We start from the raw sequence: 51,676 nt of genomic DNA, 5'->3' as shown, positions 1-51,676 counted from the left end.
ACGTCCCCGGTCCAAGCCACCCTGGACGAGTACCAGGCCCTGCGCGCCGAGGTCGAGCGCCACGCCCGCGCGTACCACGAGCAGGACGCCCCCGAAATCCCCGATGACGTGTACGACCGGCTGGTGCGCGACCTGCGGGCCATCGAGGAGGCGCACCCGGAGTGGGTGGAGGAGGGCACGCCCACCCAGGCGGTCGGGGGCGCTCCCAGCTCGGCCTTCCAGCCCGTGAACCACCCCACCCCCATGACCAGCCTCGACAACGTGTTCGACGACGAGGAGCTGGCCGAGTGGCAGGAGAAGCTGGCCCGCGCACTGAACCTCCCCCCCGACTACGACGGCTTCACGTACACGGGGGAACTCAAGATCGACGGCCTGAGCGTGAACCTGTACTACGTGGACGGCGTCTTGCAGTGGGCGGCCACGCGCGGCAACGGCGTGACGGGCGAGATGGTGACCGAGCAGGTTTTGACGGTGCCCGGCATTCCCCGCGAGCTGCCGGGCCTCACGGGCGAGCTGGAGGTGCGCGGCGAGGTGTACATGAGCCGGGCCGAATTTGCCGCCTACAACGCCCGCGCCGAGGAGCTGGGCCTGCCGCTGCTGAAAAACCCCCGCAATGGGGCCGCCGGGGCACTGCGCCAGAAGGACCCGGAGGTGACCCGCACCCGCAACCTCAAGGCGCTCTTCTACGCGCTGGGCAGGCGGGGAGGCATTCCGGTCCGGTCCCAGGGGGAGGTGCTGGAGTGGCTGGAAGGGCAGGGCTTCCCGGTCAGCCGCTACAGCGAGACCTTCACCGGACTGGAAGCCGCCGCTGACTACCACCGCCGCATGGTCACGCAACGCGCCAGCTTCGAGTTCGACGCGGACGGCACGGTGCTCAAGCTCAACCCCCTGAACCTCCAGGCCGAGGCGGGCTTCACCAGCCGCGCGCCCCGCTGGGCCATCGCCTACAAGTTCCCGGTGGAGGAGGTCGAGACGACGCTGGAGAGCATCACGATCAACGTGGGCCGCACCGGCAAACTCGCGCCGCTGGCGCACCTCTCGCCCCGGCTGATCGAGGGGAGTACCGTCTCCAAAGCGACCCTGCACAACGAGGACTACATCCGCGACATGGACCTGCGGATCGGCGACACGGTGGTCGTCCGCAAGTCGGGCGGCGTGATTCCGCAGATCATGCGGGTGGTCCTCGAAAAGCGGCCGGAGGGTGCCGAACCCTACGCCTTCCCCACCCATTGTCCCGAGTGCGGCCACGAGGCCGTGCGCGCGGAGGGCGACGCGAACACCTACTGCCCCAACCCCGCCTGTCCGGCCCAGCAGTTCGAGCGCCTGCGCTACTTCGTCTCCCGGAGCGCGATGGACGTGCGCGGCATCGGGGAAAAACTGATCGAGCAACTCCTCGCGGTGGGGCTCGTGAAGGACGCGGCCGACCTCTACATCCTGAGCGCGGAACAGCTCGCGGCCCTGGAGCGCAGCGGCGAGAAGAAGGCGTCGAACATCCTCGCGCAACTGGAGGCGAGCAAGACTCGGCCCCTGTGGCGCCTGATCAACGCGCTGGGGATCAGCCACGTGGGGGAGCGCAACGCGCAGGCCCTCGCCCGCGCCTTCGGCACCCTCGACGCGCTGCTCGCCGCCACGCCCGAGCAGATCGAGGCCGTCCCCGGAATGGGCGGCATTCTGGCCCAGAGCGTGACTGCCGCCCTGGCCGACGAGAACATGCGGGGCCTGATTCGCCGCCTGCGGGGGCGCGGCCTGAACCCGGTGGAGGAGACGGCCCCGCGCGGCGACGCGCTGGCGGGCCTGAGCTTCGTCCTGACCGGCACCCTCTCCCGCCCCCGCGAGGAGGTCAAGGCGCAGTTGGAAGCGGCCGGAGGGCGGGTCACCGGCAGCGTGACCAAAAAGACCAGCTATCTCGTCGCGGGCGAGGAGGCGGGCAGCAAGCTCGACCGCGCCCGCGAGCTGGGGATTCCGGTGCTGGACGAGGCGGGACTCGCGGCGCTGCTGGAGGAAAGGGGAGTGTAGGAAGGGGAGCCCACCCTCCCAATCCCGCACGGCGTCCCCACACTGCGAACGGCGCCCCACCCCGCTACACTGTGCCCGACTGCCGGGCCGTCTCCGAACACGGCCCGCCCGGAGGCGAAGAGCAATGGACGTAGAGATCAGCAAGAGTGTCCTGACGGACATCGCCGCCACGACGCTGGAGGGTATCGAGGGGATCGAGGTCGCGCACGCGTCCCTCAAGGTGGGCGAGGTGCTGCGCCAGCAGGGCGGCGCCCGCCGTCCCCGCGCCCTGAAGGTCACGCGCGAGGGCCAGACTGTCATCATCGACGTGGGCCTGAACGTGGAGTACGGCCGCAACCTCGTCGGGCTGGCCCACCAGGCGCAGCGCTCCGTGTGCGAGAACGTGGAACTTATGACCGGCCTGAAGGTGAAGGCCGTGAACGTCACCGTGCTGGGCGTGACGCTGCCCAAGGGGGCCTCCGCTTGACCCGCAGGAGAGAACGGGGCCAGCAGCCCGTCGGCACCCGGCGCGCCGCCCGCGAGTTCGCCTTCCGCGTCCTGTTCGAGGCCGAGCGGGGCGCCCTGCCCCTGGACGCCGTGTTCACTCGCGCTGAGGGGGCCATGCGCGAGGGGGACGACACCTCCCCGCCGCTGAACGAGGAGGCGCTCACCTTCGCCCGCCAGCTCGTGGACGGCCTGAGCCAGCACCGGGCGGACGTAGACGCCACCCTGAAGCGCACCATTCGCGGCTGGGACTTCGAGCAGATGGCCCAGACCGACCTGAACGTGCTGCGCCTCGCCACCTATGAACTGCTGTACACGCCCGAGCCGCACCCCCCCGTCATCGAGAGCGCCGTCCGCATCGCCCGCAAGTTCGGCGGCGAGGAGTCGGGACGCTTCGTGAACGGCGTGCTGGGTGGGCTGAGCCGCAGCCTGGGCAAGGATTCGCGCGCCGCCGAGGACAGGGCCGGGGAGTGACGGCCCGGCCCCTCCCCGGCGCCCCCGCCGCCGAGGCCCTGCTGGCCGAAACGGCGACCCGCGCCGCCCGCCTCCCCACCCCACCCCATCTGGCTATGGTCCGGCTGGGCGAGGACCCCGCCAGCGTGAGCTACGTGCGCGGCAAGGACCGCAAGGCGCGTGAGGTCGGCCTGAGCAGCACCGTCCACGCCCTGCCCGAGACGACCACGCAGGAGGAACTGCTGGACCTCATCGCCCGCCTGAACGCGGACGACGCGGTGAACGGCATCCTGGTCCAGCTTCCCCTCCCCGCCCATGTCAGCGAGCAGGCGGTGCTGCACGCCATCGACCCGCGCAAGGACGTGGACGGCTTCCACCCCCTGAATGTGGGAGAGCTGTGGGCCGGGCGCCCCGCCCTGAGGCCCTGCACGCCCGCCGGAATCCTGTACCTGCTGGACTATTACGGCCTCCCTGTCGCCGGGCAGCGCGCCGTCGTCGTGGGCCGCAGCCACATCGTGGGGCGCCCGCTGGCGGCGCTGCTGCTGGAGCGCGACGCGACGGTGACCATGGCCCACAGCCGGACGCGCGACCTGGGCGCCGTGACGCGGGAGGCTGACCTCCTGCTCGTTGCGGTGGGCCGGGCGCACCTCATCACGCCCGACATGGTGAAACCCGGCGCGACCGTGATCGATGTGGGGATCAACCGCGTGTCCGGTGAGAACGGCAAGGCGCACCTGACGGGAGATGTCCGCCCGGACGTGGCAGAGGTCGCGGGCGCCCTCACGCCCGTGCCGGGCGGCGTCGGTCCCATGACCATCGCGCAGCTTCTCGCCAACACGGTGGCCGCCGCCGAGATGCAGTCGGGCCGCCGCGCCGCGCGCTAGACTCCCCGCCAGCGTGACGACCCCCCTCGAAGACCTGCTCGGGAACCGCTGGTTGTGGACGGCCATCCTTGCCTCGACCGGCGCCCAGGTGCTCAAAGTCCTGCTGATCCTGCTCCTCGAACGCCGCTGGCGCCCCGCCGCCTTCATGGAGACGGGCGGCATGCCCAGCAGCCACTCGGCGATGGTGGCCGCCCTGAGCACCGGCGTGGCCCTGGAGTTCGGCCTGGGCAGCCCCCTCTTCGCCGCCAGCGCCGTCTTCGCCCTCATCGTAATGTACGACGCGACGGGCGTGCGCCACTCCAGCGGGATGCAGGCCCGGCTCCTGAACGAACTCGTCGAGGAGCTGCGCGCCGTCGTCCGGGAGGGCTTCGCGCCATTGCCCCTCCGGGTGCTGCTGGGCCACACCTACCTGGAGGTGCTGGTGGGCACCCTGATCGGCATCGGGATGGCGTTCGTGGCCTTCCGGATGCTGTGAGGGCCGGGCTATGACCGCCGAGCAGTTGCGCGTCATCATCGGCGCGGGGGAGCAGCGCTGGGAGGGCTGGATTCCCACCGGGCGCGAGGCCCTCGACCTCTTGGACCGAGAGACCTGGGTGGCCTGGTTCGGCGAGCGCCGCGCCGACGCCCTGCTGTGCGAGCACGTCTGGGAACACCTGACCGAGGAGGAGGGCCGCGCCGCCGCCCGCCTGTGCTTCGAATTCCTGAAGCCCGGGGGCTTCCTGCGCTGCGCCGTCCCTGACGCCAACTTTCCCAACCCAGAGTACCAGCGCACCGTGCGGGTGGGCGGCCCCGGCCCGGCGGATCACCCGGCGGCCGATCACAAGATCGTCTACGACCACCGCCGGTTTGCGGACGTGTTCAGAAGCGCGGGCTTCGAGGTCGAACTCCTCGAATACTGTGACGACAGCGGCAGATTTCACTACCACGGGTGGGACGTGGCGACGGGTCCGGTCTACCGCTCCCTGCTCCTCGACCACCGCAACCGCGAGGGTCGTCTGGGCTTCGTCTCCCTGATCCTCGACGCGAAAAAGCCCCTCGACTCGCACTGAGCCCCGAATTCGACCAGCAATTCCCCTTGACTCACTTAACGGCGTTAAGTGACAATATGCCTATGAGCAAGGCGAAGGTCGAGACGTCGGCGGAGGGTACCCGCCAGCAGCGCTTGCGCCGGGCCAGCGCCGAGCGGCGGGCGCAGCAGAAGCTCGACCTGCGCCGCACCATTCTGGACGCCGCGACGGAACTCTTTGCCAAAGAGGGCTACGAACGCTTCTCGCTGCGGCAGGTGGCGGAGGCCATCGGGTACTCGCCCACCACGATCTACCTGTACTTCACCGACAAGGACGACCTGCTGCACCACGTCGCGCTGGAGGGCTTCCGCTCCTTTGGGGAGGACTTACAGCGGGCTTTTGACGGTGCGGAGGGGGCGCTGGATCGCATTCGGGCGATGGGTCTGGCCTACCTGCGCTTCGGTATCACCCACCCCCTGCACTACCGCCTGATGTTCATGGTGCGCGGCGAGTTTCTGGAACGGCCCAATCCGCCGGGCTACGAGTCCGTCATCGACTCCTTCGGCGTGCTGCAACGGGCCGTGGAGGAAGGGCTGGCCCGGGGTGAACTGCTGCCCCAACCCGCCCAGGTCTACACTTCCCATCTCTGGGCCCACGTCCACGGCCTGGTGTCGCTCCACCTGGCGACGCCGTTTCTGCCCCGGGAGAGTCTGGAAGGGCTTTTCCTGGCCCACATGGAGGTGTTTCGGCGCGGCGCCCGCCCCTGATGTTTTGCTCCGAGGTTAACACTGTTAAGCTGAAGAACGTCGTGTAGAAGGAGACCTGTTATGTTCCCGAAGAGCCTCCCCTCCTCCCCAGTCCGCCACCTCCACGCCCTGTGGGAGACCCACCCGCCCCTGCTGCTCTCGGCCATCGTGACGGCGGGGATGAGCGTCTTTTTCCTGGCCGGAATCTTCCTCGACCCGCGCTACGTGACGGGCGCCCCGGTGTGGCTCAAGCCACTGAAGTTCGCGGTCTCAGTAAGCATCTACAGCGTGACGCTCGTGTGGATGCTGGGCTTCGTCCGGGGCCGGGGGAGACTGGTCGGCGCGCTCGCCTGGACGGTGCTCATCACCCTCGCGCTGGAGTGGCTGGTGATCATCACGCAGGCGGCGCTGGGCACAACCTCGCACTTCAACGTGGCGACGCCCTTCGATTCGGCACTCTGGAGCCTGATGGGCGGCTCTATCACGGTGCTGTGGCTGGCACATCTGGGCATCGCCCTCCTGGTGCTGCGTCAACCCTTCGCCTCGCCCGTGCTGGCCTGGTCCCTGCGCCTGGGCCTCTTCCTCACGCTGGTGGGCATGGCTGAGGGCGTCCTGATGACCCTCCCGACCGCGCAGCAACTGGCGAACTTCCGGGGCATCGCGGGAGCCCACACCGTCGGTCTTCCCGACGGCGGCCCCGGTCTCCCGGTGCTGGGCTGGAGCACGGCGGGCGGTGACCTGCGGGTCGGGCATTTCGTGGGGCTGCACGCCCTGCAGGTGCTGCCGCTGCTGGGCGCGCTGCTGCTGCGCCTGCCCCGCCTGGACGACCGTCAGCGGCTGCGCCTGCTGGGGACCGGCGCGGGTCTGTACCTGGGGCTCATTGGGCTCGTGACCTGGCAGGCGCTGCGGGGCCAGCCCCTCCTCGCCCCGGACGGCCTGACGCTGGCCGCTCTCGCCGGGCTGCTGGGGACGGCGGGTCTCAGCACGGCCTCCATTCTTCTCGGGGGCTTTGGGCGCGGACGGAGTGCCCGAGTTCGGCCCATCCCATAGACACGAGTTCAGGCATCCTCGGGGGCTCGGGTTCTTCGCCGGGCTCCCTCTTTCAGGCAGAAATCCCTACGCCACGCCCTTGACCGCCCCGTCCAGCAACGTCGCCAGCCGCTCGCGGGTGAAGGGCCGCTTGCCCTCCAGCAACCCGCGCTCGCCCGCGTGCAGGTGCCAGTGCTTACCCCCGCCCATCAGGCGCAGCGAGACCCCCTTGAGGTCCACGTGCCGGGGACTCACCGCCGCGACGAGGAGGGGCTGCCCGCCGGTCGTCAGCGCCACGCTCATCACCGTGGTGGGCAGGTCGTAGGGGCGCTCCATGCGGTAGATGTAGTCGGGGAAGTCGGCGACCTTTTCAAACCCCAGACCGCGCGCGGCGGCCTCGGCCTGGAGCCAGCCGAGGAGTTCCACCCACTGCGAGTACAGCAGCCCGTCCTGTGCGTGTGCCATGTGTGATGAGTGTAACAAGCGGGAGGGTGGGAAGAAGGGAGACACTGTGCCCGGACATCAGCCTTGTTCGGGGGGCGCGAAAGGGTTGTCATGCTGAGTGCCAGCGAAGCATCCCAAGACTTCGGGACCCAACGTTTGCGCTCAGGGTGACGAGGTTTCTGAGTCCCGCCCTAGGGGGTCCTCCACGGGCTGATCTCGAATTCGCCCGCAGGCGTGAGCCGGACGGCAAAGAGGGTGCCGAAGCCTTCCTCGGGGCTGGGATGTTGCAGCCGCTTGGCCGTGGCATAGATCGCCACGTCGGGAACCCGGGCCTTCCCCTCGCGGCCCCGGTTGCGTTCCAAGGCGGTCTGGATATCGGTGACGAACACGTACCCGGTGACTGTTGCCCTGTATGCCCGGGCCAGGGTTATGGCCCCGGCCCGGTCCTCCCACGTGGGGTTGGTGTTGTCGAGCACCACGCTCCGCCCGCTCGACAACGCCTCCTCGATGAGCTGGCGTTGCCGCCGCGCCTTGTTGCGGTTGTTCGGAAAGAGGTCCTTGCTGACGTGGACGTGGGTGCCCGAGAACCGCTCGCGGTAAAAGGACGTCTTGCCGCTGCCCTGCACCCCCACGAACAGCACGAGTTCGGGAGGGTTGCCGGGAGATTTCGGCGGAGGGTCGGTCACCGGGAGGCGGGCGTCACCGTGACCGCGTCGAGCTGCACCGCGCCCGCCTCCTGCACGAAGCGCACGTCGTTCTCGCCCGCGCGCAGGCGAACGGACAGGGGCCGGGTGCCGAAGTTCGCCCACCCGCTCGGGGCATACGTAACGTCGGTGGCGCTGCCGTTCACCGTGACGCTCTGGCGGGCCGGACGCCCCGAGCCGTTGGAGTACCGCACCCTCAGCGTGTACGTCCCGTCACGCGGAGCGCGCACCCGCGCGAAGTCCACGCTGTCTCCCGGCCCGTCCAGCCGCACGGCCCGCCCGCCCGAGGCCAGCGGTTCCTCCTGCACCTGCACCCCCTTCGTCCGCGCCTGCTCGGCCTCGTACTCGCCGGAGGGCAGGGGCAGCGCCGTGTCGAAAGAGGCGGGCCGCCCGAACTTCGGGGTGCCGTCCGCATTCCAGGTGAACTCCTGCGCGCGGACGCTGCGCCCGCCCCAGCTCGCCCCCTGGACCTCGATGGCGTGGTAGAGCTGCCAGTCCTCCGTGCCGTCGGGGGATTTCACGAAGCCGTTGTGGCCGGGGGCGTAGACGCTCGCCGCGTCGTTGCGCGCAAAGACGCAGTCATCCGACTTCTTCCAGGCGGCGGGGTCGAGGACATTCTTGCCCGTCAGGCTGAGCAGGCCCAGACAGTAGTCGTCTGTCCAGCTGCCGCTCGCGGAGTAGACGACAAACACGCGCCCGCCGCGCACCAGCACCTCCGGCCCCTCGTTGATGTACGGCTGCCCGATGCGCTCCCAGGGCTGGTCGGGCTCGGAAATCTTGACCCGCTCGCCCGCCAGGGTCCAGGGATTCTTCATGGGGGCGACGTAGAGGTTTTGCTGCACGTTCTCGGTGCCCTCCCACCCGGACCAGACGAAGTAGCGCCTGCCGTCCGGCCCCTGAAAGACGGTGCCGTCAATGGCCCAGCGGTTCGTGGGGTCGGTGATCTGGCCCCGGAAAGTGTAGGGACCAGTCACCCGGTCGCTCTCCAGCACATACATCCGGTGGTTCTCGTTGCGGCCGTCGTCCGCGGCGTAGTAGATGTACCACTTGCCGCCCTCGCGCACGAGTTCCGGCGCCCACAGCTCGCAACACGGCGAGTCCGACTGCCCGCCGCGCCAGACCACAACCTTTTTCACATCGCCCAGCCCCGTCAGGGTCGGGGACGTGCGGATGCTGATGCCGTCCTCGTCCGACTGCACGAGGTGATAGAGGGCGCCGTCGAACACGACTGAGGGGTCCTGTCCGGCGGGCAGGAGGGGGTTGCGGAAGGTCTGCCCGGTGGGTCCTTCCGGCAGGGGCTGGGCGGACGTGGTGAGGGCCCCGAGGGCCAGGCCGAGCAGGGCGAGCGGCGCCAGCCGCAGGCGTGAACGTGGGGGCATGTCCCGATGCTGCCTCATCCGCGAGTTTGCGTGATGTGGAGCCCGCGAGGCAGGCCTGTTCGTGCCCTTACTCAGCGGACGTGGCTCAAGCTGCGGCCTCCCGGCGGGCGCGCGGCAGCAGGGCCAGGAGGCGCTGCCACTCCGCTTCCACCAACCGTCTGGCCAGAAACCGCGTCAGGCTCAGCCGGGGGGGACGCGTTGCGAACCGGGCGCCCGCTTGCACAGCCAGTCCTCGTCGAAGCCGCTCGAGACCCCGATGGGGGTGAGCAGGTTCCCGGCGACCACGGGGGCCGCCTCCTGCCAGAAGATGATGCTCACCTCGTCGTCACTGTACCCGGAGACCGCCGCCACCCGCGCGCTGGAGCACAGGTCGTCCTCCATCACCTCCGTGTCGAGCCACAGCCCCGATAGGGCGATCCAGAGGGACCATCGGCGGCGCAGCCCCGCGCCGGAAAGGGGGAGGGCGGGGGGCACCCGCTCGGAATGCACCTCCCTCCCTGCCCGCGTCTGCCTCAGCCCTGAAGCAGCACCCGTCCCCCCGCCGCGTTCAGCGTGACCTCCCCACCCGTCAGGATCTCCCCGCTCAGCCCGTCCCGCCACTCGCCCGCCGGAAGGGTGAGAGTGACCTCGTGTAGCTGGGCACGGCGGCTCGCCACCACGACTGCCCGTTCCACCCGCCCGTCCGTGTGCGTGTACTCGCGCAGGAAGGCGAGGGCGTCGGGCTCGGCATGCAGGAACCGCAGGTTGCCCTCGTGCAGGACAGGCGTATCCCGCCGGAGGTGGATGAGTGCTCGCACCTTCGCCCGCAACTCCGTATCCCATTTCTCCTCGTTCCAGGGCATGGACTCGCGGCACCAGGGCATCTGGCCGCGCGTGTGCTGGCTGAGCCCGATCTCCGAGCCGTAGTAGGTGCAGGGCACGCCCGCGTAGCCCATCAGCAGGGTGAAGGCGGCCAGGAAGCGGGTGCGGTCGTCCTCCACCCTTTTGAGCGCCCGCGAGATGTCGTGCGACTCGATCAGGTTGAACATGCTGAGCGCGACCTGGGGCGGCAGGGCGTGGTAGGCGTCCCACAGGATGTCGGCGAGTTCCGTGCCGTCCATCCGGCTGGGCTCCTCCAGGTGCGTCTCGCCGCTCAGCCACTGCATGACCGGCAGGCCGAAGCCGTGGTAGTTCATCGCGCCGTCCTCGCCCTGTCCGCCCAGCGCGTGTTCCGGGTCGTAGAAGCGCTCGCCGAAGACGTAGGCGTCGGGCCTCTCCTCGCGCGCCGCCGCCTTGAGTGCCCGGTGCAGCGGCAGGTTGTCCTCGTCGGTGCCGCCCGCCCCGATCATGTGGGCCACGTCCAGCCGCCAGCCTGCCGCACCGCGCTGCAGCCAGTGGCGCACCACGCTCTCCTCACCGCTGAAGAATTCCTCGACCGCGAACTCGTTGCGGTAGTCGATCTTGGGCAGCGTCGGCACGTCGAAAAAGGCGTGGTACGGCGGCTTGCCCGGCTCGTCCCGCCAGGTGAAGAGCGCCCGCTCGGGGGCGTCCTTGCTCGCCATTGCCGCCCGGAACAGCACGTTCTCGTTCCCCATATGGTTGAACACACCGTCGAGGACGATGCGGATGCCTGACCGGTCTGCCGCCGCCGACAGTTCCTCCCACGCCGCATCGCCCCCCAGGTGCGGGTCCACATGGCGGTAATCGCTGATGTCATAGCGGTGATTTGACGGGCTGACGAAGATCGGGGTGAGCCACAGGGCGTTCACGCCGAGGTCGGTGAGGTACGGGAGAGCCTGCGTGATGCCCTGGAGGTCCCCGCCGTAATGCGCGTGAACGTCGCCCTTCTTCGTGATCGGCGTGCCCCACTCGGCGTGTTCGACCGGGCGCCCGCCGTACAGATACTCACCCGTTCGCACGTCGTTCGTGGGGTCGCCGTTGCGGAAGCGGTCGGGGAAAATCTGGTAGAAGACGCTGCGCCAGGCCCATTCGGGCGCGACGTGCCCCGCCAGGTACTGGAACCAGTTGCGAAAGCCCCGCCGCGCGTGGTGCAGCCCCAGCGCCGTGAGGTTGAGGTGGTCGTCGGGGAACAGCAGCAGCCAGCCGTAGCGCACCCTGGCCTCATGGATGGGCAGCTCGGCCTCGAACCAGCGCCCTTCGGTCCCCGGAACCTGGACCTCCCGCGCCGGAAGGAGCTCGATCTCGCCCACCCGCACCAGCTTGAGTTTCACCTCGGTCACGGGCAGCGTCACCCGCACCCGGACCCGCACCGTCTCGCCAATTCCCGCGCCCAGCCGCTCGGTGTAGCCCGGCGTGTGGTCGTGCTGCGCCTCTCCCGCCCAGTTCATACCCATATCCATTCCCTCCAAACGGCCCGCCCGGCACGTGTCCCCACAAAGAGTGTGTGGAGGTCGTGCCGGGCGGGCAAGCGTTGCCTTCAGGTTGTGTGGGCCACGTGGCCCCGCTGCCAAGTCTGCGGGGAGGGGCGGCAGGAGGTCAAGGGGGAGGCGGGGGCTGGCCCTGTTTCCACAGGGAAGGTCCCCCTGAAGGGGGCATGGTGCGGGTTCCCAGCACTTGAAGACCGCGCCTCCCCGTGACCCCCGGCCCGAACGTCCCGCCCCGGCACGCCTACACTGGGGGCATGACCGCCCGCCGCCAGACCGTGACCACCTGGGTGGGGAACGTGCCCGTGGGAAGCGCCCACCCCATTGTCGTGCAGTCCATGACGAACACCGACACCGCCGACGCGGAGGCCACCGCCATTCAGGTCGCCCAGCTCGCCCGCGCCGGGTCTGAGGTCGTGCGTGTGACCGTGAACACCCGCGAGGCCGCCGCCGCCCTCCCCGAGATCGTCGCCCGGCTGCATGAGGTCGGGATCGACGTGCCCATCGTGGGTGACTTCCATTACAACGGCCACATCCTGCTGCGGGAATTCCCGGAGACCGCCCGCCTCCTCGCCAAGTACCGCATCAACCCCGGCAACGTGGGCGCCGGGCAGCACCACGACGCCAACTTCGCCACGATGATCGAGGTGGCGAAGGAGTTCGGCAAGCCCGTCCGCATCGGGGTGAACTGGGGTTCCCTGGACCAGCAGGTCCTCGCCCGGCTGATGGATCTGAACGCCCGTCAGGGGAGCCCGAAGTCGGGCACCGACGTGATGATCGACGCGATGGTCACCTCGGCCCTGGAGAGTGCCGCCTACGCGGAGAAGTTGGGTCTGCCCCACGACAAGATCATCATCTCCGTCAAGGTCAGCTCCGCCCCCGAGCTGTGGCAGGTGTACCGCCAGCTCGCGCCGCTGTGCGACTACCCCCTGCACCTGGGCCTCACCGAGGCAGGCATGGGCATGAAGGGCATGGTCGCCTCCAGCGTGGCCCTCGCGCCCCTGCTCGTGGACGGCATCGGCGACACCATCCGCGTGTCCCTCACGCCCGAGCCCGGCGCCCCCCGCAAGCTGGAGGTCGAGGTCGCGCAGCAGATTCTCCAGAGCCTCGGCCTGCGCCAGTTCCTCCCGCAGGTCACCTCCTGCCCCGGGTGCGGCCGCACGACCTCCACCTTCTTCCAACACCTCGCCCAGCAGATTCAGGACCACATCCGCGACGCCATGCCCGAGTGGAAGGCCAAATACCCCGGCGTGGAGGACATGCAGGTCGCCGTGATGGGCTGTATCGTGAACGGTCCCGGCGAGAGCAAGCACGCCAACATCGGCATCTCGCTCCCCGGCACGGGCGAGGACCCCCGCGCCCCCGTCTATCAGGACGGCAAGCTCCTCACGACGCTGAAGGGCCCGCGCATCGTCGAGGACTTCAAGGAACTGCTGGAGCGCTACGTGGAGGAACGGTACGGTCGGCGGGAGGCCACAGCATGAACCTCTGGGGCACCGGTCCTTTCGAGAACGAGGTAGGTGCGGCCTTCGCAGGGGAGGTCGTGCAGGACGGCGCCTTCGCGCTCGCCGAGGCCTTCGACGTGGCGCTCGACCCCGATACCGAATTCCTGGCCGCGGAGGAAGGCCACCGCACCCTTGCCGCCGCCGAGGTGTTGGCCGCCGTGTTGACGGGGGAAACGGCGGGAATTACTGACGCCGCGCTGCGTGCTTGGATAGCGGAAGCGGACCCCGACGCCCTGCAACCACTCCGCGAGACGGCCCGGGAAGCTGTGGGCCGTGTCCTGGCCCCAGACAGTGAACTCCCTGACCTCTGGGCCGAGAGCGAGGACGGGGAGGCCTGGCGAGCGGATGTGCAGCGGCTGTTGGACGCGCTGGAGTAGGGGAGCTTGGCTTCCACCGCGGAGATTTGGCTGGCGGATGATTCGGCCTTTCTGGAAGAGCATCCGCTATTACGTTTGCAGATTGATTTACACCGCTGTGCTCGGGAAATAGGGTGGCGATTAAAGCCCTTTAGAGCCTCGCCACCCGACGATCTGATGGAAGCCTTCGCCTTTCAGGCGCCGCATGATGGTCCAAGCGTAGAGATGCGTGTTCACCGCGTTGTGCCTGTGCTGGGCTTCGTGGATAATGAAGCCTTACATGCAAGCATAAATGTATGGGCCTCCAGTTGGGTGGCTTGGGGGCACCCGTACATCAACCCTCAGCCACTCGTCGCCTGGTAGCAGGCCGCTGGATGGCTCACGCCGGATGCTGCCTGGCTCAACGCCACTCCCACCCCTGAGGAGCTACGAGCCCTGGGCCTGACCGAAGGACCCGGGTGGAAACGACTGCGTCAGCTTTCAAGGGGCGACGCCCTCTTCTTCGACTGGTAGTCCCAGCCCTCACCCCTCCAGCCGCACCTCGGCCACCTTCGCCAGCATCCGGAAGGACTGGAAGAGGTGCAGGGCATCGGGACTCGTGTAGGCGACTGTCACCCCGTCCACGCGCTCCACGCCGGGCACCCGCTCGCACTGGTCGGCACGGGCCTGATGGTTGAACGTCAGCTCAACCCGGGCGGGCCAGGTCGTCTTGTAGGGCTTGCCCTCCGAGGCGGCTCGCACCGCTTGCTCCGCCCCCTGCCGAATGCGCCGCTGAGCCTCGCGCGGGTGCAGATGCACGGCGGCAAAGCTGCTCAGCCCCTCCTTGACCGCCACACGCACGACCTGCTCCCCCAGTTCGTCCCCGATCTCGGCCATCGCCACATCGTCCCCAGCGGCGAACACGACTGGCACACCGTAGTGCCCGGCGACAAGGGCGTTCAGGCCGTACTCGCCCGTGTCGCGCCCGTTGATCCGGACATTGCGGATAAAGCCGTTCCAGGTGTGGGCTAGCGGACCGTGCACGCTGCCCGCCCGGGCGTGGTAGCCCACGAACAGCAGCGCGCCCACCCCCTCCTCCTGCACACCCTGGACCATGCTGAGCGGCTTGTCGTTGCCGGACGTGAAGCGCACGCCCTCCGGTAGCAATTCCGGCAGGAGGTTTCGCATGGAGTCATGGGAGTCGTTGACCAGCACATCGGTCGCCCCGCCCGAGAGTGCCCCCTCAGCGGCAGCGGCGGCCTCCAGCGTCATGCGCTCGCGGGCCGCCTGGTATTCCGTGCCATTCACCAGACCCCCGAATTCCGGCGGGCTGACCTGCACCCAGCTCGACACACCGCACACACCCTCCATATCCACGCTGATGACGACCTTCATGGGGCCAGCGTAGCGCGGCTCGGACGGTGACACGGGGCAGGAGGGGGTCCAAGGGGGCATGCTAGCCTTGTACGTTATGACCCGTGTTGCCCTGAAATCCGCCCGCGAGATCGAAGCCATGCGCCGCGCGGGGGCGCTCGTGGCCGAGACCTTTCGCGTCCTCGAACCCCACGTCAAGCCCGGCGTGACGCTCGCCGAACTCGACCGCATCGCCGAGGAGCATATTCGCAAGGCGGGCGCGGTCCCCGCCTACCTGGGCTACGGCCCGAAGAACAACCCCTTTCCCGCGACGATCTGCGCCTCCGTGAACGAGGTGATCTGCCACGGCATCCCCGGCCCCCGGGAGCTGAAGGAGGGCGACATCATCGGTGTGGACATCGGCGTGCTGCTGGACGGGTACTACGGCGACGCCTGCTACACGTACATCGTCGGGAAGGTCAGCCCTGACGTTCAGGGGCTAGTGGACACGACCCGGGAATCCCTGATGGCGGGTCTGGACACTGTCCAGCCCGGGGGGCGGCTGGGTGACATCGGGTACGCCATTCAGACCCTCGCCGAGGGGCGCGGCTACTCCGTCGTTCAGGAGTACACCGGCCACGGCATCGGCAAGCGGCTGCACGAGGAACCCACCGTGTACCACCACGGGGTGAGGTACACCGGCCTGAAGCTCCAGCCTGGCATGGTCTTCACGGTCGAGCCCATGATCAACCTGGGCAGGCCCGAGACGCGGCTGCTTCCCGACGGCTGGACCGTCATCACCGCCGACAAGAAGCCCAGCGCGCAGTTCGAGCACACGGTCGTCGTGACGCCGAAGGGCCACGAGATTCTGACGGTGTAGGGGCGTCCCCCGGCGAAGAAAGCTCCTGCCCGCAACCTGGGCAGGGGTTTGGACATGAGGAGCCGAAGTCAGTCCGGCTGATTTACGGGTCGTGCCGCTTCAAGCCAGCCCCAGTCGCGCAGGTAGGCCCGAAATTCAGTGAGAAGGTCCGCGGCGGGCAGCGAGTGGAGCCAGGCCTCGCCCGTCAGCTGGGTGTACGCCAGCAGGGGGGCGGGGGCGCCCAGGAACTCGTCCAGGCTTTCCAGCAGCGCCTCGAAGCGGGCGCGGCGCCAGGGGGTCTGCCGGGTCACTTCATTCAGGAAGTCGGCTGCCGCGTGTTCCAGTAGGATGGGGCGGCCCACGATCCAGGGGGCCTTGCCGGGGGAGATCACGCGCTCCTCCAGCCGGGAAAGCCCTCGATGGCGACCAGGGTGGGCCGGGGAATCCTGGTTCCAGGCTTCGCGGCGAACGAGCTGGTGAGGTTGTCCAGGCTCTCGCTGTCCTCGCCGGGGTGCTGTACCGACAGGAACAGCGTCCGGCCGTTGGGGGACCACACCGGGCCGGTCAGCTCCACTTCCCTCGGCCCCACGGCGAAGCGGTAGGCCCGCCCAGCATTCGGCCCCTCGGTGGGGAAGAAGAACATCGCGTTGTTCCCGTGGAAGCCCTTGATGGGGTTGCTGCCCAGGTCGCTGTTGTCGGTGACCATCCACAGGTTGCCGTAGGGGTCGAAGATCAGGTTGTCGGGGCTGGCGAAGCCGCTCTGGGGACCGCCCACCGCGAAGACCTCCCACAGGAACTGATCGGCCGCCCAGTCGTCCCCATCCTCGCGGAACTTGATGATCTGCCCAAAGTAATTGCCGTGCTTGGAATTGTTCGTCAGCGAGACGTACACCTCGCCCGTGCGGGGGTGAATCTCGATGTCCTCGGGGCGGTCCACCGGGGTCCCGCCGACCGCCAGGGCCGCCGCGCGGGCGTCGGCGAGCACGTCCGCCTGGCCCGCGAAGAGCGCCTTGCCGTCGGCGTCCTTCGCCTCCTGCAATTTCTTGTTCCGGTCGTAATCCAGCAGGAGCCAGGTCCCGTTGCCGAAGTTGGCCACGTACAGAGTCGCCCTCGGTGAGCAGGTCGCGGTTGGCGTTTCGGTCGGCGGAAGTGTACCGGCCCCGGCTGACGAACTTGTACACATAGGAATCCTGCAGGTCGTCGCCCATGTAGCCCACCACCCGGCCATCCTTCGCCACGGTCAGGGCCACGTTCTCGTGGCGGAAGCGGCCCATCGCTGTGCGCTTTTTCGGCGTCCAGGTGGGGTCGAAGGGGTTGATCTCGGTCACCCAGCCCTGTGCAGGGCCTCGTAGCCGCTGCCCGCCCAGGCTTTGGTGTACCCGTCCACGTTCTCCTCGCAGGTCAGCAGCGTGCCCCAGGGTGTCTGCCCGCCCGAGCAGTTGCCCACCGTGCCCTTCACCATGGTCGCGCCCTTCACGGCGGCGCTGCCCCGGGCCGGACCCGTCAGTTCGATTTCGGTCAGGGCATCGATGCGGCGGTTGCGGGCGTCGGGCACGACCTTCCACTGCCCGCCCTCCCGGCGCACGCGCACCACGCTCACGCCCACAGCCCCCATCTCGGCGGCGATCTGCTCGCGGGTGCGCTCCTTCGTGTTGCCGCCCACGAACAGGGCGTTCACGTACTCGTGGTTGATCGTCAGCAGGGCGTCGGTGGAGCTGCGCCCCCCCTCCAGCAGGTCCACCGGGAAAAAGCCCACGAAGTCGTGGTTGAAGCCGATCTCGCGCCCGTCGGCCGTGAAGGACTCACCCCAGGGGGCGAGGACCTGCCAGCGGTAGCCGGAGGGCAGGGTCATCGTGTCCGCGTTCGTCGGCTCGATGGCCCGGAAGGGCGGCAGGGTGCGCGGCCCCAGCGTCTTCGGGTCCACCGCGACCGGGCCGCCGTTGTTCGCCGCCGCCTGCGCCTCGCTGAATTTGATCGGCAGCGTGAGCGCGGCGGCAGTCCCGGCCACCGTGCCCAGGGCGCCCCGGCGCGTCAGTTGCCGGTCCAGCAGCCGGTGCCAGAGGCTGGGCTCGACCTTCGCCTGTGTGTTCGTCATGATCCCAAGACTATGAATGGCTCGTCACCCCGCATTCAGCGGGCTGTCAGCGCAGTGTTAGCGGCCGGGGGAGCAGTGAGCGGCCGTGGTCAGGCATCCGTGATCTCGTGCCCGGCCTGGCGCAGGGCGGCCAACGCATCCGTCAGGCGGTCCGCCTTCACCAGTACGTAGTCGGTGTCGAAGGTACTGAGGGCGAAGATGCCCACTCCCGCGTCTCGCAGGGGGTCCAGTATCGCCGCCAGAATGCCCGTCAGCTCGAAGGGAATGGGACCGTGCAGCCGCAGAGCCGTCCACCCCCCTTCGGCCCGCACGTCGGCTGGAACGTTGGCCGCACCCGTGACCACGCTCACCTCACCCGGGGCGCCCACCACCGCCCACAGGACTCCCCGCGCCGCCCAGAGGGGAAGGGAAGCCTCCGCAGCCATCTGCGCCACCGCGAACTCTCCCTCCAGCACCGAAAGTATCAGCCGCCTCGCGCCCGTCATTCCACTATAAAAGCAGAAGGGGAGGAATACCCCCATCCGGCGGCCATTGATTTAAGGAAGTTGTGAGGCTAGATTAAGAGCATTAAGATTATGACGATGCCACCCCCGGTCGAAACCCTGCGAGTCTCTGGAAAGTCGCGGCCCAATGCGGTGGCCGGAGCGGTGGCCGGACTGCTGCGCTCACAGGGGCAGGTCGAGGTTCACGCTATCGGCCCTGCCGCCGTCAACCAGGCGGTCAAGGCGCTCGCCATCGCCCGGGGCTACCTGGAGGCTGACGGCCTGGACCTCACCGTGCAACCCGCCTTCGTGAAGTTGGACCTGGCCGACGAGGAACGCACGGCCCTCACCTTCTCTGTGAAGGGCATCCGGCAGGGCTGAAAGAGGCTGGAGGTCTTCCTCATAAAACTTGAGTAGGGGACGCTAAGATATGGACAGGAGGAAGACCAGCCATGATCTTCGGCCCCTATACGTTTCTGATCCTCATCATCTTCGTCGCCTCGCTGCTGATTCAGGGCTACCTGAGCCGCACCTACAACCAGTGGGGCAATGTTCGCAACAGCCGGAATCTGACGGGCGCGCAGGTTGCCCGCCTGATGCTCGACGAGAATGGCCTCTCGCATGTCCCCGTGAATGCCGTGCCGGGGAACCTCAGCGACCACTACGACCCTATCCGCAAGACTGTGAACCTTTCGGAAGCCAACTACCACGTCCCCAGCGTCTCGGCCCTGGCGGTCGCCGCCCACGAGGTCGGGCACGCCATTCAGGACAAGGTGCGGATGCCCGCCCTGGTGCTGCGCGGCCAGCTCGCCGTGCCACTGAGCCTGGGCATGAACCTCGCGCCGCTGCTGCTGCTGGCGGGTGTGTTCCTGCAAGTGAGCGGCCTGCTGTGGCTGGGAGTGATCCTCTTCGCGGGCGCGCTGCTGTTCCACCTCATCACCCTGCCCGTCGAGTTCGACGCCAGCCGCCGCGCGCTCGCGTACCTGAACGGCCGCGGCCTGGTTGCCGGACGCGAGAGCCAGGGGGCGCGCAACGTCCTGACCGCCGCCGCCCTGACCTACGTCGCGGGCTTCGCGATGGCCCTGGCGCAGCTCCTGAACGTGCTGGGTATCGCGCGCAGCCAGAACGACTAGAACGACTGAGGGGTCGGCCGTCAGCATTCAGAAAGGGACACCCCGGCTTTGTGCCGGGGTGTCCTCCTTCTGGTCTTCTGCTGACCTCTCTTACACGTTGAAGCCGAACATCCGCATCTGCCGCTTGCCGTCCTCGGTCATCTTGTCCGGGCCCCAGGGCGGCGTCCACACGAACTCCACGTTGACCTCGCTGACCCCGTCCAGGCGGCCCACCGCCATCTCGGCGTCGGCGCGGATCAGGTCCTGCACCGGGCAGCCCACGCTCGTCAGCGTCATGGTGATGTCCACCAGGCCGTCCGGGGCGATGTCCACGCCGTAGATCAGGCCGAGGTCAACGACGTTCACCGGAATTTCCGGGTCCTTGACGACCTTGAGGGCTTCGAGGACCTGCGCCTCGCTGGGCAGGCGGGCCGTTCCGGGTTGCGTTTCCATCTTCGTGTCTTCCATCAGGGGTTGCCTCCTTCGGTGGGCAGGCCCGCCTCGGCCCAGGCCAGGGTGCCGCCCGCCAGGTTCACGACGTTCGTGTAACCGTTCTCCAGCAGGTACCGCCCGGCGCGGGCACTGCGGGCGCCGCTGCGGCAGATCATCACGAGCTCGCGGTCCCGGGGCAGTTCGGCGTAGCGCGCCTCGAACTCGCTGAGGGGCACGAGCAGGGCTCCCTCAGCATGCACCTCGGCGTACTCGTTGGGCTCGCGCACGTCGACGAGCAGGGCGCCCTCCTGCACCATCCTCTGGCCCTCGGTGGGCGTCACGTCTCTCGGGGGGGGGGCCGTCATGGGGCCAGCATACAGGGGCTCGCCCGGCCCGATGGTGCGGGCATAGACTGACCCCATGACCTTCCCGGACGGCGTGACCCTGATCGACCTGCGCCCCGAGGAGTTGCGCCTGCGCGAGCCGCTCCCGGTACCCGTCCTCGCCGTCACGCTGGAAGCCATCGAGGACGGCACCCACGGTCTGCGCCCCGACCTCGGCCCCCTCGTCGTGATCTGCGAGCGGGGGGCGCGTTCGGGTCTGGCCGCCCGCTACCTCCAGGCGGACGGGCTGGAGGCCACGGCCTACCCCGGCGGAGTCCTGGCCCTGTGGCGGGAACGGGAACTGCGCCGGGCGGGTGGCGAAGGGTGAACGGGTGCCGGGGTGAACCTCCGGTTGACCCTCCGCTCATGCCCCCCTTGCGGTGGGGGCGCACCATGCGGGTATGACGCACAAGAGGAACTACAACCAGGGTGACCGCGACCACAGCCACAACCCGGGCAGCAACCACGGCAGCGCCGACGAGAAGCCCGGCGACGGCCGCCGCAACGGCAGCGAGAGCGAGGGAGGCCGCAACGGCGGTCAGGACAGCTCCAGCGGCAGCAGCGGCCATCAGAGCGGGGGCAGCGGAAGCCGCAAGGACTGAGTAGGCCCAGACATTCGGGCCCAGGCGCAATCCTCCATGGAAGGCGCCTGGGCCTTTTGATGGGTTGGGGCTTGTGCGGCTGAACTCAAGTGCCTCTGAGTACCGCGCTGGTCAAGAATCGGTTATCCCGCCTGCGTGTCCCCTCTCCCGCAAGGGGCGAGGGTTATCTCGTCCTCGACGATGCCCGCATTTGCCGCTCCTTAAAGAGCGTGCTGAGTGGGATTCCTCGCGCGCGCCTGAACGCCACTCGACCCGCCAAACGCCAGGGGAAGCTGTGGGCCTCAACCGAGGGCGTGCAGCGCCCGCCGCTCAAGCTCCGCGCGTCCCCGGGTCTCATCCAGGCCGGGGGTCCAGGCGTCCACCTCCCGGATGGTTCCGACGGGCAGGTGGGCCTGCAGGTACGCCAGGGTCGGCAGGACCTCCTGCTGGTACACCGCGTAACGTTGCCGCACCGCGTCCGGGGTGTCGTCCGCACGGCCACGCGCGAGCAGACGCCGCTGCACCTCGGCCTCCGGCAGGCGAAGGTGCAGCACGCCGCGCACGAGGATATCCCGCTCACCCAGCGCCCAGAGCAGGTGCCGGGCCGCCCCGACGCGCCTGGGGTATCCATCCAACACCCATGCCCCCGTTCGCAGCTCAGGCTCGGAGAGCGACTCCTCAATCAGGGTCTCCGTCCAGGCATCTGGAATCAGGCGACCCGACGAGAGCGCCAGGCGCACCTCGTTGAGCGGATCGGCATGCGGCTGCCGCACGTTCAGACGAGCGCGCAACACGTCGCGCACGTTCTCGTCCTGATCGGCCTGATGCACCAGGTCACGCAGGAGTTCGCCCATCGAGACCTGTTGTTGAACAAGCCCAGCGCGCAGGAGCGCCGCGGCGACCGTACCTTTACCGCTCCCGGCAGGACCAAGCAGGAACAAAACGCCCCGCTGGCCAGCGGGGTGTCTGGGGTTCAAGGCTGCGTCTGACATGTGCCCCCAGCTTATAAGTCGGCCTGCTCGTTGACCTGGGGTTCAGGCGTTTGAGTACAGACAATTTCGCCACACGCCCCTGGTGCTCAGACCCCGCCCGCGGCCTCTCCCTCCCCGTGCGCCTCCCGCAATTTGCGCCAGCGCTCGGCCACCCGCGCCTCCCAGCCCTCGCCGGTCGGCTCGTAGAGGTCGAGCCGGACGCCGCCAGGGAGGTAGTTCTGCTGGAAGCTACCCTCGGGGTCGTCGAAATAATAGGCGTAGCCCTTCCCGTACCCCTGCGAGCGCATCAGGGCGGTGGGCGCGTTGCGGAGGTGGAGGGGCACGGGCAGCATTTCCCCCTCCCGCACGGCGTCCAGCGCCTTTTTCCAGGCGACATAGACGCTGTTGCTCTTGGGGGCCAGGGCGAGGTACACGACCGCCTGCGCGAGCGCGAGGTCGCCTTCCGGGCTGCCCAGGAACTCCACTGTGTCCCTTGCGGCGATACATAGCCGCAGCGCTTGGGGATCGGCCAGGCCAATGTCCTCGGCGGCCATGCGGACGACCCGGCGGGCGACGTACCCCGTGTCCGCCCCGCCCTCGATCATCCGGGCGAGCCAGTACAGCGAAGCGTCCACATGTGACCCACGCACGCTCTTGTGCAGCGCGGAGATCAGGTTGTAGAAGTCCTCCCCGTTCTTGTCCATCGCGGGGAGGTGCCGCCCGAACGCCTCCGTCACCGCCTCGGGGGTGACCGGGTCCGCCAGGGTCGCCGCCACCTCCAGCGTGCTCAGGGCCCGCCGCGCGTCGCCGTCGGCCAGCCGGGCGAGGAGGTCCAGGGCCTCCGGCTGGGCTGTCACGCCGGGCAGCCCACGCGGGTCGGTCAGCGCCCGATTGAGCAGACCGCGGATGTCTTCCTGCGTCAGGACCTCCAGCACCAGCGTCCGCGCCCTTGAACGGAGCGCCGGGTTCACCTCGAAACTGGGGTTCTCGGTCGTCGCGCCGATCAATGTCAGCAGGCCGGATTCGACGTGGGGTAGGAGGGCGTCCTGCTGCGCCTTGTTGAAGCGGTGAATCTCGTCCAGGAAGAGGATCGTGCGCTGCCCGCGCCCCCGCAGCCGCTCGGCCTCCGTCACCGCCTCGCGCACGTCCTTCACGCCCGCCGTGACCGCCGAGAGGGGGATGAAGTGCGCGCCGACCTCGCCCGCGATGAGCCGCGCCAGCGTCGTCTTGCCCACGCCCGGCGGCCCCCAGAAGATCAGCGAGCCCAGGCGGTCGGACTCCAGCAGCCGGGTCAGCGGCCTTCCCGGCCCCAGCAGGTGCGTCTGTCCCACGACCTCCGCCACAGTGCGCGGGCGCAGGCGTTCGGCCAGGGGGGCAGGCGGGTCGAACAGGGTCACGGGGGGCAGGATAGCGGGGCGCCGCCGCTCTTTTTCGGAATTCAGGCCCAATAGGGCGGGGGGAAGAACATCGTGGTGCGCTGACGGCTGTGGCCGCCTTCGCCGAGTGGGAGGCTATTCTCCCCCTATGGACATCGCCGAACGCTACATCCGCCTGGCCCACGCCATCGACGCCCAGTGGGAGGGCTTCGTCGACGGGTACGGCGGGCCGCCCGAATGGGCCGACCGGACGCGGCGCGAGCCCCATGAGCTGCGCGCGCAGGCGGAGACGCTGCTGGAGGAGGTGGCGGGTGTGGAGGACACCGCGCGCCGCACCTTCCTGACTGTCCAGACGCGGGCACTGCACACCATGACCCGCCTGCTCTCGGGCGAGGTGCTGCCCTACGCCGACGAGGTGCGCGGCCTGTACGACATCGACCCGGTGCGGGCACCCACCGCGGAACTGGAAGCGGCCCTGTCCGCCCTCGACGCCGCCCTTCCCGGCACGGGTTCCCTGGTGGAGCGCGAGGAGGCGCTGCGGGCGCGGGTCGTGGTGCCCCGGGAGGACATTCTGCGCGTCGCGGAGCCGATTCTGGCGGCACTGCGTGGGCGGACCCGCGAACGCTTCGGCCTGCCGGACGGCGAGAACTTCTCCATCGGCCTGGTCAACGACAAACCGTGGTCGGGGTACAACTGGCCGCTGGGCAACCTGCAAAGCCGCATCGACATCAACACGGACCTCCCCGTCCTGCTGCCGAACCTGCCCGACCTGCTCGCACACGAGGGCTACCCCGGCCACCACACCGAACACGCCACGAAGGAGGCGCGGCTGGTGCGGGAGCGCGGCTGGCTCGAACACAGCGTCCAACTGCTCGCGGCGCCCGAGTGCGTGGTGAGCGAGGGGATCGCCGTGAATGCCCTGCGGGCCGTCATGGACCGGGGGGAGGTGGAGGCGTGGCTGACGGGGGAACTCGCCGGGGTGGCGGGCCTCGACCCGCAGGACGTGCGGGCCTACCTGGCCGCGAGCCGCGCCCGCGAGGGCCTGAAGGGGGTAAGCGGCACGGCGGCGCTGATGCTCCACGCGGAGGGCAGGCCGGAGGCGGAGGTGCTGGAGTTTCTGGCCCGCTACGGCGTGTCGAACGAGGAACGGGCTCGGCAGTCTTTGCGGTTCATCTCGCAGCCCAATTTCCGGGCCTACATCTTCACGTACAGCGTGGGCGGCGACCTCGTGAAGGGGTGGGTGGCCCGGAACGGCGCCGAAGGGTTCGCCCGCCTGCTCACCGAGCCCCTCACGCCGGGTGGGCTGCGTGAGGTGGTCGGGGCGGCCCATGACTGATCCGGTGGACCTTCAGGCCCAGATCGAACGCGAGGGCTTTCCCGACGGCACTCAGGTCACCGTCCTGACCGAACCGGACGGACGGGTCTTCCGGCTCACGCGGGAAGGGGGCGGCGTGGAAATCCTGCTGACCGACGAGGCCGTCCGCATGTACGGCGAGGGTCCGTCCGTCGCCCTGGTGCTGGGGCGGCTGCGCGAATGGGCCGAGGGGGCCTTGCCCGTCGCCCAGGCCCCCGGCGTCTACGAGCGTCAGGTCTTCGTGGGGGATTAGCTCACTCCAGCCCGAACACGTCTTGGAGTGCCGCCCGCGCCGCCCAATAGCCGCACATCCCGTGAATGCCGCCACCCGGCGGTGTCGCACTGCTGCACAGGTACAAGCCGGGCACGGGCGTGCGGTACGGGGTGGGGGAGGGGACGGGCCGGGCGAGCAGGCCCCACAGGTCGCCCCGCCCGCCGTTCACGTCCCCGCCCTGAAACACGGGGCTGAGGGCCTGAAGCTGCCGCGCGTTCGTGATGCGCCGCGCGAGGACGAGGTCACGGAAACCCGGCGCCGCCCGCTCGATCTGCGCCTCGATGGTCCCCGCGTAGCTGTCCGGTGTGCCCGGCGGGACGTGGGCGTAGGCCCAGAAGGTGTGTTGTCCTTTCGGCGCCCGGGAGGGATCGAACAGCGTCTGCTGCGCCGCCAGCACGTAGGGCCGCTCTGGGGTCACTTCCCGCGCCACCTCCGCCTCCGCCCGGGCGATGTCCTCCAACGTGCCGCCCAAATGAACCGTTCCCGCCCGGCACAGGAAGGAGTCACGCCAGGGAACGGGCCCACTCAGCGCGTAGTCGAGTTTCAGCAGGCCGGGGCCGTAGCGGTAGCGGCGCAGCCAGGCGCGGTAACCCGGCGTCACCCGGTCTCCCAGCAGGTCCAGCAACACCCCCGGACTGGAGTCCACGAGGACGGCGCGGGCGGGGGGGAGGTCGCCCGGCGAGCGCACCTCCACCCCCGTCTCGATCTCCCCACCGAGGAAGCGCAGGTAGGCGGCCAGTGCGTCCGCGAGGGCCTGCGCCCCATCCCGGGGAAAGGGCCAGCCCACCGTGTGGGCGAGGCTGCCCAGCACGAGCGCCGCCGCCCCGGTGCCGGGTGTGGAGAGGGGCAGGTTCGCGTGGGCTGCCAGCCCCGCCCAGGCCGCCCGGGCCGCCCGTGTTCGCAACAGCCGTGCGCTCAGGCTCGCCGGGGGAACGCCCCGAAGCCCGAAACGGGCGAGCGTCAGTGGGTGCCGGGGCAGGCGGGGCAGGGGCCGCAGCACGTCGTCCAGCAGGCCGCGCCACTGGGCCACGAGGGGACCGAAGAGGGCACGCCACGCCGCCCCATCCACACCGAAGTTCCGCGCTGTGACGTCCAGGTCACGCTCCACCACCACGCCCGTCCCGTCCGGCAGCACGTGGGCGAAGGGGGCATCCGGCTGCACCCACGTCAGCCCGAAGGCGTGCAGCGGCCACTCCCGGAAGGCGGGCGACGCAAACCCCAGCGGATGAATCGCGCTCCCCACGTCATGGACGAAGCCCGGCAGCGTGAGTTCGGCACTGCTCAACCCCCCGCCGATCTGTTCGCGGCGTTCCAGCACCCGGACGTGGAGCCCCGCCCGCGCAAGGGTCACGGCCGCGGCCAGACCGTTCGGGCCCGCGCCCACGACCACGGCGTCGAGGGGTCGGGGGGAAGGCATGGGAGTAGAGTACGGCGTCCGGCACTTCCCGCGGCAATGGGGAAGGCTGAAGCCAGGTCGTGCCCGAAGAAGTGCCCACCGCCCGGTCATCACGAGGATCAGGTTCGACCCGTCGCCGGAGCGTCCCGCCCTCCCCCGCATGCCCTCGCCCTCCGGCGCTAGACTCCCCCCAATGGAGATCGGCGCGACACTTGGGGACCGCTACGAGTTGCGCGCCCTGCTGGGTGAGGGCGGCAGCGCCAAGGTCTACCGCGCCCTCGACACCCGCCTCGACCGCGAGGTGGCCGTCAAGGTCCTGCATCCCCACCTGCCCGAGGGGGACCGTGCCCGCTTCCTGCGCGAGGTGCGGACGCTCGCCCGCCTGACACATCCCGGCGTGGTGCCCGTCCTCGACCTGGGCGAGACCGGCGAGGAGGGGGCCCCCCGCGCCTTTTTCACCATGCCGCTGCTGACGGGCGGCCCGGTCACCACCCTCGGCCCGCTGGAGGACGCGCCCGGCCCGCTCGCCTCCTTCCTGACGGCGGCGGCCTTCGCCTCGCGCGCGCTGGGGTACGTGCACGCGCAGGGGATCGTCCACCGCGACCTGACGCCTGGGAACGTCCTCCTCGACGACGCCCGGATGCCGCGCATCATGGACTTCGGGCTGGTGGCCCTGTCCGAGCACTCGCGGCACCTCACGCGCAGCGGAGTGACGCTGGGCACGCCCGCCTACATGGCGCCCGAGCAGGCGCGCGGGGTGGGGGTGGGGCCGCGCAGCGACCTCTACGCGCTGGGGGCCGTGCTGTACCGGGTCGCCTGCGGCTCGCCGCCCTTCGTGGGGGACAGCGACCAGAGCGTGCTCTTCCAGCACGTCTACGAGCCGCCGCCCGACCCCCGCGACCTCAACCCCGCCGTGCCCGACGCGGTGGCGCGGGTGCTCCTCGCCCTGCTCGCCAAGCGGCCGGAGGACCGCCCGGAAAGTGGCGAGGCCGCCGCACACCTGTGGGCGCTGGCCCGGCGCGACGTGTGGGTGGGGCACGCCCGCGGGCAGTACCGGGGAGGCCGGGCACGCACGGGCGAACATCCCGACGGCCCGGCCCAGCCCGAGGGGCTGGCGGAGGCCTGGAGCGTGCCGCTGCCCGGCGAGGTGACCTGGCCCGCCGCCGTCGTGGGCGAGGGGGACCTGCTGGCGGTGGGCACGCGGGGGGGCCAACTGGTGCTGATGCACGCCTCCGGGCGGCCCTACGCGACCCACGCCGCCCGCGACGAGGTGACGGCCCCCGCCACTTTCCTGGGCGGCGACATCCTGTACGGTGCCTGGGACGGCACCCTGCGCCGGGTCCGCCTGGCGGGCGGCCAGGAGGGCTGGCAGCACCAGGCCCGCGCCGAGTTCACCGGGGCGCCGACCCTCTGGGGCGGGCGGGTCCTCGCGGCCAGCCGCGACGGGCACCTGCACGCGCTCGATGCGGGGACAGGCGAACTCGCCTGGGCCTACCGCGCGGGCGGGCCGGTCGCCGCCTCGCCCGTCGTGTGGGCGGGCGCGGCCCTGCTGTGCGACGAGAACGGCTGGCTGCACGCACTGGACGCCCGGAGCGGCAGTCCCCTGTGGAAGGTGGAGGTCGGCACCGTCCACGCCACGCCCGCCCTGATGCCGACCGGCCCCGGCGAGGCCACCCTGATCGTGCCGACCTGGCCCGGCGAGGTCCACGCCCTGGCGCTCACCGCGGCCTCGGGCCGGGCGGGGCTCCATTCCCCCGACCCCATCCTCTGGACCTACGACCTGGAGGACGAGATCTGGGCCGCCCCCGCCAGCTCGGCTGGACTGGCGATCACCGCGGGGTGGGGCGGCACGGTGCGCGCCCTGCGCCTCGCGGACGGGGAGGACGTGTGGACCCACACCTTGGAGGGCCGGGTGACCGCCAGCCCCGTCGTGAGCGCCGGGCTCGTCTTCCTGGCATCCGAAGCGGGCGAACTCGCCGCGCTCGATGTGCGGACGGGGGCCGTGCGCTGGTTGCACCGCGAGCGCGAGGGGGTGCAGGCCACGCCGCTCGCCGCCGCTGGAACCCTCTACGTGGCCTTTATGAACGGGACTCTTAGGGCCTACCGGGAGGGGGGCCTGCCGCGCCTCGACCTGCACATGCCCTCCTGATGGTGGCCCGGTGCGTCAGGCGTCAGACCGACCCGCCCAGGCCCTGGCCTGCTCCAACGTCGCCTCAATGAACGGGCTCTTGCGCTCGCCGTAGTGCGGCGGGTCCTGGGCCGCCCAGCGCTTGATCTCCGCGTATTCCGACGCAACCTGCGGGTGAGTTCTCAGGAAGTCCCGGAACGCCAGATTGTCCTTCCACACCGCACTTCCGGGGACGACGACATGAACGTTGTACGGCTCAGGCGTTCCCCGCCCCCTTCCGAAGAACAGCCGCTCTGACGTTCCCAGGCCCGGCATATGCACGTAGCCCAGTTCCCAGAAGGCCCAGAACACCCGCGGCGGAAGGGGAAGGGTGCCCACGCCGACGAGGAGATCAATGGTCGGCTTGGCCACCAGTCCGGGAATGGACGTGCTGCCGATATGCTCGATGGCCGCCAGGTCATGACCCAGCGCCGCGCGGATTCGGTGCGACTCCGCGGCATATCGGCCGGGCCGATCCCGGTCGTAACGGAGTACCAGCACGGACGTGTTCATCCTGTTCTGATCGTATCCGGCCCGCCGGAAAGTGCGGAAAGATCGTTCCTCCATCGACCATGGAATCCATCTTCCCCTGACCTTCCCTCATCATTTCCGGGCGTAGACTTCAGGCAGGACGCCGCCTCCCAGCTCCGTCCACGTCACGGAGGAACAATCATGCCCAACATCGGACCCGGTGAACTGCTCGTTATCCTGCTGATCGCGCTGCTCGTCTTTGGCCCCAAGAAGCTCCCCGAACTCGGCAAGAGCCTCGGCTCGGGCATCCGCGAGTTCCGCAAGGGCACCCAGGGCCTCAAGGAGGAGCTGGAGGGCAGCTTCCGCGAGACGCCCGGCCCCGCCCCCGTCCAGACGGTCGTCGCGCAGGCCGTCGTCCCGCCCGTTACCCCGGCCAATGCCACCCCGGTGTCTCCGCAGGCCGTCACGCCTGCTGCGGACGAGACCCCGCGTTCCTGACCGCTCGTCCCCACGCCGCCCCCGGATCAGGAGGCGGCGTTTTCCAGTCCCGGGCGTGCGCTTTTGCGTCCCGGCGGACGCGGGGGGGCTGCTAGATTGGCCCGGTGACTCAGGAACGTGTGGCGCTTCTCACCGACAGTACGGCCGACCTCTCGGCGGGGGAGGCGGAGGCGCTGGGTGCCCTCATCGTCCCGCTCACGCTGGAGGTGGACGGCGCGGTGTACAGCGACCCTGGCACCCTGGTCCGTCTCGGCCTGGAGGTGATGACGGGCGAGGCCCTGCGCGCCCGGATGCTGGCGGGTTCGGCCCCGCGCACCAGCCAGGGCACGCCTGACGACTTCGCCCGCCACTACGAACTCGCCCTGTCGGGGGCGGACCGGGTCCTGTGCCTGCCGGTTGCCTCGAACCTCAGCGGAACGTTCGCCTCGGCGGTGAAGGCGGCGGGGAACTTCGCGGACCGGGTGCGCGTGGTGGACACCCGGGCGGTCAGCGTGGGCCTGGGGGCGGCGGTGCGTCAGGCCCGCGCCTGGCTGGACGCGGGCCGCGGCCTGGAGGAGGTGGGGGCGGCGCTCACGGGGTACGGTGAACGGGTCTTCCTGCGGATCGTGCCCCAGGACCTGCGCTGGCTCGTCGCAGGCGGGCGGCTCTCGCGGGTGGCGGGGACGGCCGCGCGGGTTCTGAATATTCGCCCCGTGATCGGGGTGCAGGGGGGCCGGGTGGAGGCCCTGGCCCGCGTGCGCGGCTTCCACGCGGCGCTGCGCGAGATCGTCCGCGCCTTTCCCGCCGATCTGGAAGCGACCGTCCTGCATGCCGGGAACCCTGACGACGCCCGCTTCCTCGCCGGAGAACTCGCGCTGCGGAATATCCCCGTTCGCGCCACCCGCGAGGTCGGGGCCGTCCTGCTCGTCCACGCGGGGCCGGGCACGGTCGGCCTGGCAGGCACCCCGGCGGTGGTGCGCTGATGCTCGCCCGCGCCCGCAGCGTGGCCCTGATCGGCGTGGACGCCGTCCCCGTCGAGGTCGAGGTCGATGTCTCTCCGGGCTTGCCCGGTTTTACGGTGGTCGGCCTTCCTGACCAGGCGGTCAGCGAGGCGCGCGAGCGGGTCCGGGCCGCCGTGCGAAACGCGGGGCTGCCGTTCCCCGCCGCCCGCATCACGGTCAATCTGGCGCCCGCCGACCTGCGCAAGGAGGGGCCGCTGTACGACCTTCCCATCGCGCTGGGCCTGCTCGCCGCGCAGGAGATGCTGCCCGCCGATGCCCTGGCGGAGGTGGTCAGCGCGGGGGAACTCGCTCTGGACGGCACCCTGCGGCCCATCGCCGGGGCGGTCAACCTCGCCCTCCTCGCCGGACAGGAGGGGCGCCCCGCCCTGCTCCCCGCCGCCAACGCGGCCGAGGCGGCCCTGATCGACGGCGTGACTGTGCATGGGGCGCCGACCCTCCTCGACGCGGTGCGGCACCTCACCGGGCAGTCTCCTCTGGGGGAAACTCCGCCCCCCGAGCCCGTGTCCGACGACACGGCCCTCCTCGACCTCGTCGACCTCAAGGGGCAGGCGTCGGCCAAGCGGGCGCTCGAAATCGCGGTGGCCGGTGGGCACAATCTCCTTCTCATCGGCTCGCCGGGGAGCGGCAAGACGATGCTGGCCCGCCGCGCGCCCGGCCTGCTGGCGCCCCTGACCCGTTCGGAGGCGCTGGAGGTCACAAGGATTCACTCCGCCGCCGGGCTGCTCGCGGCGCGCGGCAGTCTAATCGGGCAGGCGCCGTAGAGAGCACCTCATCACACCGTCAGTGACGCGGGATTGATTGGCGGCGGCAGCGTTCCCAAGCCAGGGGAAGTATCTCTGGCGCATAGAGGCGTTCTTTTTCTAACAAGAGTTCCAGTTAAGCAACAGGGGGGTCCAGCTTCAACTCGACCTCGCCCGACGGCGAGATCACCACGGTCAGGCCCAGCCGGTCGGCCTGCTCGTGCAGCGGCAGGCCGCGCAGGCTGAGCAGCCGCGCCCGCAGGGCCGAGACATCCACAGTTGGGACAGGGAGGGGCAGAGGAGTCGCCAGCAAGGCTTCCCGTTGCCGCCGCACGTCCCCCCGCCGCTCCGCGTACTCCTGCGGGGTGTAGGCCCCCGCGAGGTACGCCGCCTCCAGTCGGTCCTCACGCCGGGCCAGATCAGCCAGCGCCGCCGTGTGGTCGGGAGCAGCCGGAGGCGGGGTCTGCACCATGGCCGCCAGGGCCTCATCGGATACCTGGAGGCCATCCAGCGTGGACAGGACCAGGCTGTTCAGGTCAGCGGAGCGGTAGTGGCGGCTGTGGGTGCAGGGCTCACCCGTGCGGCTGATCTTCGTCGTGGTGCGCCAGGAGCAGGCGTAATACCCCCCGGGGCGGCTGGTGAGGGTCAGCGGGCGCATCCGCCGCCCGCATTCCCCGCAGCGCAGGTGCCCGGCGAGGGGGAAGAGGGCCTGCCGCTCAGCCGTGGTGCTGCCGGAGCGGGCGGTCCGCTCGGCCATCCGGCGGTTCACGCTCTCCCACAGTTCCGGGGAGACCAGCGCGGGCACCTCACAACGCGCCTTCACAGTGCCCTGCCCGTGGCTCAGGCGCCCGAATTCGTAGACCCCCTTGTAGACGGGGTTGCTGATGATGCGGCGGATGTTCTCGGGCACCCACTCCTTCCCGCCCCGCGTGCGGACGCCCAGCTCGTCCAGTTCCCGGGCAAGCACTGTCGTCCCGACGTACTGAAGGCGGTCGTACATGTAGCGGACCCAGCGACTCTCCAGCGGGTCCTGAACGCCCCGCCGCCAGCCGTACCCGTTCAGCGGCCAGATGGGCTGCCCCTGCCGCCCCTTCAGCGGGTTCCCAGCCACCTTGGCAACCCGGGCCTTGTGGAGCTTGGAAACGAGCCGCCGATGGTCGGATTCGGCGAACAAACTCCTCACTCCGAATTGGAGCATGGACCCCTCGTCCTCGGGGTCCACGATCCCCATGTCGGTGGAGTGGACCTCCAGGCCCGTATCGAGCAGCTCGTCGAGCACGGCGTAGTTGATCCGGTTACGGCGGCCCAGGCGGTCCACGCTGGAGATGATCACGGCGTCGTAGGCCGGGGCGCGGTCGAGCAGCAGGTCCAGGTTCTCGCGGCGGTGCCGGGTACCCGCGATGGTGTCGGTGTAGGTGTCGGTCAGGGTCAGGCCGTGGCGCTCGGCGTAGTGGTGGACGGCGCTGGCCTGCACGTCGAGACCGAACTTGTCGTCGTCGGCCTGGGCGGCAGAGGACACGCGGAGGTAGACGGCGGCTCGGCGGGTCATGGGTACACCACGGCGACATCCGTGTACAACGGCCCCAGAGCAGGGAAAGGGCAGGACACCCTGACCTGGGTGGAGGACAGGTACCTCGTCTCGCACCCCAGCTCCCGGAGTGAAGTCAGGGGGATCAACATCCGGGGGTGGGGAGGACCGGTCAGGAGGGCCACGGCGCGCTTGCCCAGTCGCTCGACGGTGGGGACGCTGCTGATGCCGGTGAGGCTGATCATCATGGAGATGTCGTTGTAGTCCACGGACGCTGGCCTGCCAGCCTGGGGCGCGGCGGGCGGTTGGGGTTGAGGGGCGGCCAGGGCCGCACAGGTCAGGAAGGCGAGCAGCGGCGGCAGTTTCACGGCGTCTCCTGGTGAAGGTCGAGAGGTAGGCGCGCCCCAGCAGGGAGGGTCAGCACGAGGACGTCGGGCCGCGCGACCGTACAGTCTTGTTCAAGTTGCGCGTCGGAGGCGTCAAGTACAGTGCCGCGTGCAGTGACCGTGGGAGTCAGGGGCAGCCCGGCGAGCGCGAGGATTCTTCCCACAAACAACATGGAGATGATGGCGTCCCAACGGGGTGGGAATGGGATGCAGTTTCAGTACATCACCTCTTGGCGAGCCTGCAGCGTCATAACAGGTGAGCAGGTGATTGGATGACTAATGCGCCCTGCTGGTGTAGGGCCAGGAGGACATCCAGCACGCCGTTGTGGTTGTGGCGGGTGATGCCTCCGCGCTTCTGGATGGCTTCCCAAAGCCGGGCCTTACTCCGGGCGAGTTCCGGCTGTTCGGCCAGCAGGGCGGCCCCCACGAGGCAGTACGACGCGTTCTCCGTCAGGGGACGTCGGACCGGACCAGGTGTGTGGCCCCGGATGTACCCGTGCTCGGCGAGGCTCACGAAGGCTGAGCGGGGGCAGCCTTTGCGTCGGGTGCTGGGTGCGCCGGGAAGGGCCTGGCAGGCCTGCTCCCAGGCCTCGGCCGCGTTGACACCGAAATGAGGGTGTGCGAGGGCAGCCCGGGTGATCCGCTCGTAGATGGAGGTCATGAAGTTGCTCCGGTCCGCTGGAAGGTCACGTGGTCGGCTTGAACGGTCATGACCTGCCAGCCTTCGTTCAGCCAGGCGGCCGCCTGGGAATGGCCGCGGGTGTTGTTGCTCCACCAGGCGCGGTGGCGGCGGGCGGACTCGGGCAGTGGTCCCTGCAGGAGGTCCTCGATCGCCTGGAAGCTGAGGGTGAGGTGGTCTTCGGGAGTGGTGCGGAGATGCTGGGCGAGCCCGGCGTACTTCGGGCTGACTTTGGGAGGAGGCGCGGGGGCAGGCGTGGCCAGGAGGGTGGGGAGCAGGCGGAGCAACTCCTGGGCAGTGAGGTGGGTTTCGAGTTCGGTGGTGAGCAGGGTGCGGTCGTCCTCCCTCAGCTCTATTTGGAGCGTCCTCATGGTGTTACTATGACTTAGTAAAACTAAAAGTACAAGAGGTGCTGGTGACAGATGCGCTGAACCCACCTGGCTTGCGGCCTGAGGACAGCCCGAGCAGAGGACGCTCCTTCGTGCAGCATCAACGGCCACCCCGGGGCGCCTTCATTCGCTTTGCCTCATTACCTTCTGCACCGGTATGCGGGATAGTCAGGGCCGATGGACATTCCGGCCCTTCAGGAACAACTCCGCCTCTTCGCTCAGGAACGGAACTGGGAGGAGTACCACAGCCCCAAGAACCTGGTGATGGCCCTCTCCGTGGAGGTCGCGGAACTGATGGAGCACTTTCAGTGGCTGACCGAGGAACAGTCCCGTCGCCCCGGGCAGGCCGGGGCGGACGTCACGGGGATTGAGGAGGAAGTGGCGGACGTGATGATTTACCTGCTGCAGCTCTCCGATCGGCTGGGAATTGACCTGGAGGGGGCGGTGGAGCGGAAAATGCGCCGGAATGCTGTGAAGCACCCGGCGGTGAAGCCCTGACTCACGACGCTCGGCGGCGCTGGTTCCGGGCGTGCCACTCGAAGTATTGCTGCGTGCCGGGCGTCCAGGCTGGGCAAGCCCGGCCTTCGAGGGGGGCGACGACATCCTGCAGGTCAGACGTGAGGGGCAGGTTCGGATTGCGGCGGATGGTGCCGGTGTGGTCCACAGTGATGTACTGGCGTTCGTACAGGTCGTCGCACCCGAGCTGGCACATGGGCGCCACCAGGTTCTGGTAGTCCCGTTTCTCTTCAGCCGTGCAGTCAGCCCGCCGTTTGATGTGGGCGGCGACGAGGAGCTCAACGGGGAGGTTTCGGCCACAGATGCAGCAGGTGCGGCTGCTGTGGCCCTGGAAGAGGTGGCGGCGCAGGAAGCGCTGCTCGAGCCGTTGGTTGACGAGCGTCTGCCGGTCCAGTTCGCCTGCGGGCAGTTCGACGAGGGTGTTGTATTCGCTGGGGGAGACCGCGGGAATTGAGGTGCTGCTTTCCAAGCTGAATAGGGCCAGCAGGTCTTCCGCGCGCCCGTCCGCGACGACCTGAAAGCCCTGTGGGATGTTGTTCGCGGAGTAGCGCATGATCTGGTTAAAGGCGTCGACGCTGATGCTGCGGTCGGTGATCTCGTCGAGGAAGTACACGTATTCCCAGGTCTGGCCGTTGGGGTCGTTGCCCCAGAGGTCTCGGGCGAGCGTGGCGGCGTGTATTTTGCCGATGACGACAGAGGACGCGAAGAAGCGTTTCTGGCCGTAGAAGAGGGCGACGTCACCGGGTTGCACCTGTTCCCAGCATCGGGCGTTCTGGCCACGGCTGCCGGGGGTGACGCCCCAGACGGGGACGGCAGTGAGGGAGGCCAGGACATCGGGCAGGGGGAGGCCGACTGCGGCGAGTTGCGTGCGGATTCGGGGAATGGGCACGGGTTGGCGAATCGTGTCCTCGTAGTGGGCACGGGCGTCGGCACCTGCGGCGGGTTGGATGATGACTCTGGGCATGAACCCGCTTATCCAAGCACAGCCGGGGACGCAGTGTGCGCTCAAATGAGGCAGCAGCATGTGGGGACCTGCGAGGGAGAGAGCTACTGATACACCTGCTGAACTCGCCCCTTTATTCGGCGAGGCCGTAACGGCCATCCCGGTACTGGAGGTGGCTGGAGACGCGAATGGAGAGGGCGGCAGGGCCGGTCACACGTCGTCTCTCCAGCAGGGAATGGCGAGGGTCACGGTTGAAGGCTACGTCGCCAGACCAGGGTGGGCGGATGACAAGCGGCGATCCTTTCGATGGAGAGAAGCTGTCTACGAGGCGAGATCGATCAACTCCGACTCCCACCCTGCAGCGTGGCTTCTTGGGAAGCAGCGAGGCTTTTCCATGAAGAAGAAAATGTGGCCAAGTTACGATCTCTGTTCATGTAACACTTAGGCTGGTCACACAGGAGGCAATGAAACGTATCCCACACTCGGTCGCCCGGGTTACGTGGAGCCAATGGCGAGACCACCCTGTGGGGGGACTATGCATCGAAGCACCCGTACCCGCGTCCCGGCAGCCCTTCTCCTCGCCTTCGATGCCCGGGGTCAGGGACCTCCTGCTCCTCACCGACGCCCAGACGAGCCAGAACTTTCCTGAGTCAAGTCAGGGACTGACTCGAAAACCTTGTAGAAAGTTGGGGCCGCCGCCTTGTGAGCAAGGCCCCCTGCTTCTGCAGCGCTGTAGGGGTTGGCCGACGGGTCAAGCCTGGTCGGGAGGATGCAATGCAGCAACGGTCGGACTCGTTCGAGACGTTCACTCGCTCCCTTGGAGCAGCTCGCTCTCGACGTGAAGCAGTAGGGACGATCGGCCGATGGTTGGGCGGGAGCATGCTGGGGGTGTTCGGCCTGAACTCCTGCGCTCAGGAGAACGTTCCTGCCGCCGCTCAGGCGGCATCGTCAACGGCAATGGGTGGAGGTAGTCCGGCCTTGCAACCCCTGGCCAAACCCGCGGTGTGTAAGACCGCGGCCAACGCCACGTGTTGCGCGGGAACGTACACGGACATCCAGTACGACCCGAAGAACTGTGGGGCATGCGGAGTGGCGTGCCCGCCCGGGCAGTCCTGCTACAGCGGGAAGTGTTACGCCATCTGCCCGACAGGGAGCACGTATTGCAACGGGCAGTGCATCAACACCAGCAACGACCCGAAGAACTGTGGCGCCTGCGGAAACGTGTGTGCGAACGGCACGTGTACGAATGGCTCGTGTGGGTGCCCGTCCGGTCAGAGCCTGTGCAACGGTCAGTGCATCAACACCAGCAGCGACCCGAACAATTGCGGCGCTTGCGGGAACGTATGCATCAACGGCACGTGCGCGAATGGGAGCTGCGTCTGCCAGCCAGGCTTCGCCAACTGCAACAACAATGGGGCTGACGGCTGCGAAACGAACCTGATGTCCGATGTCAGGAATTGCGGGAGTTGCGGGGTCACTTGCCCTGCTGGCGCGACCTGTGTCTCTGGGGTTTGCACGTCGCCGACCTGCACGGACGGGGTGAAGAATGGGTCGGAGACGGACGTCGACTGTGGCGGACCGAATTGCCCGAAGTGCGCGGCTGGCAGGCAGTGCAATGTCAGCTCGGACTGCGTGAGCGGCATTTGTAGCGCTGGAATCTGCATGGGCGCCACCTGCAACGATGGGGTCAGGAACGGGCTCGAAACGGACGTCGACTGTGGCGGGCCGACGTGCCAAAAATGCGTGTCCGGCAAGCAATGCAATATCAGCTCGGACTGCTTGAGCGGCGTGTGTACCGCTGGCATCTGCGCCTGAGGCTCACGAGGCTAGAACTCCATGAATGTCCTGTCCTTGATCGCACTGCTCGTCCTGTTCATCGTCTTCGCCGTCGCTGCCACTGCCAAGTTTCTGGATAGGGGAGGTGCCCGTCAGGCCATGCTGGACTTTGGCATGCCCGCACCCCTGGCACCTCTCTTCGCCGCGCTTCTCCCCGTGGCCGAAGGGGTGATCGCCGTGACCCTCCTCTTCCCCGCGACGCGGCATTGGAGTGCGGTGGCAGCTGGCGTCCTGCTGCTCACGTTCCTCCTGGCCGTCGGGTACCAGTTGATCCGCGGGAGGCGCCCGACCTGTAATTGCTTCGGGCAGCTGCACCCGGGTCGAATCAGTGGCTGGACCCTGGCCCGCAATCTCGCCCTGTTCGGGTTGGCTGCCGCCCTGGTCTGGCCAGTGCCCCAAGCGGTCGTGACATTCTCGCCCTCATTCCGGGCTGCCTTTACCCCGGCCGTGGTGTGGCTGCTCGTCGCGGTGGCGGTGCTGCTCGTGGGGCAGGTGCTGACGGGGCGCGCGCTGTTCGCCCTGATGCGGCAGCAGGGGCGTCTCCTGGTGCGCCTGGATGCTCTGGAGGCCCCTCGGGCCCCCGTTCCTCCCAAGCCTGCGCCTGCACTGCAGGCGGCAGGATTGCCCGTGGGGGCGAGGGCGCCGGAGTTCAACCTTCCCAGCTTGGTAGGGGAGACGCTCACGCTGGGTACCCTGCTCGCGCCTCAGCGTCCCCTCGTCCTGATCTTCGTCGACCCGGATTGCGCCCCTTGCACAGCGTTGCTGCCTCAGGTAGCTGCGTGGGAACAACAGGGGGGAGTCTCGTTCGCGTTGATCTCCCGCGGGTCCGTCGAGGCCAACCAGAAGAAGGTCGGGCCTCATCACCTCGCCACGGTGCTTCGACAGGCGGAACGCGAGGTGTCGGAGCGGTACCGGGTTCAGGCCACACCCTCGGCCGTCCTGGTCCACCCTGACGGAACCGTGGCTGCTCCCGCGGCGGCCGGGGCAGTCGACATCGCGCGATTGGTGGAGTCGGCCTTCGCGAGCGTGATGTCCGCAGCGCCCCAGGAGGCCAGCCGCCAGATGCCGGTGCCGCTCGCGGTGGGCGCGGCCGTTCCTCAACTGCGGTTGAAGGATCTGCAGGGCCGGGACTTCAGTGAGGTCCACCTGCTGGGCCAGGAAACGTTCCTGCTGTTCTTCGATCCCCGGTGCGGGTACTGCCGGAACATGCTCGAGGCGTTGAAGGCGTGGGAGGTGCGGCGGCGGGCGGACGCGCCCAGGCTGGTGCTGATCTCCGCGGGCTCGTTGCAGGAGAATGTGGCCCTGGAGTTGCGGTCGACTGTCGTGCTGGATGAAATATCGTCCGCCATGAACCGGTTTGGTGTTCCGGGCACCCCTTCCGCGGTGCGAATCAGTGCGTTCGGGCGGGTGGCGTCACCCGTGGCTGTGGGGGCGGATGAAGTGTTCGCGCTGATGGCGCCACTGGAACCCGCCGTCCAACGTGTGGGAACACTCTCGACGGCCTGACAGGCCGGGATAGCTGGAGAGGTGGAGTGCCCCTGGCACTCCACCTCTGTTCTGGTCAAGGCACGAGTACCTTCGAGCAGGCCTGGAGCTCGAGAGAATACGCTTGGCGTGTCTAAACCTGAGTTCAAGAATAGATGTGCTGCTTTGGCATAGGGTGGAACGCGAGGTGAGGCTATGGAATATCGTCGATTGGGCCAATCTGGTTTGCAGGTCAGTACGCTTTCCTTCGGTGCTTGGGTGACGTTCGGCACGCAGTTAGATGCGAACGGTGCCCTGGAACTGATGTCCGCCGCCTATGACCGCGGGTGTAACTTCTTCGACAACGCCGAGGCGTACGCTCGGGGCCAGGCTGAAACCATCATGGGCCAGGCCCTGGCCAAGGCAGGCTGGCGGCGCGACAGCTACATCGTTTCAAGCAAAGTGTTCGGCGGAGCGGTTGAAAACCCAGCCCCCACTCAGCGGGGACTTTCACGCAAGCACATTTACGAGGCGTGCTACCAGGCCATCGAACGCCTGCAATGCGAGTACCTGGATTTGTACTTCTGTCATCGCCCGGACCGCAACACCCCCATCGAAGAAACGGTGCGGGCCATGACCGAATTGATCCAGCGCGGTGATGTGCTGTATTGGGGAACGAGTGAGTGGTCGGCGCAGGAATTGATGGAAGCCTACGCTGTCGCCCGTCAGTACAACCTGATTCCCCCGACCATGGAGCAGCCGCAATACAACATGCTCACCCGCTACCGGGTCGAGGTCGAATACAGCCGCTTGTACCGCCCGGACACGCTCGGGTTGGGCACCACGGTCTGGTCGCCGCTGGCGAGCGGTCTTCTGACTGGCAAGTACAACGATGTGGTTCCGAATGACACCCGCGCCAACCTGCCCGGCTACGAATGGTTGAAAGCCAGGCTCGAGAGTGAAGAAGGCCAAACCAACTTGGTCAAAGTCCGAGGCTTGGCCAAGATTGCCGACGACTTGGGCACGACCTTGCCGAAGCTCGCCCTGGCCTGGTGCGTCAAGAATCCGAATGTGAGCACAGTGATTACTGGTGCCTCTAAAGTCACGCAAGTGGTAGAGAATTTTTCCGCGCTCGAGGTGGTTCCCCAGCTCACCGACGAGGTGATGGCGGCCATCGATGCGTCACTGGGCAACAAGGAAACCCGTTTATATGGCTCGAGCGAGTAAAACCAAACTCGCGTGTGAACAATGCAAGGTTGTGTCGGCTTAACGTGCATGTGATTAGTGGAACGTCAACTTTGGCCTGTCAAGGAGCCCTTCCTCCTGGCGGTGCTTGCAGCAGCCTGACGGTCACAGACCGTTCTTGACGGCACATTAGTGGGCCGTCAAGTTTGGTTTGTCTGGGCTCCCTCCTTCTCGGTGGTGGCCCCGACCACTTGCAAGCGACAGACCGTTTCTGACAGCCCATTAAGGCCAATCTGCTAAACACGAACTCACCGGAGCAGCGTGGTGGCATCCGTCTTTGTGCGGTTAATAGAGTGGGTCACCCCACGTGCTACCACTAGGACGTGCCCAGCGATGCTGAACGAGCCTTCGAGAACGCGGTCTTGAGCTTAAACTCCTACAACCTCGCAGACCTCTGGGCATTCTGCTCCCTGCTCAGCATGCTCGACGTTTTCGGAGGGGACGAGCACCACGAACAGCACAGCCCGTTCTTCCCCTTCGTGAATTCGGAACAGGTGCGCCTGCTGGCAACGGCGGTGCTGTACAGCCGTGCTGCTGACTACAAGCAGCCGCGAGAGCCCTACGATTACCAGCAGTACGCCCGCACGCACAACGCCCTGACGAATGTGCTTGGTTCCGGCGACATCTCGGCGGTGTCCACTCCCGAGGAATTGGAGATCAAATTCTTCGCTCCAGTGGCAAATAGGCAGTTTCCAGCCCAGACTAGCGGAGAAATTTTATCGCGCCTCGCCCGGAATTACGCGCTGATGGCTGTTATTCCCCGCGAGCACTCGGCTGAGATTCAGCAGGCGGTCAACAACGCCGGGTTGTCGTTCGACATGAACGCCGAGTTGCAGCACACCTACGGGCTCAGCCTGGAGCGTTTCCTCCAACTGGCGTTCAGCGTGGTCGCACTCTACCTTCAAAGGAACGAAAGTGTGGGCGTGAACGAGAAGGCGAAGGCGCGGGTACGCTTCACTCGCGCTCCTCTGCCCGTGCTGGAAGCCTACCTGCGGGAAACCCAGCGTCGCCGCTTGGAGGTGCAGTTCGTTCCCCCCGACCTTGCCGTGGTCGCGTCCTCGACTGAGATCGAGGGATTTTTGCGGCTCACCGCGAACACGACCCGGGAGCTGCGGGGCGCCCTGGCCCGACCCGAGTATCAGCGCGGCTCCATCAGCCTCCGTGTCACCCCCCTGGCCCGCGAGTTGAAGGAAGCCGCGAAGGTGGTCTCTGGCCTGGAGCCTGAGCTTCAGGTGGCCGTCGCTACCTACCTGAAGGCCGCGACGGGCAGCGACCGGCCCTCAACCTCGCAGGTGCGCGCAGCGGCAGAGGTGGCGGCGGCCATCGACGCGCACGGGACCGTCGCGCACCCGGACACGGGCGCCGAAGTGCCCTTCAGTGCCCTGACTGGGGAGCAGCGGGCCGCGGCGCTGGCTGAGAACGTGACGACCGGGACGCACGAGCGGATGCAGCGCCAGCAGCAGCACATTCAGGAGAGCCTGCAAGCCAACGCCAGCACCGGGCGGGGTGGGTGGGCGGACTGGTGCATGACCTACGCCCAGCAGCACCTCACCGACGACCAAGAGCTGGTGATCCGGGTGTTCCGGGACGAGAGCGGGAACCCACAGGCGCAGGCCCTCGTGCGGAACGTGAGCAGCGGCAACACCCTCGTGTTCGGCGAGCGGGCACCGTACCTGAAGAAGGCCGTGCTGAATCTGGTGGAGGAAGTCAAGGGATGACCGGTTTGCCACCCCTACAACCCGCGTTGGCGATCCATCAACTCCGCATGCCACGCATCCCACAACGTCCACAGTTGCAAGCTTGTACTCGCGATCAGCACCACCACCAGGATCATCAGGACAGGGGGCGTCACCCTGCCAGCACGCCGCCCCTCAAACAACATCGTGCCCAGCAACAACAGTTGCCCTGCCACCATCAGAAACGTTTTTACAGCTTGCCCCGTGAATGTCGGCGGCGTGCCCAGCAGGGCGCCGATAAGCAACAACGCCAGTCCCGCCCATACCAACACCGGTGGGCTTTGCATCCTGGGGTTGCGTTGCGTCATGACGAGATCTTACTGGCCCGGAGGAGAACGGCATGAACCCCTTCCCGACCCGCCAGCACGCCGAGACGTACCTCTCGCGCATTCCCGACCTGGCCGTGCGCGAGGCCACCCGCCGGACGCTGGGACTGGATGAGGGGGACCGAACTGCCCCGGAAAATCGTCCATCTGCGGAGCTGCGTCACAGCGCTGTTCCTGTGCTGAGTGCACGGACTCAGCCCGCGCCGCTCAACCTCGCCCACGTCGTCCCCGGCGCCCGGACCTTCACGCTGCCCTGGCCGCCCTCCCTCAACAGCATCTGGCGGGCGACCGTAGTGAAGACCGCCGAGGGGCCACAGGCGCGCGTGCTGCTCAGCCGGGAGGGGAGAGCCTACCGCCGGGCCGTACGTGACCGCATTCGCGACTACGGGCACCCACGCACCCCGCCGGGTACCCGCCTCGCGTTGACCCTGACCGCTTGCCCGCCGGACAAGCGCGCCCGGGACCTCAGCAATATCCCGAAGGCGCTGGAGGATGCCCTCACGCATGCACAGGTCTGGGCGGACGACAGCCTGATCGACGAGTTGATCGTGCGGCGGGGTGAAGTGTGCCCGCGCGGCCGGATGGTCGTGCAGATCGTGCCCCTGGGCAGCACGCTCTTCTGAGGTGACCCCTATGACGACGAATGACGACAACAGATATCTGGTGGACCAGCCCTTGCCGATGGACGTACAAGAGCAGAGAGAGGGGTGCGTTCCCCTCTCTCTGCTCACCACCTCAGGTTTAAGGGGTGGTGTCCGTGCAGCCTTTGCGGGTGTAGAGGCTATTCAGGGTGGCGATTCGCTCATCTGCAACCTTAATGACCTGGCTGTTGTTGTACTCGTTACCAATGATTCCGGGGAGGAAGAAGAGCGCCCAAGCGACGTTCTGCCCGCTCAACCCCTTCTGCTTTTGGGCTTCGGTTCTGGCACTTTGCGCGCGGGCAACCTCAGAACGAATCTCGGAGCAGGTCAGGTCGGCGTCCAGCTTGGCCCCCTGAGGGTTATAGCGGGGCGCGCACGAGGCGAGGGCGGCAACAAGGGTCAGCGCGACAGCAGCCGTTCGTTTCATGTTGTACCTCCATCATCATCCTCTCACAAGTCAAGATGGTTCTTGGGCAGATGTGTGGCCGTGCGGAGGGCCGCGTGACCGCCCCCTACAAGAAGCCCGTGAACTCCCGCCGTAAGGGAGCGAACGGGGAGCGTGAGCTGGCGAGGGCCCTGACCGCCCTGGGCTTCCCCGCCGAGCGCGGGCAGCAGCGCAAGGGGGGGCGGCGCCAGCCCAGACGTCCTGTGCCCCTCCCTGGCTGGGTTCCACATCGAGTGCAAGGTGACGGCCACCAGCCAGATGACCTGCCCCGGGCAACTCGCCGAGTGGGACGCGCAGGCCACCTGGGACGCGGGGGAGTGGAAGACCCCACTCGTGATGCACCGCTGGAACGGGTGCCGGACGTGGTGGGTGCGCGTGCTCACGCAGGAGCGCCGCCCGGTCTGGCAGACGCTCGAGGACTTCCTCGCCGACCGCGCCACCTGGAGCCCGTTATGACCCTCCTCCTTCCCCCCACCTCCGAGGTGCCCGTGCCCAAGTTCAACATGGCCGACCTGACCGCCCGCCTCCTCGCTCCTGGCAAACCCCAGGAAGCGCAGCAGCAGTCCAGCCCAGCCCTCAACCCTCCGGACGCGCCCGAAGCCCACGAGGAGGTCAGGGAGCGCCGCCGCGCCTACCAACGCCCCGCCGGTCACCCCAGCCGACAGGAGCGGGCCCAGGCACGGGCCCTGGCTCAGCAATACCGGGACTACGCTGAGGCGTGGTACCAGGCGCTGCGGGCGTGGGACATGCGCGAGGTCAAGATCCCGTACAGCTTCCACTACGAGCCGGGGGAGAGCGACCTCGACTTCCTGACCTTGGGGAGCAATGTCCGCACCCCGACCCGTTACCTCCAGACGCCTGCGGGCGAATTCACCGAGGGGGAGGTGGGGGTGGTCATCACCACGATGAGCCGCGCTCCGCTCGTCGAGCAGATGCAGCTCGGCAAAATGCTCGACAAACTGCGGCACACGCCGGACACCACGCCGGTCAGCTTGCTCCGGGAGGACGGCCGCTGGCACCAGAACCGGGAGCGGGTGGCGCGGTACGCAGTGGCGGTCCTGACGCTTGCAGTGCAGCTGCGGGATGAGGGCGCGGAGGGGCCGCTACGGTACGCGAAAGCGGTACTGGCGGGGGCGCACTAAAAGAGTTTGGTCGCGCCATGTGCGTGAGCCGTTCGGCATAGAAGGGAGTGCGCACTCAGCTGATGTGGAAAAAGGGTCTCTCCCGGCACCATAAGGACAGCCGAGCGGAGACACCGAGCGGCGAAAGGAGACGAAGATGAACGCCTATCTCCACGCCGCCCAGGACCGCGCCCAGGAACTCCGAGCCGAAGCTCAGCGCGACCGCGATGCCCGCGCCGCTCAAGGACAGAACGAGCGCGAGAACCTGCTCCAGCGCATCAAGGTCCTGCTCCTGGCCCGCCAGCCCCGCCTCGCGTGAGTCTCAACAACTCGACTGATCAACGCCCTTCCTGATCTGGAGGGGCGCTTTCATTGACCCCCCATTTAATTAAATTCGATGACAAGGGCTTAATCTTGCTACCATAGGACATCAGGAGCGCTCGCTCAAACTGCAAGGGTCCCTAAGATCGCGATCGGAAGCAAGCCCTCATCCTTCCTAAGAGGTGACAATGCCGGCAGTGAAGACGTACACCTCACCGCAGCTCGTGCGACTGGGCAACTGGAAGCAATTGACCCGGACCTTGATTTTGGGCTCTGGACCTGGATATGGACAAGACCCCGGTATAATCGTCCTGCCGGGACCCATCGGTAACCGCAACCACTAATCCCGATTGCCCCTTCCTCTTGGAGGGGCGCTTTCGTTAACTCGGTTGGAAACAAAAAGAGGCGACCGCGAGGGTCACCTGAGGGATGCGGGTGACGGGGCTCGAACCCGTCTGGGGCCTGCAACCGGCCCGCTCGCGCGTCCGTTTTGAGCAAGGTGGACGCCTCCCTTCACCGGAAAGACCTGAGGTGGCTGGCTGAGCCACCGGGCGTGGGAGGCGGCTTTGCCAGGGCCTCGACCGACGCTTGGGTCCTTCTCGCTTGTTCACCGCCGACCGGCGTACGTCAGGGGCGGGCGAAGAAGAAGGGCGACTCGTGGTCGCCCTTGATTTCTCTAAGATAGCGTCGAATACACACGAAGTCAAATTATTCAGCTCGATTCTCCCGAAGGACGGCTCTAGCTCGTCCTCCGCGGCCTTGCCAGAGGTGCTTGTCCGCGAACGCACTGACGGCCCCCAGCCAGCCCCCGTGCTGCTCCAGCAACCCCAGGTGCCCCGCCGGGGCCAGCGTGACCTCCTCAACTTGAGGTGCCTCCCTCGTGATCACGTCGGACGCCTCGGGCAGGGTTGCCTTGTCCCGGTCCGCAGCAATCACCAGGACCGGGATCCGGAGGGTGGGCAGGACGTCCAGCGCCTGGTACCGCATCATCCCCAGCATGCCCCGAGCCGCCACCGCCGGGTTCGCCCGCAGGTCATGCTGGACCACGAAGTCCAACTGGCCCCGGGTTTCTGTCCCCCCGAACTGCATGACGTGGTTCCCCAGGTGTGACAGGCCATTCAGGAAGGCCAGCAGGTTCATCACCCGCACCAGCGGCCACAGGGCGATGGTCAACCAGCACAGGGGACGGAGCAGGGGTTCCTGGAGGCGGCGCAGCACCGGCGCCCCCCAGGCCGTACGGACGGGATTGGTCGGCGTGGTGTGGGTCAGCACCAGCCCCACCACCTGCTGCGAGAGCATCTCCGGAAACAGGCGGCAAAAGGTCAGGGTGATCATCCCGCCGATGCTGTGCCCGCAGAGGACGACCCGCTGCCCACCTGCCAAATCCAGCACCGCTTTTAGGTGACCCGCCAGCCGCTCCAAGTCGTAGTTGCGGTCCCGGGGGGGACTGGACTGCCCCAGGCCGGGCAGATCCCACAGCAGGAGCCGGTACCGTCCGGCCAGGTGACGCTGGGCGTAGAACCATTCCGCCCGGCTCAGGCCCCACCCGTGGGTGAACAGCAGGACGGGGACGTCCTGGGGGCCGTACGACTCGACATGCAGAACGGCGCCGTCGGGACGGGTGAGCCGGTGAACGGTGCCCCCGGGGAGAGGCTGCATGTCCTCCTCGCCCTTCCTAGGGCGGCGGCCCAGGAAGGGCGTGACCAGGAAACGTCCAAGCAGGGCGAGGGCGAGCAGGAGCAGGCCTGCGATGAGCAGGCGGCGGTCAGCGGGCAGATTCAGGGCCCAGTTGTCGTACCACTCCCAGATCAACCAGGCGCTGCCGCCCAGCAGGGCGAGGGAGAGCAGGCCCATCAGCCAGACGAGGAGGAGGGTGGGGGGAACCATCAGCATGAGTGAACTCCTGTGTGTTGGGTTCGTCCCCGGTTCATATTCATCCTAGGGGCCAGACAAAGGGGGTGGCGCAAGCCACCCCAGTTCAGAACAGCAGGGATTCAGCGTTGGGTCGTGCTGGTAGTGCTGACCACGCGGGGTTCCTCACGGCGGCGCCCGGCAAGACCAGCGAGACCAATCAGGCCCAGTAGTCCCCAGGGAAAGCCGCGATTGTCATCGTTCGTGGTGGTGTCGGTGGTGCCACTGGTGTCCTGAGCTAAGGCAGGCATGGGCGCAAGCGCCAGTGTCAGCACCAAGAGAGCTCTCTTCGTTTTATTGGTCATAACCTTCCTTCCGAGAGGAAATCCACCCCTCTGTCGTCATCGGACGATGCCACGAACGCGAGCCGTCCCATAAACGGAAAAGCTTGTAGTAATCCTTACAAAGCCTTTAGTTCAAACCGAAGCTCAAAGATCGGCGGCGGAAGCTGACATCCCCGTCAGTTATTCACACTATTGAGGGCTGCACAACTTATCCACACCTGCCCAAACGCCAGCGGCGTTTTCCTTCATAAGCGGCGTGACAGAGTGATGTAGGGATCAGCAGGCTTCAAGCAACGACGGACCTAGGAATTCCTTGTGCTGGACGACCGAGTCTCGAACCTCCACCCGCACGCCCGAACCAGGCTGCCTGCCCTAAAGCGACGAAGCCACCTGAGGGATGCACTGCAAGTCTGGGATGAGGTCGTGCGGCGGGCAGCCTGAACTTCAGGCGGCCTTCCCGCGAACGCTGTCCTGCTCGTCGATCAAGTTGCCAGAACCATGGCTGGTGAAGCTGGCCGTCATCTCCCCGGAACGAATAACCCCCGCCAGCAGGCGGGGATGGGCGACGTGACTCCGGGTGAGGACCCTGGGGTTCACTCGGTTTTCTTCCCTTGGATGAAAGCCTGGATACAATACTTCATCGCGTAGCTCAGTCCCTGTTCCACAAGTGGAGGATGAGATGAAAGGACAGCTGCCTCAGCTCAAGCGCCTCGTTCTGACCGACGCTGGACTGGAGACCGATCTTGTGTTCAACCACGGCCTCGATCTGCCCCACTTTGCCTCGATCGTACTGGTCGCCACCGTGGAGGGACGCGCGGCACTCGAGGCGTATTACCGCCCCTATCTGGAGCTTGCACGTAGGCTCGGCACCGGGTTCATCCTTGATAGCCTCACCTGGCGAGCGAGCCCCGACTGGGCGGAACCGCTTGGACTCCTCCAGCCTGAGCTCGACCAGCTCAATATCGCTGCGATCGAGATGTTGCACCGCTTGAGAGCCGAGTTCGCAACCGACACGCTTGAGATCGTCGTCAGCGGTTGCATCGGCCCCCGCGGTGACGGCTATGATCCCGGCCAGATCATGAGCGTCACGGAGGCGGCCGACTACCACGGGCACCAAGCACGTGTGCTCGCCTCGGCTGGCGTTGACATGCTTTCGGCACTCACCATGACGAACGTGAACGAGGCGACCGGAATCGCGCTGGCGGCGCAGAAGGTCGGCCTGCCGGTCGTCATCTCGTTCACGGTGGAGACGGACGGACGTCTGCCGACGGGCGACCTTTTGATGGACGCCGTGGAGGCAGTTGATGCAGCGACCGGCGGATATCCGGCCTATTTCATGATCAACTGCGCTCACCCCGACCACTTTGCAGCAGTCCTGGATCAGCCCGCTGCCTGGACACGGCGTATTCGTGGTGTGCGTGCAAATGCCTCGCGCTGCAGTCACAAGGAGCTCGATGCTATGACCGAGCTTGACCAAGGCGATCCAGTCGAACTCGGGCAGCTCTACCGCAAGCTCCTTGAAGTACAGCCGCAGATCACGGTGCTCGGTGGCTGCTGCGGCACCGACCTCCGCCATGTGACAGCGATTGCCAACGCGTGTATGGGCCTTCCCAGATTTGGGTGATCAGTGGCCGGAACGGTGCAGGACGCGCGCAGTCAATGGATCCAGACAGCCCCGCCCGTACATGCTGGGTTTGATGGTCTTCGGGCGAATTACCTTTAAGGCGAACATGCCCTGCTGTAGTCCCTGCTCGTCCCCGCCCTGGCCCCCGCTGGGGCGAGCCTACTCTTGCGGACCGGCAAATCCCTTCGTGGTGAACAGATCCAGCACGGGCGCTGGACCGGAGCCAGGCCACTCCGGCAGCCCCTCCCGCACCAACTTGAGCAGCCGCTCCATCCCCTGCGCGAGCGCCGCCTCCTTGAAGTCATCAATGGCCTGCTTCGAAACCCCCACACTCCCCGCTCGGGTCGGTCCGCCGGGAGAGGCACGCCGCGCGACGAACACCACGAGGTCGGGGTTGGCGCTCACGCTTGCCGTAATCTCGGTGTGCGCGAGCTGCACGGCAGAGGCGTAGCGCTCGGCGAGGGGCTGCATCGCTTCAGACCAGTCGCTCCGGGTGGTCATGCTGTCACCCTATCCAGCAGGCTGTGAGGCATCGGATGATGCATGCCCCCCAACGGATTGACCACTAGGACTTGTGGAAGTGGAATAAAGTTGCTAGCGTTTTGGTAGAGTCCAAGAAGAGTTGAGGCACCCGCGCAGGGTGCCTTTCTTGTTGGGCTCCCATCCACCCTCTGCCCCCGAGCGGTGGGTTTTTTTGATGACCGTCTGCCGAGCGAATAGGCACAGGCCTTAACCGAGAACTCGTGACAGAGGGACCCCGCGAGGGGAAGTTCGGGCACCCCTGGCAACGTCGATGCGCGGCGGTCATTCCCTTCGGGGACACAACACCAGACTCTCTTTTCCCTCCCGGAGGCCTCATGCAGCGATTCCAACTGGTCAGGTCAGAAGACGTATCCGGCAGCAGCGGCACCGGCACCGTCGCCGAGGGTGTGGTGTTCTCGGATGGTGCGGTCGCCATGCGCTGGCCGGTCAAGCCGATCAGCACCGGGTTCTTCGGCTGCAGCGGGGACGTTGAGCGCATTCACGGGCACGAGGGCTGCACGGTGGTGCAGGTGCTGGACGTAGCCGTGCCGTGAGCAAGAAGAGCTCAAAGCGCGCCCGGCGCCGTCAGCAGCAGGGGTACGGACTGCCGGACGTGAAGCGCGACTATCTCGCCCACCTGGAACGCCGGGGCAGGCTCTTGACCACGCCGGAGGAGTTGCGGCGCCGCTGCGTCACTGAGCCGTTCTACCTGTCCGAGTTGGGGTTGACGCGCGAGTGCTGGCAGACCTGCCCACCAGCCGGGGAGCCGGTGCCGGTCATCAGAACGGGGACGACAGCATGATCTCATCCCTCAAGGTCTCCGCCTCGCCTTCTGACATCCCGCAATTCACCAGGTAGGACTGCACGGCCTCTCCAGTCGTCTGAATGGCGTCCTCCCGATTGCCGTCAGAGCCAAAGGCCAGCACGTACAGCCGGTAAAGATGTTCGGCGGTGGCCACCGCCACTTTATTCGCGTCCATTGCTCACCCTACCCCCTGAAGGAGGTGACCACACCCATGCAAACCGACCCTCCAAAACGCCCCACTGCCGACGAGCTGGGCGCGGCCCTCACCGAAAAGGAACTGCTGTTCGTCGAGCACTCCTTCGCCTGCGGACTGAATACCTCCGTTCCGCCCCGCACCCCTGGCTACCCGCAGCTGGCCTGCCTCCGCCACGATCCCCACCGCTGCCGACGAACGGAGGGTGGCCATCAGGTGGCCTGCAGGTAGCCCTTCTGCAATTCCCCCTGCACAAAGGCCCTCAACTGCAGTTCAAACCACGCCTCGTCCGGCAGACGCTCGAACGACTCGGCCTGAGGAGTCTGCTGGAGGAACTGCTCGCCTTCCAGCTGGAAGGTCAGACGGTGGACGGACCACCCGTCCGAGTCACGCTGCACCAAGAAGTTCGGCCCAAGGTCATCCGAGTTGGGAAGGAGTACGGTCATCCCGACTAGTACTGATCTCCCTCTCGGCAGGTCCAAGTTGGTGCGCAGTCCTTGCCGGTGCAACTGAGCCGCCACGCGCCGCATAGGGCTAATGACGCTGCGGAAGAGCTCGGCTTCCCACTGGTCCTGTTTGCCCCAGGTCATGCCCTAGCGAACCACATGAGGCGCCCGGTTGCACCGCCGCCGCTCACGCTGCTGTTCCGGCTCCCTGCGTGCGCGACGCTTGCCTCCGCCCAATGTTGAACCGTGAACGAGACCGGGAGGAGAGACTCCCAGAGCGATAGGAAGCCCGGTGGTGCCAGGCGCGCCACCACTCCAGGCAGGGACGAGACCCTGTGCATTCACGCCGGAAGAAGGTGACCACCCATGACCAAACGCGACAACCCCCGGGCCGCGCGCATCCTCGTCGATGCCGCCCTCTTTGGGGACCGGAACGCTTGCAAGCCCTACAAAATCACGGACAGGACGTTGCGGAATTACCGCACGGCCCTCCTGTGGAAACTGGGCGGCATCGTGTAGGAGCTGCTCGGGTCCACCGCTGAGAACATCAGCGCCTGCCCGGATACCAACTCTGTCGCAAGGGCACGCGCCGCATGTGAGAGGGGGAGGGATGTGGACCCGAGACACGAGCCGGAACCTCCGCGCGAGCCCGTGGACGTGGAACGGCCACCTCAAGCCCTGGGCTCGGCAGATCAACGCCCTGGTGACGCCGCTCTGGGACCCGCCCCCGCTCCCGCAGCGGCGCGTGCTGCACCCGGAAGCGAGGAGGGCGAGCGAACTCAGCCGGATGCTGGACGTGATCTGGCGTTAGGCGTTCTGGGCGAGGAGAGCGTCGAAGAAGAGGTCCACGACCTCCTGGGGAGTGGACACTACCTTGCCGAATGGGGTCATATTGGCGCTAAACCGGTACCCCGACGTCTCGCGTAACAGGGAGACGTGGATCATTTCCGGTTGCAGGAACGTCTCGTGCGGGTAGTGGACTTGCAGATCCACGCTGAGTTGTCCGCCCTCCACGGCAGGTTCCTCGTTGACACGCAGACCCGCGCCCGCTCCGGCGGCGTGCATCTCGTTCTGCGCGCCCTCGACGAATTGCATGAATAAGGTCTTGACCTCCTGCTCCGCCTGCGTTTTCTCCTGTTCCCACTGCTGCCTGTTCCGGATGACCGCTTCGTATCGTCCCATCCCCTACCCTACTGCGGGATTCCTGAAAGGACTGTCAGCCCAGCTCACCGAGAGGAGGTGCCCTCATGCCCCAACCCAAGAAGCAGCCCCGGCCAGTGCGGAGGCACCCCATGACAGGGACACCCGGAGTCATCCCCCATGACAGGGACACCTAAGCGCGTGCCGGGCCGGAAGGGAACTACAAAGGCCGAGCGGGCCAAGCTGCCCCTCTGCGGTGCGAAACACAACAAGCGCCCCGGC

66 protein-coding genes and 2 pseudogenes (2 of these 68 only partly in view) are annotated in these 51,676 nt (G+C 67.7%); 35 read left to right on the top strand and 33 right to left on the bottom strand.

The genetic code is table 11. The features are described 5' to 3' along the window. The 8 genes from ligA to F784_RS0100630 all read left to right on the top strand — a co-directional run. Window positions 1–2,016 carry the 3' portion of an NAD-dependent DNA ligase LigA gene (gene ligA / locus F784_RS0100665; protein ID WP_019584752.1) on the top strand. 21 nt of this gene lie to the left of the window's left edge, so the window shows 2,016 of its 2,037 coding nt (coding positions 22–2,037); the start codon falls outside the window, past its left edge; the stop codon is at window positions 2,014–2,016. A 124-nt stretch (window positions 2,017–2,140) separates the two neighbouring features. Further along, window positions 2,141–2,482 (top strand): Asp23/Gls24 family envelope stress response protein, encoded by a 342-nt coding sequence (locus tag F784_RS0100660; RefSeq protein WP_019584751.1) that lies wholly within the window; start codon window positions 2,141–2,143, stop codon window positions 2,480–2,482. Continuing rightward, window positions 2,479–2,973 (top strand): transcription antitermination factor NusB, encoded by a 495-nt coding sequence (nusB, locus tag F784_RS0100655; RefSeq protein WP_019584750.1) that lies wholly within the window; start codon window positions 2,479–2,481, stop codon window positions 2,971–2,973. Before F784_RS0100660 ends, nusB begins: the two co-directional genes overlap by 4 nt. After that, window positions 2,970–3,836, top strand: coding sequence for a bifunctional methylenetetrahydrofolate dehydrogenase/methenyltetrahydrofolate cyclohydrolase FolD (gene folD, locus F784_RS0100650; RefSeq protein WP_019584749.1), 867 nt, complete (start codon window positions 2,970–2,972; stop codon window positions 3,834–3,836). Before nusB ends, folD begins: the two co-directional genes overlap by 4 nt. Before the next feature lie 13 nt (window positions 3,837–3,849). After that, window positions 3,850–4,311 carry a divergent PAP2 family protein gene (locus F784_RS0100645; RefSeq protein WP_019584748.1) on the top strand — a complete coding sequence of 154 codons (462 nt, stop codon included), beginning with the start codon at window positions 3,850–3,852 and terminating at the stop codon, window positions 4,309–4,311. A gap of 10 nt (window positions 4,312–4,321) precedes the next feature. Further along, window positions 4,322–4,885, top strand: coding sequence for a class I SAM-dependent methyltransferase (locus tag F784_RS0100640; protein WP_019584747.1), 564 nt, complete (start codon window positions 4,322–4,324; stop codon window positions 4,883–4,885). 62 nt (window positions 4,886–4,947) lie between these two features. After that, a complete protein-coding gene (locus F784_RS22080; RefSeq protein ID WP_019584746.1) occupies window positions 4,948–5,610 on the top strand; it encodes a TetR/AcrR family transcriptional regulator in 663 nt (220 codons plus the stop codon). A 60-nt stretch (window positions 5,611–5,670) separates the two neighbouring features. Further along, window positions 5,671–6,639, top strand: a complete 969-nt coding sequence (locus tag F784_RS0100630; RefSeq protein ID WP_019584745.1) for a hypothetical protein — start codon at window positions 5,671–5,673, stop codon at window positions 6,637–6,639. A gap of 66 nt (window positions 6,640–6,705) precedes the next feature. On the opposite strand, the gene F784_RS0100625 is transcribed toward F784_RS0100630, so the two are convergent. The 5 genes from F784_RS0100625 to F784_RS0100605 form a co-directional block, all read right to left on the bottom strand. Further along, entirely contained in the window at window positions 6,706–7,083 is a 378-nt protein-coding gene (locus F784_RS0100625) for an NADH-quinone oxidoreductase subunit 15 (protein WP_019584744.1), read from the bottom strand. 170 nt (window positions 7,084–7,253) lie between these two features. Further along, on the bottom strand, window positions 7,254–7,748 hold the full coding sequence (locus F784_RS22075) for an AAA family ATPase (protein ID WP_019584743.1): 495 nt from the start codon (window positions 7,746–7,748) through the stop codon (window positions 7,254–7,256). Beyond that, window positions 7,745–9,145, bottom strand: coding sequence for a family 43 glycosylhydrolase (locus tag F784_RS0100615; protein ID WP_019584742.1), 1,401 nt, complete (start codon window positions 9,143–9,145; stop codon window positions 7,745–7,747). Before F784_RS0100615 ends, F784_RS22075 begins: the two co-directional genes overlap by 4 nt. 180 nt (window positions 9,146–9,325) lie before the next feature. Then, a complete protein-coding gene (locus tag F784_RS22070; RefSeq protein WP_019584741.1) occupies window positions 9,326–9,634 on the bottom strand; it encodes a DUF7079 family protein in 309 nt (102 codons plus the stop codon). A gap of 23 nt (window positions 9,635–9,657) precedes the next feature. Then, on the bottom strand, window positions 9,658–11,472 hold the full coding sequence (locus F784_RS0100605; RefSeq protein WP_019584740.1) for an alpha-amylase family glycosyl hydrolase: 1,815 nt from the start codon (window positions 11,470–11,472) through the stop codon (window positions 9,658–9,660). A 293-nt stretch (window positions 11,473–11,765) separates the two neighbouring features. On the opposite strand from F784_RS0100605, the gene ispG reads away from it, so the two are divergent. After that, complete coding sequence (ispG, locus tag F784_RS0100600; RefSeq protein ID WP_040382265.1) at window positions 11,766–12,992, top strand: flavodoxin-dependent (E)-4-hydroxy-3-methylbut-2-enyl-diphosphate synthase; 1,227 nt, start codon at window positions 11,766–11,768, stop codon at window positions 12,990–12,992. Next, on the top strand, window positions 12,989–13,390 hold the full coding sequence (locus F784_RS0100595; RefSeq protein WP_019584738.1) for a DUF4259 domain-containing protein: 402 nt from the start codon (window positions 12,989–12,991) through the stop codon (window positions 13,388–13,390). The genes ispG and F784_RS0100595 overlap by 4 nt, the downstream gene beginning before the upstream one ends. Window positions 13,391–13,891: 501 nt before the next feature. Here F784_RS0100595 and F784_RS0100590 read toward each other — a convergent pair. Further along, window positions 13,892–14,743 (bottom strand): M55 family metallopeptidase, encoded by an 852-nt coding sequence (locus tag F784_RS0100590; RefSeq protein ID WP_026332155.1) that lies wholly within the window; start codon window positions 14,741–14,743, stop codon window positions 13,892–13,894. A 76-nt stretch (window positions 14,744–14,819) separates the two neighbouring features. On the opposite strand from F784_RS0100590, the gene map reads away from it, so the two are divergent. Then, window positions 14,820–15,581, top strand: a complete 762-nt coding sequence (gene map / locus F784_RS0100585) for a type I methionyl aminopeptidase (RefSeq protein WP_019584736.1) — start codon at window positions 14,820–14,822, stop codon at window positions 15,579–15,581. A 68-nt stretch (window positions 15,582–15,649) separates the two neighbouring features. Here map and F784_RS0100580 read toward each other — a convergent pair whose 3' ends face one another. The 5 genes and pseudogenes from F784_RS0100580 to F784_RS0100570 all read right to left on the bottom strand — a co-directional run bounded on the left by F784_RS0100580 (window position 15,650) and on the right by F784_RS0100570 (window position 18,140). After that, window positions 15,650–15,952: a hypothetical protein gene (locus F784_RS0100580; RefSeq protein ID WP_019584735.1), complete on the bottom strand. Its 303-nt coding sequence runs from the start codon at window positions 15,950–15,952 to the stop codon at window positions 15,650–15,652. Beyond that, the gene (locus F784_RS27455; protein WP_019584734.1) at window positions 15,949–16,656 is read right to left on the bottom strand and encodes a PhoX family protein; all 708 of its coding nucleotides are present in this window, start codon (window positions 16,654–16,656) and stop codon (window positions 15,949–15,951) included. The genes F784_RS0100580 and F784_RS27455 overlap by 4 nt, the downstream gene beginning before the upstream one ends. 70 nt (window positions 16,657–16,726) lie before the next feature. Continuing rightward, window positions 16,727–16,888 (bottom strand): annotated as a pseudogene (locus F784_RS27450) (alkaline phosphatase PhoX); the annotation flags it as partial. Then, window positions 16,885–17,655, bottom strand: coding sequence for a PhoX family protein (locus F784_RS27445; protein WP_019584733.1), 771 nt, complete (start codon window positions 17,653–17,655; stop codon window positions 16,885–16,887). The pseudogene F784_RS27450 and the gene F784_RS27445, both read right to left, overlap by 4 nt. 89 nt (window positions 17,656–17,744) lie before the next feature. Then, a complete protein-coding gene (locus F784_RS0100570; RefSeq protein ID WP_019584732.1) occupies window positions 17,745–18,140 on the bottom strand; it encodes an ACT domain-containing protein in 396 nt (131 codons plus the stop codon). Window positions 18,141–18,230: 90 nt separating this feature from the next. Between F784_RS0100570 and F784_RS0100565 the strand changes: the two genes are divergently transcribed. Together F784_RS0100565 and F784_RS0100560 are read left to right on the top strand one after the other, a co-directional pair. After that, the gene (locus F784_RS0100565) at window positions 18,231–18,518 is read left to right on the top strand and encodes a stage V sporulation protein S (protein ID WP_019584731.1); all 288 of its coding nucleotides are present in this window, start codon (window positions 18,231–18,233) and stop codon (window positions 18,516–18,518) included. A 71-nt stretch (window positions 18,519–18,589) separates the two neighbouring features. Next, window positions 18,590–19,270, top strand: coding sequence for a zinc metallopeptidase (locus F784_RS0100560; protein WP_019584730.1), 681 nt, complete (start codon window positions 18,590–18,592; stop codon window positions 19,268–19,270). A 90-nt stretch (window positions 19,271–19,360) separates the two neighbouring features. Here F784_RS0100560 and F784_RS0100555 read toward each other — a convergent pair whose 3' ends face one another. Then, a complete protein-coding gene (locus F784_RS0100555) occupies window positions 19,361–19,717 on the bottom strand; it encodes a metal-sulfur cluster assembly factor (protein WP_019584729.1) in 357 nt (118 codons plus the stop codon). Further along, on the bottom strand, window positions 19,717–20,046 hold the full coding sequence (locus F784_RS0100550) for a rhodanese-like domain-containing protein (protein ID WP_040382263.1): 330 nt from the start codon (window positions 20,044–20,046) through the stop codon (window positions 19,717–19,719). Before F784_RS0100550 ends, F784_RS0100555 begins: the two co-directional genes overlap by 1 nt. 55 nt (window positions 20,047–20,101) lie before the next feature. Here F784_RS0100550 and F784_RS0100545 point away from each other — a divergent pair, with 55 nt between their 5' ends. Continuing rightward, entirely contained in the window at window positions 20,102–20,392 is a 291-nt protein-coding gene (locus F784_RS0100545) for a rhodanese-like domain-containing protein (protein WP_019584727.1), read from the top strand. A 73-nt stretch (window positions 20,393–20,465) separates the two neighbouring features. Further along, complete coding sequence (locus tag F784_RS0100540) at window positions 20,466–20,666, top strand: hypothetical protein (RefSeq protein ID WP_019584726.1); 201 nt, start codon at window positions 20,466–20,468, stop codon at window positions 20,664–20,666. 281 nt (window positions 20,667–20,947) lie between these two features. Here F784_RS0100540 and F784_RS0100535 read toward each other — a convergent pair whose 3' ends face one another. Both F784_RS0100535 and F784_RS0100530 read right to left on the bottom strand, forming a co-directional pair. Beyond that, complete coding sequence (locus F784_RS0100535) at window positions 20,948–21,637, bottom strand: nucleoside monophosphate kinase (protein WP_083939113.1); 690 nt, start codon at window positions 21,635–21,637, stop codon at window positions 20,948–20,950. Window positions 21,638–21,723: 86 nt separating this feature from the next. Then, window positions 21,724–23,013, bottom strand: a complete 1,290-nt coding sequence (locus F784_RS0100530; protein ID WP_019584724.1) for a replication-associated recombination protein A — start codon at window positions 23,011–23,013, stop codon at window positions 21,724–21,726. Window positions 23,014–23,140: 127 nt separating this feature from the next. Here F784_RS0100530 and F784_RS0100525 point away from each other — a divergent pair, with 127 nt between their 5' ends. Both F784_RS0100525 and F784_RS0100520 read left to right on the top strand, forming a co-directional pair. After that, the gene (locus F784_RS0100525) at window positions 23,141–24,328 is read left to right on the top strand and encodes a hypothetical protein (RefSeq protein ID WP_019584723.1); all 1,188 of its coding nucleotides are present in this window, start codon (window positions 23,141–23,143) and stop codon (window positions 24,326–24,328) included. Continuing rightward, on the top strand, window positions 24,321–24,599 hold the full coding sequence (locus F784_RS0100520) for a hypothetical protein (protein ID WP_019584722.1): 279 nt from the start codon (window positions 24,321–24,323) through the stop codon (window positions 24,597–24,599). Before F784_RS0100525 ends, F784_RS0100520 begins: the two co-directional genes overlap by 8 nt. Window position 24,600: 1 nt before the next feature. Here F784_RS0100520 and F784_RS0100515 read toward each other — a convergent pair whose 3' ends face one another. Further along, window positions 24,601–26,037 (bottom strand): phytoene desaturase family protein, encoded by a 1,437-nt coding sequence (locus tag F784_RS0100515; RefSeq protein ID WP_019584721.1) that lies wholly within the window; start codon window positions 26,035–26,037, stop codon window positions 24,601–24,603. Window positions 26,038–26,209: 172 nt separating this feature from the next. Here F784_RS0100515 and F784_RS0100510 point away from each other — a divergent pair, with 172 nt between their 5' ends. After that, the gene (locus F784_RS0100510; protein WP_019584720.1) at window positions 26,210–28,165 is read left to right on the top strand and encodes a serine/threonine-protein kinase; all 1,956 of its coding nucleotides are present in this window, start codon (window positions 26,210–26,212) and stop codon (window positions 28,163–28,165) included. A gap of 15 nt (window positions 28,166–28,180) precedes the next feature. Here the strand turns inward: F784_RS0100510 and F784_RS0100505 are convergent, their stop codons facing one another. Continuing rightward, window positions 28,181–28,696, bottom strand: a complete 516-nt coding sequence (locus tag F784_RS0100505; protein ID WP_026332152.1) for a GrpB family protein — start codon at window positions 28,694–28,696, stop codon at window positions 28,181–28,183. Window positions 28,697–28,855: 159 nt separating this feature from the next. Here F784_RS0100505 and F784_RS27440 point away from each other — a divergent pair, with 159 nt between their 5' ends. The 3 genes and pseudogenes from F784_RS27440 to F784_RS22060 all read left to right on the top strand — a co-directional run bounded on the left by F784_RS27440 (window position 28,856) and on the right by F784_RS22060 (window position 31,139). Beyond that, complete coding sequence (locus tag F784_RS27440) at window positions 28,856–29,152, top strand: Sec-independent protein translocase subunit TatA/TatB (RefSeq protein WP_019584718.1); 297 nt, start codon at window positions 28,856–28,858, stop codon at window positions 29,150–29,152. Between the two features lie 104 nt (window positions 29,153–29,256). Then, on the top strand, window positions 29,257–30,114 hold the full coding sequence (locus F784_RS0100495) for a DegV family protein (RefSeq protein WP_245557730.1): 858 nt from the start codon (window positions 29,257–29,259) through the stop codon (window positions 30,112–30,114). Beyond that, window positions 30,114–31,139, top strand: a pseudogene (locus F784_RS22060) (YifB family Mg chelatase-like AAA ATPase). The gene F784_RS0100495 and the pseudogene F784_RS22060 overlap by 1 nt, the downstream one beginning before the upstream one ends. On the opposite strand, the gene F784_RS0100485 reads toward F784_RS22060, so the two are convergent. The 5 genes from F784_RS0100485 to F784_RS24335 all read right to left on the bottom strand — a co-directional run bounded on the left by F784_RS0100485 (window position 31,030) and on the right by F784_RS24335 (window position 33,857). Next, the gene (locus F784_RS0100485) at window positions 31,030–32,442 is read right to left on the bottom strand and encodes a recombinase family protein (RefSeq protein WP_019584715.1); all 1,413 of its coding nucleotides are present in this window, start codon (window positions 32,440–32,442) and stop codon (window positions 31,030–31,032) included. The pseudogene F784_RS22060 and the gene F784_RS0100485 overlap by 110 nt on opposite strands. Continuing rightward, a complete protein-coding gene (locus F784_RS0100480) occupies window positions 32,439–32,789 on the bottom strand; it encodes a hypothetical protein (protein WP_019584714.1) in 351 nt (116 codons plus the stop codon). The genes F784_RS0100485 and F784_RS0100480 overlap by 4 nt, the downstream gene beginning before the upstream one ends. Then, entirely contained in the window at window positions 32,786–32,971 is a 186-nt protein-coding gene (locus F784_RS25810; RefSeq protein ID WP_211211869.1) for a hypothetical protein, read from the bottom strand. Before F784_RS25810 ends, F784_RS0100480 begins: the two co-directional genes overlap by 4 nt. A gap of 83 nt (window positions 32,972–33,054) precedes the next feature. Next, on the bottom strand, window positions 33,055–33,468 hold the full coding sequence (locus F784_RS0100475; protein WP_019584713.1) for a DUF6979 family protein: 414 nt from the start codon (window positions 33,466–33,468) through the stop codon (window positions 33,055–33,057). Then, window positions 33,465–33,857, bottom strand: coding sequence for a DUF7662 domain-containing protein (locus F784_RS24335; protein WP_019584712.1), 393 nt, complete (start codon window positions 33,855–33,857; stop codon window positions 33,465–33,467). The genes F784_RS0100475 and F784_RS24335 overlap by 4 nt, the downstream gene beginning before the upstream one ends. 195 nt (window positions 33,858–34,052) lie before the next feature. Between F784_RS24335 and F784_RS0100465 the strand changes: the two genes are divergently transcribed. Continuing rightward, complete coding sequence (locus F784_RS0100465) at window positions 34,053–34,373, top strand: nucleotide pyrophosphohydrolase (protein WP_019584711.1); 321 nt, start codon at window positions 34,053–34,055, stop codon at window positions 34,371–34,373. A gap of 1 nt (window position 34,374) precedes the next feature. On the opposite strand, the gene F784_RS22050 is transcribed toward F784_RS0100465, so the two are convergent. Together F784_RS22050 and F784_RS26950 are read right to left on the bottom strand one after the other, a co-directional pair. Next, window positions 34,375–35,355: an HNH endonuclease gene (locus tag F784_RS22050; RefSeq protein WP_019584710.1), complete on the bottom strand. Its 981-nt coding sequence runs from the start codon at window positions 35,353–35,355 to the stop codon at window positions 34,375–34,377. Between the two features lie 1,268 nt (window positions 35,356–36,623). Further along, window positions 36,624–36,998: a hypothetical protein gene (locus F784_RS26950; RefSeq protein WP_245557729.1), complete on the bottom strand. Its 375-nt coding sequence runs from the start codon at window positions 36,996–36,998 to the stop codon at window positions 36,624–36,626. Between the two features lie 172 nt (window positions 36,999–37,170). Between F784_RS26950 and F784_RS0100445 the strand changes: the two genes are divergently transcribed. From F784_RS0100445 to F784_RS0100435, 3 genes are all read left to right on the top strand, one after another. Next, on the top strand, window positions 37,171–38,676 hold the full coding sequence (locus F784_RS0100445) for a MauE/DoxX family redox-associated membrane protein (protein WP_019584707.1): 1,506 nt from the start codon (window positions 37,171–37,173) through the stop codon (window positions 38,674–38,676). A gap of 174 nt (window positions 38,677–38,850) precedes the next feature. After that, window positions 38,851–39,861, top strand: a complete 1,011-nt coding sequence (locus F784_RS0100440) for a potassium channel beta subunit family protein (protein ID WP_026332151.1) — start codon at window positions 38,851–38,853, stop codon at window positions 39,859–39,861. 437 nt (window positions 39,862–40,298) lie between these two features. Then, window positions 40,299–41,597: a hypothetical protein gene (locus F784_RS0100435; protein ID WP_157464924.1), complete on the top strand. Its 1,299-nt coding sequence runs from the start codon at window positions 40,299–40,301 to the stop codon at window positions 41,595–41,597. Between the two features lie 14 nt (window positions 41,598–41,611). On the opposite strand, the gene F784_RS0100430 is transcribed toward F784_RS0100435, so the two are convergent. Beyond that, a complete protein-coding gene (locus F784_RS0100430; RefSeq protein ID WP_157464923.1) occupies window positions 41,612–41,923 on the bottom strand; it encodes a hypothetical protein in 312 nt (103 codons plus the stop codon). Between the two features lie 32 nt (window positions 41,924–41,955). Between F784_RS0100430 and F784_RS25025 the strand changes: the two genes are divergently transcribed. Further along, window positions 41,956–42,564: a RusA family crossover junction endodeoxyribonuclease gene (locus F784_RS25025; protein ID WP_019584703.1), complete on the top strand. Its 609-nt coding sequence runs from the start codon at window positions 41,956–41,958 to the stop codon at window positions 42,562–42,564. 118 nt (window positions 42,565–42,682) lie between these two features. On the opposite strand, the gene F784_RS0100420 is transcribed toward F784_RS25025, so the two are convergent. Further along, a complete protein-coding gene (locus tag F784_RS0100420; protein WP_019584702.1) occupies window positions 42,683–43,009 on the bottom strand; it encodes a hypothetical protein in 327 nt (108 codons plus the stop codon). Window positions 43,010–43,267: 258 nt separating this feature from the next. On the opposite strand from F784_RS0100420, the gene F784_RS26945 reads away from it, so the two are divergent. The 3 genes from F784_RS26945 (at window position 43,268) to F784_RS26525 (ending at window position 44,467) form a co-directional block, all read left to right on the top strand. Then, on the top strand, window positions 43,268–43,483 hold the full coding sequence (locus tag F784_RS26945; RefSeq protein WP_019584701.1) for a hypothetical protein: 216 nt from the start codon (window positions 43,268–43,270) through the stop codon (window positions 43,481–43,483). After that, a complete protein-coding gene (locus F784_RS0100410; protein WP_019584700.1) occupies window positions 43,480–44,169 on the top strand; it encodes a hypothetical protein in 690 nt (229 codons plus the stop codon). Before F784_RS26945 ends, F784_RS0100410 begins: the two co-directional genes overlap by 4 nt. Window positions 44,170–44,305: 136 nt before the next feature. Further along, window positions 44,306–44,467 (top strand): hypothetical protein, encoded by a 162-nt coding sequence (locus F784_RS26525; RefSeq protein ID WP_019584699.1) that lies wholly within the window; start codon window positions 44,306–44,308, stop codon window positions 44,465–44,467. Window positions 44,468–45,177: 710 nt separating this feature from the next. On the opposite strand, the gene F784_RS22040 is transcribed toward F784_RS26525, so the two are convergent. The 3 genes from F784_RS22040 to F784_RS25805 all read right to left on the bottom strand — a co-directional run bounded on the left by F784_RS22040 (window position 45,178) and on the right by F784_RS25805 (window position 47,261). Beyond that, window positions 45,178–46,362 (bottom strand): alpha/beta fold hydrolase, encoded by a 1,185-nt coding sequence (locus tag F784_RS22040; RefSeq protein ID WP_019584698.1) that lies wholly within the window; start codon window positions 46,360–46,362, stop codon window positions 45,178–45,180. A gap of 101 nt (window positions 46,363–46,463) precedes the next feature. Then, window positions 46,464–46,685, bottom strand: coding sequence for a WGxxGxxG family protein (locus F784_RS25020; protein ID WP_083939111.1), 222 nt, complete (start codon window positions 46,683–46,685; stop codon window positions 46,464–46,466). Window positions 46,686–47,108: 423 nt separating this feature from the next. Then, window positions 47,109–47,261, bottom strand: coding sequence for a hypothetical protein (locus F784_RS25805; protein ID WP_019584697.1), 153 nt, complete (start codon window positions 47,259–47,261; stop codon window positions 47,109–47,111). A gap of 82 nt (window positions 47,262–47,343) precedes the next feature. On the opposite strand from F784_RS25805, the gene F784_RS0100390 reads away from it, so the two are divergent. Continuing rightward, window positions 47,344–48,288: a homocysteine S-methyltransferase family protein gene (locus tag F784_RS0100390; RefSeq protein ID WP_019584696.1), complete on the top strand. Its 945-nt coding sequence runs from the start codon at window positions 47,344–47,346 to the stop codon at window positions 48,286–48,288. Window positions 48,289–48,447: 159 nt separating this feature from the next. Here the strand turns inward: F784_RS0100390 and F784_RS0100385 are convergent, their stop codons facing one another. Next, complete coding sequence (locus F784_RS0100385) at window positions 48,448–48,789, bottom strand: hypothetical protein (protein ID WP_157464922.1); 342 nt, start codon at window positions 48,787–48,789, stop codon at window positions 48,448–48,450. 356 nt (window positions 48,790–49,145) lie between these two features. On the opposite strand from F784_RS0100385, the gene F784_RS0100380 reads away from it, so the two are divergent. Together F784_RS0100380 and F784_RS25015 are read left to right on the top strand one after the other, a co-directional pair. Then, window positions 49,146–49,364, top strand: coding sequence for a hypothetical protein (locus F784_RS0100380; protein ID WP_019584694.1), 219 nt, complete (start codon window positions 49,146–49,148; stop codon window positions 49,362–49,364). Further along, window positions 49,361–49,612, top strand: coding sequence for a hypothetical protein (locus F784_RS25015; RefSeq protein WP_083939110.1), 252 nt, complete (start codon window positions 49,361–49,363; stop codon window positions 49,610–49,612). Before F784_RS0100380 ends, F784_RS25015 begins: the two co-directional genes overlap by 4 nt. Here F784_RS25015 and F784_RS0100375 read toward each other — a convergent pair. Both F784_RS0100375 and F784_RS25800 read right to left on the bottom strand, forming a co-directional pair. Then, window positions 49,590–49,790 (bottom strand): hypothetical protein, encoded by a 201-nt coding sequence (locus F784_RS0100375; protein WP_019584693.1) that lies wholly within the window; start codon window positions 49,788–49,790, stop codon window positions 49,590–49,592. The genes F784_RS25015 and F784_RS0100375 overlap by 23 nt on opposite strands. A gap of 230 nt (window positions 49,791–50,020) precedes the next feature. Beyond that, window positions 50,021–50,254, bottom strand: coding sequence for a hypothetical protein (locus F784_RS25800; RefSeq protein ID WP_157464921.1), 234 nt, complete (start codon window positions 50,252–50,254; stop codon window positions 50,021–50,023). Between the two features lie 366 nt (window positions 50,255–50,620). Between F784_RS25800 and F784_RS25795 the strand changes: the two genes are divergently transcribed. Continuing rightward, window positions 50,621–50,773 carry a hypothetical protein gene (locus F784_RS25795; RefSeq protein WP_019584690.1) on the top strand — a complete coding sequence of 51 codons (153 nt, stop codon included), beginning with the start codon at window positions 50,621–50,623 and terminating at the stop codon, window positions 50,771–50,773. A gap of 91 nt (window positions 50,774–50,864) precedes the next feature. Then, window positions 50,865–51,065: a hypothetical protein gene (locus tag F784_RS0100355; RefSeq protein ID WP_019584689.1), complete on the top strand. Its 201-nt coding sequence runs from the start codon at window positions 50,865–50,867 to the stop codon at window positions 51,063–51,065. On the opposite strand, the gene F784_RS0100350 is transcribed toward F784_RS0100355, so the two are convergent. Further along, window positions 51,062–51,349: a hypothetical protein gene (locus F784_RS0100350; protein WP_157464920.1), complete on the bottom strand. Its 288-nt coding sequence runs from the start codon at window positions 51,347–51,349 to the stop codon at window positions 51,062–51,064. The two genes, F784_RS0100355 and F784_RS0100350, sit on opposite strands and share 4 nt — an antisense overlap. A 225-nt stretch (window positions 51,350–51,574) precedes the next feature. On the opposite strand from F784_RS0100350, the gene F784_RS0100345 reads away from it, so the two are divergent. Then, window positions 51,575–51,676, top strand: the start of a protein-coding gene (locus F784_RS0100345) for a hypothetical protein (protein ID WP_157464919.1). The gene runs 669 nt beyond the window's last position; the window shows 102 of its 771 coding nt (coding positions 1–102); it begins with the start codon at window positions 51,575–51,577; its stop codon lies beyond the right edge, outside the window.

This window comes from Deinococcus apachensis DSM 19763, from assembly GCF_000381345.1.
GTDB classification, from domain to species: Bacteria; Deinococcota; Deinococci; order Deinococcales; family Deinococcaceae; genus Deinococcus; species Deinococcus apachensis.
This window is presented reverse-complemented; position numbering and strand designations above follow the sequence as displayed.

What these genes read in the sequence shown, in the direction of transcription:
- F784_RS0100660 (WP_019584751.1), top strand. Translation starts at nt 2,141, where the DNA reads ATGGACGTAGAGATCAGCAAGAGTGTCCTGACGGACATCGCCGCCACG.
- F784_RS0100640 (WP_019584747.1), top strand. Translation starts at nt 4,322, where the DNA reads ATGACCGCCGAGCAGTTGCGCGTCATCATCGGCGCGGGGGAGCAGCGC.
- F784_RS22080 (WP_019584746.1), top strand. Translation starts at nt 4,948, where the DNA reads ATGAGCAAGGCGAAGGTCGAGACGTCGGCGGAGGGTACCCGCCAGCAG.
- F784_RS0100630 (WP_019584745.1), top strand. Translation starts at nt 5,671, where the DNA reads ATGTTCCCGAAGAGCCTCCCCTCCTCCCCAGTCCGCCACCTCCACGCC.
- F784_RS0100625 (WP_019584744.1), bottom strand. Translation starts at nt 7,083, where the DNA reads ATGGCACACGCACAGGACGGGCTGCTGTACTCGCAGTGGGTGGAACTC.
- F784_RS0100615 (WP_019584742.1), bottom strand. Translation starts at nt 9,145, where the DNA reads ATGCCCCCACGTTCACGCCTGCGGCTGGCGCCGCTCGCCCTGCTCGGC.
- F784_RS0100605 (WP_019584740.1), bottom strand. Translation starts at nt 11,472, where the DNA reads ATGAACTGGGCGGGAGAGGCGCAGCACGACCACACGCCGGGCTACACC.
- ispG (WP_040382265.1), top strand. Translation starts at nt 11,766, where the DNA reads ATGACCGCCCGCCGCCAGACCGTGACCACCTGGGTGGGGAACGTGCCC.
- F784_RS0100595 (WP_019584738.1), top strand. Translation starts at nt 12,989, where the DNA reads ATGAACCTCTGGGGCACCGGTCCTTTCGAGAACGAGGTAGGTGCGGCC.
- F784_RS0100590 (WP_026332155.1), bottom strand. Translation starts at nt 14,743, where the DNA reads ATGAAGGTCGTCATCAGCGTGGATATGGAGGGTGTGTGCGGTGTGTCG.
- map (WP_019584736.1), top strand. Translation starts at nt 14,820, where the DNA reads ATGACCCGTGTTGCCCTGAAATCCGCCCGCGAGATCGAAGCCATGCGC.
- F784_RS27445 (WP_019584733.1), bottom strand. Translation starts at nt 17,655, where the DNA reads ATGACGAACACACAGGCGAAGGTCGAGCCCAGCCTCTGGCACCGGCTG.
- F784_RS0100570 (WP_019584732.1), bottom strand. Translation starts at nt 18,140, where the DNA reads ATGACGGGCGCGAGGCGGCTGATACTTTCGGTGCTGGAGGGAGAGTTC.
- F784_RS0100565 (WP_019584731.1), top strand. Translation starts at nt 18,231, where the DNA reads ATGACGATGCCACCCCCGGTCGAAACCCTGCGAGTCTCTGGAAAGTCG.
- F784_RS0100560 (WP_019584730.1), top strand. Translation starts at nt 18,590, where the DNA reads ATGATCTTCGGCCCCTATACGTTTCTGATCCTCATCATCTTCGTCGCC.
- F784_RS0100555 (WP_019584729.1), bottom strand. Translation starts at nt 19,717, where the DNA reads ATGGAAGACACGAAGATGGAAACGCAACCCGGAACGGCCCGCCTGCCC.
- F784_RS0100550 (WP_040382263.1), bottom strand. Translation starts at nt 20,046, where the DNA reads ATGACGGCCCCCCCCCCGAGAGACGTGACGCCCACCGAGGGCCAGAGG.
- F784_RS0100545 (WP_019584727.1), top strand. Translation starts at nt 20,102, where the DNA reads ATGACCTTCCCGGACGGCGTGACCCTGATCGACCTGCGCCCCGAGGAG.
- F784_RS0100540 (WP_019584726.1), top strand. Translation starts at nt 20,466, where the DNA reads ATGACGCACAAGAGGAACTACAACCAGGGTGACCGCGACCACAGCCAC.
- F784_RS0100535 (WP_083939113.1), bottom strand. Translation starts at nt 21,637, where the DNA reads ATGTCAGACGCAGCCTTGAACCCCAGACACCCCGCTGGCCAGCGGGGC.
- F784_RS0100525 (WP_019584723.1), top strand. Translation starts at nt 23,141, where the DNA reads ATGGACATCGCCGAACGCTACATCCGCCTGGCCCACGCCATCGACGCC.
- F784_RS0100520 (WP_019584722.1), top strand. Translation starts at nt 24,321, where the DNA reads ATGACTGATCCGGTGGACCTTCAGGCCCAGATCGAACGCGAGGGCTTT.
- F784_RS0100515 (WP_019584721.1), bottom strand. Translation starts at nt 26,037, where the DNA reads ATGCCTTCCCCCCGACCCCTCGACGCCGTGGTCGTGGGCGCGGGCCCG.
- F784_RS0100510 (WP_019584720.1), top strand. Translation starts at nt 26,210, where the DNA reads ATGGAGATCGGCGCGACACTTGGGGACCGCTACGAGTTGCGCGCCCTG.
- F784_RS0100505 (WP_026332152.1), bottom strand. Translation starts at nt 28,696, where the DNA reads ATGAACACGTCCGTGCTGGTACTCCGTTACGACCGGGATCGGCCCGGC.
- F784_RS27440 (WP_019584718.1), top strand. Translation starts at nt 28,856, where the DNA reads ATGCCCAACATCGGACCCGGTGAACTGCTCGTTATCCTGCTGATCGCG.
- F784_RS0100485 (WP_019584715.1), bottom strand. Translation starts at nt 32,442, where the DNA reads ATGACCCGCCGAGCCGCCGTCTACCTCCGCGTGTCCTCTGCCGCCCAG.
- F784_RS0100475 (WP_019584713.1), bottom strand. Translation starts at nt 33,468, where the DNA reads ATGACCTCCATCTACGAGCGGATCACCCGGGCTGCCCTCGCACACCCT.
- F784_RS24335 (WP_019584712.1), bottom strand. Translation starts at nt 33,857, where the DNA reads ATGAGGACGCTCCAAATAGAGCTGAGGGAGGACGACCGCACCCTGCTC.
- F784_RS0100465 (WP_019584711.1), top strand. Translation starts at nt 34,053, where the DNA reads ATGGACATTCCGGCCCTTCAGGAACAACTCCGCCTCTTCGCTCAGGAA.
- F784_RS22050 (WP_019584710.1), bottom strand. Translation starts at nt 35,355, where the DNA reads ATGCCCAGAGTCATCATCCAACCCGCCGCAGGTGCCGACGCCCGTGCC.
- F784_RS26950 (WP_245557729.1), bottom strand. Translation starts at nt 36,998, where the DNA reads ATGCAGATTCCAGCGCTACAAATGCCGCTCACGCAGTCCGAGCTGACA.
- F784_RS0100445 (WP_019584707.1), top strand. Translation starts at nt 37,171, where the DNA reads ATGAATGTCCTGTCCTTGATCGCACTGCTCGTCCTGTTCATCGTCTTC.
- F784_RS0100440 (WP_026332151.1), top strand. Translation starts at nt 38,851, where the DNA reads ATGGAATATCGTCGATTGGGCCAATCTGGTTTGCAGGTCAGTACGCTT.
- F784_RS0100435 (WP_157464924.1), top strand. Translation starts at nt 40,299, where the DNA reads ATGCTCGACGTTTTCGGAGGGGACGAGCACCACGAACAGCACAGCCCG.
- F784_RS0100430 (WP_157464923.1), bottom strand. Translation starts at nt 41,923, where the DNA reads ATGACGCAACGCAACCCCAGGATGCAAAGCCCACCGGTGTTGGTATGG.
- F784_RS25025 (WP_019584703.1), top strand. Translation starts at nt 41,956, where the DNA reads ATGAACCCCTTCCCGACCCGCCAGCACGCCGAGACGTACCTCTCGCGC.
- F784_RS0100420 (WP_019584702.1), bottom strand. Translation starts at nt 43,009, where the DNA reads ATGAAACGAACGGCTGCTGTCGCGCTGACCCTTGTTGCCGCCCTCGCC.
- F784_RS0100410 (WP_019584700.1), top strand. Translation starts at nt 43,480, where the DNA reads ATGACCCTCCTCCTTCCCCCCACCTCCGAGGTGCCCGTGCCCAAGTTC.
- F784_RS26525 (WP_019584699.1), top strand. Translation starts at nt 44,306, where the DNA reads ATGAACGCCTATCTCCACGCCGCCCAGGACCGCGCCCAGGAACTCCGA.
- F784_RS22040 (WP_019584698.1), bottom strand. Translation starts at nt 46,362, where the DNA reads ATGCTGATGGTTCCCCCCACCCTCCTCCTCGTCTGGCTGATGGGCCTG.
- F784_RS25020 (WP_083939111.1), bottom strand. Translation starts at nt 46,685, where the DNA reads ATGACCAATAAAACGAAGAGAGCTCTCTTGGTGCTGACACTGGCGCTT.
- F784_RS0100390 (WP_019584696.1), top strand. Translation starts at nt 47,344, where the DNA reads ATGAAAGGACAGCTGCCTCAGCTCAAGCGCCTCGTTCTGACCGACGCT.
- F784_RS0100385 (WP_157464922.1), bottom strand. Translation starts at nt 48,789, where the DNA reads ATGACCACCCGGAGCGACTGGTCTGAAGCGATGCAGCCCCTCGCCGAG.
- F784_RS0100380 (WP_019584694.1), top strand. Translation starts at nt 49,146, where the DNA reads ATGCAGCGATTCCAACTGGTCAGGTCAGAAGACGTATCCGGCAGCAGC.
- F784_RS0100375 (WP_019584693.1), bottom strand. Translation starts at nt 49,790, where the DNA reads ATGGACGCGAATAAAGTGGCGGTGGCCACCGCCGAACATCTTTACCGG.
- F784_RS25800 (WP_157464921.1), bottom strand. Translation starts at nt 50,254, where the DNA reads ATGACCGTACTCCTTCCCAACTCGGATGACCTTGGGCCGAACTTCTTG.
- F784_RS25795 (WP_019584690.1), top strand. Translation starts at nt 50,621, where the DNA reads ATGACCAAACGCGACAACCCCCGGGCCGCGCGCATCCTCGTCGATGCC.
- F784_RS0100355 (WP_019584689.1), top strand. Translation starts at nt 50,865, where the DNA reads ATGTGGACCCGAGACACGAGCCGGAACCTCCGCGCGAGCCCGTGGACG.
- F784_RS0100350 (WP_157464920.1), bottom strand. Translation starts at nt 51,349, where the DNA reads ATGCAATTCGTCGAGGGCGCGCAGAACGAGATGCACGCCGCCGGAGCG.